Origin of the sequence: Pseudoalteromonas sp. MMG007 (genome assembly GCF_018100985.1) — a bacterium.
GTDB lineage: Bacteria > Pseudomonadota > Gammaproteobacteria > Enterobacterales > Alteromonadaceae > Pseudoalteromonas.
This window is the reverse complement of the sequence record NZ_JAGJEI010000012.1, coordinates 1-57,671: the sequence shown is the minus strand read 5'-3', so window position 1 is coordinate 57,671 and position 57,671 is coordinate 1. Positions and strand designations below refer to the sequence as shown.

Sequence of the window (57,671 nt, the reverse complement as noted above, 5' to 3'; positions counted from 1 at the left end):
AGCTCTAAGTTTTGGTTTTTAAATTCTAAAACGCCTTCGCGGGCGGTCGATTTTTTATCAAACGAGTGCGCGCCAAACGCGGCGAGTATTTGTTGGCGTGTGTAGCGGCTGTGTAATTTTATTGCGTGATTAGGTAGGCATGCTAAATCGCTTTCTTGCTGGTGTATGCGGTTTATTAATAGCGTAATTACTTGAGCAAGTTCGTGCTGTAGCTCTTTGTGTTTAAGTGCTTGTAAGCTTTGTTCAAGCGTTTTAAACCCTAAACTTGTGCCAGTGCAATCCCAAAAGTTGTAATGCGCCATAACTGCGTACTGTTGGTTTTGTGGTGTTGGTGTAAAGCTAAAGTCGTTGTTACATAAATCACGTAAAAAACATAAGTAACTGAGCGAGTCGCATCCGAGTAACTGGGTATTGATTGCGCGGTAATACGCGGCGTAAATATCGGCTTGTTTTGCGGGTATTTCATCGCCTTTAAGCCAGTGCCAGCCGCCGAGTCTACCGGCTTTAGGTTTGTAAATATCTTCAAGCGTGACTTGTGGGTTTATGCGTAAAAAATTACTGAGCGTTAGCGCGTCATTGGTATGTTGCGGATAGCTATTGATCAGCTGTTGTAAACGGCGTTTGCTGTTTATGGCTTGCTGAATATTTTTTAATATTGTTTGTTGTGTGCGTTTTTGTAGCTCAATACGGCAGCCCAGCGGTAAATACGGGAAGTTGTTTTCAATCTCGGTTTTTATTGGCTGGTTACTTTTACCAATAAGCGCGCGGAACTTACTGGAAAAATCGTATTCTGGGCGGGCGTTGCCTACAAAATCGAGTACCGTGCAGCACTGTTTTTGGCTGTTGTCGGGCAGGCGTAAACCACGGCCTAGTTGCTGCAAAAACAGCGTTAAGCTTTCGGTTGGGCGTAAAAATAGTAGGGTATCGACTTCTGGAATATCGACGCCTTCGTTAAAAATATCAACCACGCAAAGTATTTGTATTTCGCCTTGGCGTAGTGCTTGCTGTTTAGCCGCACGCTCATTGGTGTTTTTACTGGTGAGAACATCTGCGTTTATGCCTGCTAGGTTAAATTTTTTCGCCATAAATACAGCGTGATCTTGGCCTACACAAAACGCGAGTGCCTTTATTTTTTGAACATTGGTTACGATATCAGCAAGGCTCGATATAATTTTGTTAGCGCGGTTGTTTTCACCTGTATAAAGGTTACTTAGCTCGGTTATATCGTAACGGCCTCCTCGCCATTTTATTTGGCTTAGGTCGGTGTCGTCATCTAATCCAAAGTATTGAAACGGGCATAAATGGCGCTGGTTGATTGCCTCTGGCAAGCGAATTTCTGCGGCTATTACTCCGCAAAAATCATCGAGTATATTTGCGCCATCTTGTCGCTCTGGTGTAGCGGTTAAGCCAAGTAATATTGCGGGCGTAAAGTAACTTAAAATGGTGCGATAACTGGCAGCGCTTACGTGATGTACTTCGTCTATCACTATGTAGTCGTAGAAATCATGCGTTAAATTAAGTGATTCAATTTGGCTGTTTAATGTTTGGATTGATGCAAATAATTGGTTGTAACGTTGTGGTTTATAGTTACCCACCCACAACTCGCCAAAGTCGTTGTTTTTGAGTACGCCACGGTAAGCGCTTTGCGCTTGTTTTAGTATTTCTTCTCGGTGGGCTACAAACAAAAAGTGTGCGTTTGGGTTTTTATCGTAAACAGTTTTAAAGTCGAACGCCGATATGATGGTTTTACCCGTGCCGGTTGCGGCAACCACTAAATTTTTATAACGATTATGTACGCTACGTTCAACGCTTAGTTTTTCTAAAATAGCGAGCTGATGCGTTTTTGGTGTTATATCAAAATAAAACTGGCTGCTTGATTGCCCAACACCGCGTTGTTCGTTAAGTGAATTAATGAGCTTTTCTTTACACTCAACAGCGCCTGTAAATAGCTCGAAGTCTTTTGATTCCCAGTAGGTTTCAAAGGTACTTTTGGTTTTGGCTATTATGTGCGGAATTTCTTGTGCAGTAATTTTTAAGTTCCATTCAAGGCCGCTGGTAAGGGCCGAATGCGATAAGTTAGACGAGCCAATATACCCAGTATGAAAACCCGTATTGCGCATAAATAAATATGATTTCGCGTGAAGGCGTTCTTGCTGATTGTTATAACTTAGCTTTACTTCGGTATTTGGTAGGTTTGCTAAAAACTCAACGGCTTTAGCATCCGTTGCACCCATGTACGAGGTAGTAATTACTTTGAGTTTATTGCCGCTTTTGGTAAACGCTTCAAGCTCATTTTTAAAAATACGTAGCCCCGTCCATTTTATAAATGAGACAAGCCAGTAAATAGTGTCGGACGATTTTATCTCGCGCTTTAGCTCGGCTTCGAGCGATATACCAGCATTAGCACCGCTAAATAACTCGCTTTGTGTAAGCCCTGTGAGTGGGAATATATCGCTTGAGTAATCTTTAAGGTTGGCCGCAATAGGGTTTTGGGTATTAAACAGCGCGGTAAGTATTCGGCCTTGGCTGTCGATAAGGTTTTCGTTAATTAGCTCGTCATCGCGAATATGATCTTTAAGCCAAAGTACAAGGCTGTTTGCGAGGTTGATTTGCTCTTGCAAACGCTCGTTTGAGTTAGGGATTGCATTAATCGCATGTTCAACAAGCTTACCTAAAAAGCGTGAAAGCCATGTTGCGGCTTCGGCCGTTTCAAGCTGGCGCTCGCCCACATAAAATTGATCACGATTTAAGTTTTGCTCAATTACTTGAGTAATTAACTGCTCGTAAATACCAATTTGCTGCATTAAAACTACTCCCTGTTTGCGAATAGTTAGTTTACTTAAATGTGCATTGTAAACAAGCATTAACTCATTATTGAATTGAAGGCTGCAGTTAAGGTTGTTTTCATTATCCACTGCGTACAAATTTTCAAACATCGAAGAATAAAGAAATGTTAAATTATTGTTTTTGAACGTTAGACTATTATGTAGAATGTACCCAATTTAAACTCTAGGTTGGCACTAACTTGGCATTACTTCTCATATCTATCTCACTTTTATCTGTTATTTTTTTTATTGTTTCAGCGGGTAAGGCTGACTCCAGGTTGGCCTCTATAACACCATCATTGTGTGTAACTATCGGTATTTTCTTTACATTCTTTGGTATTGCACTTTCGTTGCAATCACTTGAACCTTTGAGTAATAGTCAAGAAGCATTTGAAGCGCTCTTAGTTGGTTTGAAAAGTGCATTTTGGTCTAGTGTTATTGGGCTCGGTGGCTCAATTTTTTGTAGGTTAAGATTAGCTAAAACAGGGAAAGATCCATTTGATGTGTACGCTATGCAAACTAATAATATTGTAAATGCAGTAATAAGAAATGGTGAAGGGATAGTGGATGCTATAAATGGCAGCAGTCAAGTTGTAGGGGAGCTACTTTCTAAACAATTGTTTAAAGACTCTCGAGATATCAGTAAGCAGTTTAATGATGATACAGAAAAAGTTTTAAGCCAATTTACTAATAGTATTAATAAATTAGTTATTCAGTCAGACAATTTACTTAGTGGTGTAAATGAATCTATTCAACATAGCCAAGCAACGTTAGATTCTATAGTTACTACTTCCAAAGATTTAAACGAGGTTAATCGAAAGGCAATGCGAGATAATACAGCACTGTTATACAAATGTGTTGATGGCTTTAATAATATCCTTAAAAAGTCAGATGAGTCATTACTAAAGCTTACTGACCAAAGTGGATTACTTCATAAAGAATTGAATGGAGTATCTAGCTCTATAGTTCGTGATTTTGAAAAGGTGCAATTACTTTATCAATCTTTAAATAAAGATATTAAAAGTATGGAGCCTTCAATGGATTTACTCTCAAAATTAGTAAAAGATTTAAAGCTAGTACAGGTATCTTTAGAGCATGACCACAAAGAAAATATGGCAGCTGCTGTGGTTGATTTTAAACTTCACTTTCAAAAGATAAGCAAAGAGTTTGATGAACTAAATCAATCTCAAATCAAACAAGCACGAAAGTTTTTTGAAAGCTTAGATCTTGCAGTTGAGGAAGGTTTAAAAGAAGTTGCAAATGTCTATGCATCGGGGTTAAAAACTATCTTGGCAGATCAAAATAAAAAAATGTTATGTCCCGAAGTTTCGGAAGCTGAATCTCATTTAGATGGTATGAATTAGTTATGTTAATTGGTTCACAGGATATGGAAGATAGTGGGTTAGCCATTTCAGATTTAATGACTGTGCTTATGACTATATTTTTATTAGGCACATTATTAGCTATTGAGAAGCGTGAGTTAATGAGTAAGTTTGCGGAGCAGTCAGGTAGTAAAGTTCAAACAGAGCAACTCCAGATCAATAAGAAGTTTTTTGAAGAGTTAGAAGCCTTATCTGAAAATGATCAAAGTTTGTACTGGGATGAAAAAAATAGTGTTTTAACTGCATGGTTTAAATTTAAAAGGAATGATTCAAGCCTTACCAAAAAAGTTCAAAATTCATTAGATGTTATTTGCCCCAAGATAATTAATGTAACGAAAAACCCCGATAGTAATATTGAAAAGGTCGTTTTTCGTGGCCATACAGATAAAAGTTGGAGCGGTGAAGGCAATAAATTTGTAGGGAATATGAGAGTTTCATTCGAGCGAGCAATGAATACAATGGATTATTGCTTACACTCATTACCTAGGAATAATACAGCGATTGCATCTAAATTTATGGCGCAAGGTTTTTCATTCATAGAGTCTGATAATAAATTGACCAGGGGGCAGTCAAATTTACAAAGACGTGTAGAAATCCTTTTCAAAGAGAGACAAAACTAGGAATACTATTTTGATTAAATTCAAAGGTTTTCGTTCTGCATGGCTTTCACTACTAAGTAATGTAGATGACGATTATGATTCTGAAATATTACATAAATTTAAGAGTACATCAGGTGGTTTTATAGTAAATGCTACGCCTGTATTCGCTTATCAAAATATTTTAGAGCAATCCGACTATGATAAGATTACACATAATAATGCAGTAGAAAAAACTAATAAAGTACACTTAACATACTGTAAAAAAATAAAAGATGCGCCCGGTAAGTACCACGTTACTAGCCGTGCAGATGGCTTCTTTAGTATTAATATTAGGAACAGCAAGAAAGTAATAGAGGTAGAAGAAATCTTACTCCCTATGGGAGTGTGTCAGTATTGTATTCGAGAATTATTCCCCAACTTTTTACCTCCACTAGGGAAAGATATAAAAAAATGTAACGAACTAGCAAATAATTTTAGTTTCGCTGACTTTGTTCATGAAAGCTTAGCTTTGAGTAATATTGCATTTGATGAAGGAGGTGTATTAAATAAGCTCATAGGAGAAAGGGATTGGTCTCAATTTAGCCGAGACCTTCGTGCTAAACATAATTGGAATTGTGAGGATTGTGGTGTAAATCTATTTAAATATAAACAGTACCTACATGTGCATCATTTAAATCATAGCCATTATTGGAATACACCAGCAAACTGTAAAGTATTATGCATTAGCTGCCATGCTGAACAAGAAAACCATAGCCATATGAAAAATCAAAAGCAGTATAAGTTGTACAAAGAATTGTTGAATAGTAAAAATATTATGAGTGACTCATAATATTTACTGACCTTTTCCTATTATTCCTGAACAACCCAATTGATAATTGACGCATGTTTGCGATGAAAGTCATATAACAGTTTTGGGTGTCCTTCACAAAGCGTAACTTTGCAGCTTGAGGAAATGGAAACATGGATGCTGACAGGAACCCAGCTTCACGGATGAATTATTTGCAGCAGAGCTTGTTTGAAGAAGATCGCCCTTTGGCTGTCATCGCCAACGTGATATTTGTAAATTATTTTAAAAGCTTCGCTTTTCGCGCGAGCAAGCTCAGCGCCTACAGGTGTTTAGGTGAGCTTTGTTTGTTGATTGAGGTAATGAGCTAGTTACTAAAGAGAAAGCGCGGTGTAAAATCGCACCTACGGTTTTGTGGAGTGTGGTGGTTTAATTTTTACTTTTGGGATTAGTAATATTGATGTGTTTTTTCACATTTATAGGTACACTATTTTAAAGCTTTAATTCAGGGAGTGAATAATGATTAAATGGATTTTACTGGTATTTATTAGCGTATTTACAACTTTTCCTCAAGCTGGTGAGGCTTACACCCAAGCTCAATGCGATAGCATTAAAAAGCAGCGCGAAGCTATTCGCTCTCAATTTAGAAGTGGTTACAGTAATAAAGAAGGTGAGCGTTTAACCGCACGCGATAAAGCGCTATTTACCTTACTTGCTAATCACTGCAGTAAGCCTAAAAAGAGTGGTAGCGCTTATCAGGCTACTTCTTCTACCCCAACTCGTACGCCTAATAGCAATTGGTTACTCAATCAAAAAGTATCAAACATGTCTTTGCACAGCGATAGCTATAAAGATGCCGCTAAGCTTGATGCTTGGTCAAAATTCTATAAATTGCCCAAACGTTGCCGTAAGAAAGGGATGAAGTCGGCCGACTTTGTATGGTGTAGCGAATATCGGGGTAAGCAAAAAGAGTTGTTTGAAGCACAGTGGCAAGGGCGCCCATAAATATGTTCAAAACAAAATTACGTGTGGTGTTTGTATTTTTTGTGCTGCTAATTGCATCAGCGCTCATTGCTAATCATTTTACTGGGCGGGTATTTAATTATCATGATCCTATAGGCGAGGTTAAACGAATTTATAGTAGTTTATCGTCGCAGGTAACTACTGAACCGTTAACAACTAAACAGCTTAAAAACGTAAGCTCGGCAACTTTACAAAATGTATCAGTACCTGCCGATAATCATTTATCGCAAGCTAACAATACACGCTGCGTGGATGTATCGTTGGGAAAGGTTAAATATAAACGTAATGGCGATATATTTACGTGGACGGACAGTGACGGTGTGCCGCACTTTAGTGATAAAAAACCGGATTTTGCGGTAGCAACTTACGATACTGGTTTTATTGAACCGCTAGATTACTTTGACCTCACTTTAAATACGCCTAATTTACCTTCGTCATTTAACCAAGAGCTACGCATAAAACTCAATACTGTATTTAAAGTATATGGACAAATTATTGGCGTGCATGCACTTAAAAAGGTAAAGCTTAATTTAACGGTACTGCCTACGCGCCGCGCTTATGAGGCCGCAATTAAGCAACGCAGAGGTGACCCTACAAACACTGCGGGTATGTATTTTCATGCGAGTAATTCTGCTTTTATTCATTATGATAATGCACACAGTGCAATGCGAACTGCGGTACATGAGGCAGTGCACGCCATTAATAAAGCTGTGTTAGGTTACACACCAAGATGGTTAAATGAAGGGTTTGCGGAGTACTTTGAGCTGACTAAAAATAATATGCAAACAGCTATTGTTGAGCCGAATAGTTCATGGACGAAAAATAACAATATTACTAAAAGTGTATTTTTAATTGATTCGTTAGTGGGTTTGGATGACTCGTGGAAAAAAGGTGATACCAGTAAGCTGTACGCAAGCAGTTGGGCTGCAATTTACTTTTTAATGGATACTCAAGCAGGGAGAGCGTTACTTAAGAATATAATGCTTGCTGAGCAAGAATTTCTCTGTAATAAGCTATCTGAAAAGCAATTACAAACGATGATATATAAGCAATTTCCTAATCTTAATCGTGAATACTTTCAGCGATTAAAAAAGCCTATAAAAGCGCATATATTTTAATAAGGTACACATTTAAAAGCTTTGCTTTTCGCGCGAGCAAGCTCAGCGCCTACGATACATTTAAAGGCTGCTGCTAAGGGAGCTTCTTACTGGTTACCATCGCCAACGCGATATATGTAAATTATTTTAAAAGCTTCGCTTTTCGCGCGAGTAAGCTCAGCGCCTACAATGCATTTAAAGGCTGCTAAGGGAGCTTCTTACTGGTTGCCATTGCCAACGCGATATTAGTTAATTATTTTAAAAGCTTCGCTTTTCGCGCGAGTAAGCTCAGCGCCTACGATGCATATAAAGGTTGCAGCTAAGGGGGCTTCTTACTGATTGCCATCGCCAATTCGGTATATGTAAATTATTTTAAAAAGCTTTGCTTTTCGCGCGAGCAAGCTCAGCGCCTACGATGCATTTAAAGGCTGCTGCAAAAGGCGTTTCCAATTGATTGCCATCGCCATCGCCAACGCTATATAGGTAAACATAATTTTAAAGCGGCAGTGCTTGCAAAACAATGAGGCAATTAAGTGTGTTATTTGCCTCATTGAATGAGGCAAATAAATCATATAGACTTAAGCTAACTAACTTAAGGGCTAAAGACTATGTGGATATGGCAACAACAAAACTGGCCAAACTTTACGTGGGATGATGCGGCGCTTGCTCCTTTACTCAGGGAGCTTTCATATAACCAAGGTTTATTAGTGGGCCGTATGGGCGTGCAAAGTGCTCATCAAAAGCAGCAAGCTCTTGATACCTTACTAGCGAATATTATTCACTCAAGTGCAATTGAGGGTGAAAAGCTGAATGCATTTTCGGTTCGCTCATCGCTTGCTAAAAAGCTCAATATTAATGAGCAGCCTTATCCAACAACTGTGCAAAGCGACAATCTTGCAGAAATTATGCTTGATGCAATAACGAACACAGATTCGCCGCTTGGTTTAGAACGGGTGCTTAACTGGCATCGTTTATTATTTGCCGATGAGCAAAGCTTGTTTACTAACATTGAGGGCGGGCAATTGCGTGGCGACGAGCCAATGCAGGTGGTGTCGGGGCGTTTAGATAAACCAGTATTACATTTTACAGCCCCCCCTAAAAAGGCAGTAAATAAAGAGCTGTCGCTATTTTTTAACTGGTTTAACGACACGCAAAACGATCCACAAATAGACCCTTTTATTCGTGCAGCTATCGCACATTTATGGTTTGTAACAATACATCCGCTTGAAGATGGTAACGGGCGAATAACACGGCTTATAACCGATCTGGCTTTAGCACAAAAGTATGCTGAGTCTATTCGGTTTTACGCTATGTCGGTGGCTATTTTAGACGATAGAAAAAGCTACTACGAGGTACTAGAAGCCACGCAGCGTGGTGGGCTTTGTATTACACAGTGGATTAAATGGTTTTTATGTACGCTTAATAATGCGATACACCATACGCTTAATAATATTGAGCAAACAGTTTTTAAAACCAATTACTGGGCAAGTAAAGAACAAGCAAAACTAAGTGAACAACAGGTAAAAGTAATTAATAAACTACTCGATGGCCAGTTTGGGCACGGAATTAGTGCCAGTCAGTATCAAAAGGTGGCTAAGGTTAGTCGCGCAACAGCAACGCGCCATTTAGCCGATTTACAAACACTTGGGTTTATAACTAAAACAGCTGCAGGTGGGCGCAGTACACGTTACAAAGTTACCCAGTGAGGCAATTAAATATATATTCGACTCATTAAGTGAGGCGAATAAGTGTTGTGAGTTGAACTAGGGTGTGTTGAATAATTTAATTAAAGGGCGAAGTAAACTTGCGCCTACCATTTAAAAGCTTCGCTTTTTGTACGTTCAAACTAATTTTTACGGTGTTTGTAGCAAGCTTAGTTATTTAAATACATCTCAAGCTTGCTCTTGTTAAATCCCACGGCAATATTTGTAATGATACTCAAACCGCTAAATACGCAATCAACCAAAGGGTAAATATTACTCTTTGGTTTGCATGTTTTTAGCGCGCTCTTCTGCGTCTATCAGTGCTTGTGATTTAGCTGCGCGTTTTTTCTCTTCAATTTTGGGTTTTTCGCTTGAGTTTGGATCCCAGCTTTCATCAAGTGATAGGTTTGCAAATGGATTACTGCTATCTGCCTTTTTAGGCTCTGGTGCTGGCTCTGGTTTTGAAGGAGCTTGCTCTGGCTCTGGTATTGGCTCATCAATTTGTGGCTCAATGTTTTCAGGCTCTGGCTCAACTTTAACTTTTTTAGGTGCTGGTTTTTTACCTGGAAGCGGGGCGTTTGGATCGAATGTGCGTACTTCTGGCTCTTTAAAGTCGTGGTCGGTGGCGAATGATGTAACCTCATCGCTTACTGTTTTATTTGGTGTATGTAAGTCGGCAACAGGCTCGCTAGGTGTTATTGGCTCAGGCGCTTTTTGTGGTTGTTCTAAAGCATTGTGCTCTGTTTCTGTGTGGGTAGGCTCTGTAACTTGAGCGCCGTGATTACGCTTTCTTTTTACTGGTTTTGCATCAGGATCAAACTCACGTACCTGTGGTTCGCTAAATTCATCGGCGTTTTTTATTCGCTCTAATGTGGTTTTGGCTGCGGCTTCAAACTCGGCGGTATTAGGCTCTGGTTTTTGTTTAGCATCGCTAAAAGTAGCGCTAGGTTCATCAGTTGGCTTTGCGATTTCAGACGCTGGGGCAATGGGTTGTTCGTTGGTATTAATGGCTTCATTATTGATTAGTTGCTCATCTGGCTGCCCCGCCATTTGCAGGGTTACTTCCTGAGTTTCGCTTTGTGTATTTGGTATATCAGCCTGCTCAGCTTTAATCTCTACTGGTGCTGGTTTATTTGGCTCTGTGCTTTGTGTTAAAGGCGCTTTATGTTGTTTTTTAATAGGCGCAGCAGCGGTGGCGCTTTGGGTATTTATTTGCTCTGGGGCAGGCTCTGGTTGTGGTGTGCTTTTAGCAGTGCTTTGCTTACTTTTAGCGTTTTTAACTAAAGCTTCAGCAGTGGCTGTGCCCATAGTAGGCTCTGTTTTTTGTTGTTTAGCGCGGCGTATACGCACCAATACCATTGCGCCAATTAGCACCACTATAACAATAATTAAGGTCGGTAATAACAGCGAGCTTGAGTTTGCAGGTGGTGTAATTACCGGTGCTGGTTTGCTCGGTGTTTTTATAGGTGCTGTGTTTTCAGGTGGTGTGTTTACAGGCTCTACTTTTGGCTGGGTAACTGGCGGTACGGCTAGGTTTTGGCTTTCATCAGTATTTTTGTTAATTGTATTTTGCGCAGCGCTTTGCTCAACTTCGGTTTGTGTTTGTGGCTTATCATTAGCTGTATTTACATCGTTTGTGTTTTGCTGCTCAGTTATTTGTTGTTTTTGCTCGCCTGTTAAATTAAGTGTTTCTTCGTTTATGTTATTAGCTGGAGCGGCAGTGGGCTCAACTACAGGTGCGGGCTCTACAATTACAGACTGTGGCTGAATAACAACAGGTGTTGGCACTGGCTCTATTATTTGCGGCTTAGGCTGAGTTTGAACTTGCTTTGGCTTATTACAGTTATTTTTGTAGTCGCGCGCGGCTTTTCGGTATTGTCGGCTGGCTTTATTATTGCTGTTTTGCTGCATTTCTTGTTTTATTAAAATGCACATAGCCTCGTTGTAAGCAGCGCTTTGTGCGCTATAAAAAAAGGCAAAACATAGAGTAAGTCTAACTAATTTCACGATCATAAAGTTACAGCGCTTAAATATTAATAGTTTGATTTTAAGCGCTAAATTAAAAATTATCTAGGATTTAGGAATATACTCGTTAATCTATAACCATCAGGCTACGATACTCGTCGTAGGCAAATTGGTCTGTCATGCCGCTTATATAATCTTGAATTAGCCTACAGCGATAATAAAACTCGTACGCTGCAAAGTGGTCGGGCTCTTCTTGCATGGCATCTATTGCATGTTGATAACTGTTTAGATGTTTTTTAGAGAGCTTTTTAACTAAACGCGACTCTATTAATAAGCGTGAGTCGCCATTAAGTGCGCGCCTAAAGTCGTCGCTGGTTAGCTGTAGTAGAGGTTTGTAACAATCAAGCAGGCCGTTAATTATTCTATAGCCTTGCAGCTCTAGCTTTTCGACCTCTTTATTAGAAAACACATGCTTGCTGGCCACTTGCTTAAGTGTTTTAGTTACCGCGTGTAAATGGCTGCTATCTTCAAGTAGTGCTTGGTTAAAATCGCCATGGTAAATGGGTTCTATGTTTTCAATAAAGCGCTTGGCTGCATGGTTTACCAGCGGGTGTAGCAGCGCTACTCGCAGATATATAAAAAATTCGCTGTTAAAGTTATACGGCTGAGCCTGTGCGCGATCGAGCGCGTAATCTACTGCTTTATCTACAAAAGATAGGTGCTCTGCGTCGTCTATGGTTAAATTTATTAATGCCTTTTTATATTCACTTTTAAGCGCCTGACATAATAGCTCGGTGCTTATTATGTCTTTTTCTACGGCGTCTTCTATGTCGGCTAGGCAATACGAAATATCGTCGGCGGCTTCCATAATATAACTTGCTGGGTGGCGGCAATACGGCTCTATGGTTAGCTCGTTTTGAAGCGCTTCTACAAAGGCTTTTTCACTGTAGTAGTACCCTACTTTTTTCATTAAGTAATTTTTGTTTTGCGGTATGTCTTTTATATCAAGCCCTGCTGGGCGGGTGTATTTTAAAATACCCGCGCTTTGGCTGTAGGTTAAATTAAGTGTTTGCAGCGAATGAATAATGCGTATGCCTTGTGCATTACCTTCAAAGTTACAAATATCGAGCGCTAGGTGTTTAAAAATAACGCCTATGCCGGTGTTTGGCTCTTTGCAGCGCTCTGGTGTAACACTTGCTAAATTATTATTAAACCAGTGATTTATTGCAGCTTCGCCAAAATGCCCAAACGGTGGATTGCCTATATCGTGCATTAGGCAGGCCATTTCTACTAGGCTTTCGAGGGGGCGTTCTAGCCCTTTTAAGCCAAGCTCGGTTTGTTGCTCAAAGCTTAAATTAGCAAAAATACGCTGCACTATAAAACGGCCCACTTGTTGTACTTCTAGTGAGTGCGTTAACCGCGAGCGCACCGCTGCATTTCGCTCTAGCGGAAAAACCTGAGTTTTTTGCTGCAAACGACGAATAGCAGCACTATTAATAATGCGACCACGATCGCTTTCCATCGCCATTTGTAAATTTGCGGTGGTGCGATACATACGCGCTGGGGTTATTTTTTTACTAAAGTCGATCATCGTTTCTCCGTATGCCAATTGCGCGCAGCGTCATTGATGTTTTATAAAGTTAATCTATCAGTTTGTATCATATAGTAACAACTTGCTTTAAAATAATTTTTTGGATAATTGTTGTGCATTTATAGGTATTTATAATGGAAACTGTATTTTCAAGGGCACTCTTATTGTGCTTATTAGTGTTAACGAGCCAAACGGCTTTTGCGGCTAAAGAGCAAACAGTGGTGCTGGTATCAATAGATGGCCTGCGTTGGGATTACATAGAAAAACACGGCGCACCTAATTTAAAAGCAATGGGCGAGCGTGGTGTACGGGCGCAAAAACTTATACCTGTTTACCCAACTAAAACGTTTCCTAATCATATTTCTATAATTACGGGTTTACTGCCTGTAAACCATGGCATTGTTGATAATAACTTTTGTGATAAAGCGCGTAAAAATGAGTGTTACAGCATGGGTAAAGGCATGCGCGATAGTACGTGGGTAAAAGGCATTCCACTTTGGAATTTAGCAAAAATGCAGGGGTTAAAATCAGCGACTTATTTTTGGCCTGAGTCGGATGCGCGCTTTAACGGCATGACGCCCGACTATTACTTTCATTACTCTAAGCACAGTGAATACCAAGGCCGTGTAGATCAAATTATACAGTGGTTGAGTTTACCTAAAGCGCAGCGCCCACGCTTTGTAGCGAGTTATTTTTCGCTTGTTGATAGCATGGGGCATGAGTTTGGACCCGACGCACCGCAAACTCGCGATGCAGTAAAACAATTAGACGAATTAATGGGCCAATTACACACCCGTTTAAGTAAACTAGAGCAAGACGTTAACTTAGTTATTGTGTCGGACCATGGTATGGCGCACGTAAACCCTGAGCAAAGTATTGATATTTCAACACTGCCACAAGACGAAAACTTTTTAGTTAAAAACACAGGCCCTCGCTTATTAATTTATACGCAGCCAGATGCTAAAAATGCAGATATTGAAGGCTACAAAGCACGTTTAAAAAAGGCAGCTAAAGGGCGTTATACAGTGCTAACTGACGAGCAGTTAGCAGGGTATCATTATAATAAAGGTACCCGGGTGGGCGATATTGTAGTGCAAACTACAGCACCGGCAGTATTTACCAATTCGGATAAAGCAATGTATTTAGGCACGCACGGCTATGCCTATACTGATGACATGGCGGCATCATTTGTTGCGGTTGGCCCAGCCTTTAAACAAGGTGTAAAACTTGAAAAAGTAAGTAACCTTGATATTTACCCAGTACTTGCAAAAGTAATGGGACTTAAGCTTTTAAATAAAGTAGATGGCGACGGTAAAACGTTAATGCCGGCTATTAAACAAAAAATAGTTGTGCATTAGGAGATTGAACACTCTACAGTAAATAAAATTAAGACGTTATTAGCAGTTTGAGTGTTTTAAAGCCTGTAAGTGCTTACTTACAGGCTTTTTTGTTTACATACATTTACTACTAATAATGCTGCTAAACCCGTGTTCATCGCTTTGAAGAGTTAGCGTAAAGTGGTGGCGCTCACATATAGCTTTTACAGTGGCAAGGCCTAGCCCAAAGCCGTCTTTTTGCCTTGCTAGGTCGCTTCGGTAAAAGCGCTTGGTTAGTTGCGTTAATTGCTGCTTATTTACACCTTTCCCATTATCGCTAATTTTTATACTGCTTTGAGAAAGCGTTATTGTAATTTTAGCGCCGTTACCTGCATATTTTATGGCGTTTTGTAGCAGGTTATAACACGCTTGAAACAATAAGTTTTTGTCGCCTTCAAAAATAAGATCGTGGTTTTTATGCAGTATTATATGCTGCTGATTTTGCTCTGCTGTGGGTTCAAGAATATCTATTATGTCGTTAATTAGAGTTAAGGCATTAACGGGCTCTAATTTTAGCGGAAATTGCCCATGCTCTAAACGTGTTAGTTTTAGCATGGCATCAAAGGTATGTAATACGCTTTCTAGTTGTTCTATTGCTATGCCTAGGCTTGGCTGTTTAATGGCTTCGCTTTCTAAATGTAAGCGTAAGCGGGTAAGCGGTGTTTTTAAATCGTGGGCAATGTTGTCGGTTATGCCTTGTACTAGGGCAAAGTTTTCTTCAATACTTTGTAGCATGGTATTAATGTGTTTAGCCAAAGTAACAAACTCATCGCCTTTTTGCTTATGTATTACTCGCGCAGATAAATCGCCTTTTTGAACTTGCTCTGCCACGTTATTAAAATAATTTACGCGGCGTAAATGTCGTCTAGCAAATATATAACCAAATACACATGTGAGTATTAAACTAAGTAAACACGCCCATGTAGCAATGGTTTTAAACTCTGTAATTAAGCGACTTAAATGCTCAGTGGCTGTAGCAATAACTACGTTACCGTGTTGTGTGTTTACTATGCCAGTGGTGAGTAAGCGTATTTGACCGCGCTGCGTATCGAGTACCGGAAACTCAACGGTTTTGGGCAGTTTAGGAATATCGTTTGGGAAGAAGCTCAACCCTTGGCTTTGGTTTTTATCGTTTTGCCAAAATATTAAAATATCGCCTTCGTTTCTAAAAACATTAAGTTGCTTAAAAAACGAAGCTTTATCAAATTTGTTTGCCAATCCTTCTATACGTACTTGCTCGGCGTTTAAACGCCTTTCTACTTGGCGTGTTTGCTCACCAAGTAATAACTGGTAAATAAGTACAATACACAGCACGAGTACCACCGAGGTAATAGTGGCAAAAGCAAGTGTTAAGCGCCAAACAGAGCTTACGCGAGGATTAAATTGCCACCATAAAGAGCGCTTACTATTCATTGGCACTCGCTTTTTGTAAGCGGTAGCCTACCCCGCGTATAGTGTGTATTTGTACGTTGGCGTTGTGCTGCATAAGTTTTTTACGCAGCCTTGCGATGTGTACGTCAATTACGTTGGTACCTGGGTTAAAGTGGTACTCCCAAACAGATTCAAACAATAAGGTGCGGGTAACTAATTTATTTTTATGCTCTAGCAAAAAGTGTAATAACTTAAATTCTTTTGGTTGTAAGTTTAGTGTTTTTCCGTTTATTTGTGCTTTGTAGTGGCGAAAATCTAGGCTTACGTTTTCAAATTCTACGGTGGTTGTTTTTTGCGTGGATTGCGAAGGGCGTTTTACGAGGTTTTCTACTCTTATTGCAAGCTCAGAAAACGCAAAAGGTTTAGTAAGGTAATCATCTCCACCGGCTTTTAAACCTGCTACTCTTTCATCTACTTTATCAAGTGCTGAGAGTATAAGTACGGGAGTGCTTTTACCGGTTGCTCTAAGTGCGGCGAGCACTTGTAAGCCATCAAGCTTAGGTAACATACGGTCGAGTATTATTATGTCGTGTTCTTCGCAGGTAGCCATAAGCAATGCTTGTTGGCCGTCTGCTGCGGTATCTACTGTGTAGCCTTGTTCACTAAATGCTTTATATAAAAATTCACGATTTTGTTTATCGTCTTCGACTAAAAGTAGTTTCATTAATTACCCCAGCGTAGCAATGGTAAGTTTTTACCAGTGGCTAAGTCTATGGCTTGTTTATGCCTGCCTTTTTCTGTAATGAAGGTAGCTACTAGGTAAGTGATGCCAATATCTTGCTCTAATTGCGACTCTAATAAGTAAAAAGGCGGTTTGGGGCTTATTGATTTTACAAGTTGATGCATGCGGTAGTTTTTTTGCTTCATTAGCTTAGCTGCAGCTACTTCGTCTTCTTCGTCGAGTTCTGGTTGTTCGTATTCTTGCTCAGTGACTTGGCCTTGTGCATTAACAATTAGCTCAATAAACCGTTTTTTCTGTTGATCATATAAGGTTACTTCGTAAAGTGTAATGCCTTTTTCAAACTCAAGTTCAAACTCTACAATTACACCTTGATTAGCATATTGGGTTTCTATTTTAGCTAAAATGCTTTGAGCCGAGGGGTCTTTAGTGGTGTTGAGCTTATTAAATATGGCAGGGTTATTTGCTTGGCAAAATGCGCTAACAAGCAGGGCCGCGCTTAATAAAATATATTTCATAAATAGGCTCTTGTGGTTTGAACGTTGTTTTTAATGCAAATTAGTTTATCAAATAAACTTAAGAATATGTTTAACTTTAGTAGGGCTTGTTACCGAAAAAGGTAAACAGGCCCTTTGCAAAGTTAAACGTAACCATTGTAATTAATCGTCTAGTACGCAGGCTCTTACTTGGTTAGAGCTTACCCACTGGCACTCAAGCTCTACGTATTGGTCTGTAAATTGCGATAGGGTGTTATCTTCACTTACATAACCCCACAGTGTAGCTTGGCTGTTTTCATTTAGCGCCACATTACCTTTTAAATCAAGGGTGTTGGTGTTGTCTTCAATTTCAACTTCGCTAACAAGTATTTGGTCGTTATTGTAAGTGCCTTCAAGCTCTAGCCATTGATTGTTTAAGGTGTTGGCAGTTAAGCCATCTTCGTAGCGGGTTTGGTTAGTTAGCGTAAAGTTATTGCCATTTATAGTGGCAATATTATTGTTGTACGTTACTAGCCCAGAAACCGAAAACGTATAATTTGTAACTGTTGGCTCGGTGTTATTACTCTCAAACTCAATATTTGTGGCAATAAGTTGGTTATTGCTTTGCTGCCAATTTGCATCTATCTCAATGCGCTGCCCGGCAATTAGGTCATTAATAGTGCCGTCTTCAAATTGGGTTTGCTCATTAACCGTAATCTGCCATTTAGAATTTAAGGTTATAAGGGTTTGGCTGCTATTTACAAAGGTGATGATGCCTTCAACTTCAGCTTGTGTATCGTTGTTAAAGTCTACACTTTGCTCGGCATCTACTTCTGTAGCAATAACACGCCCGTCATTTAAAGTGCCTTCTACTTCTACTAGCTGACCATTACTTAGTGCGCCGTCTACTTCGGCTTGTTGGTAGTTAATAACTAAATTGCCTAAATTAAACGTGCCTGATTGAGTATTTAAATTACTTATATTGCCCAGTAACTCTAGTTCTTCTTGTGGGTTATTAATAGCAGCTTGATAAGTAACAGTAATGCTATTAATGGAGTTACTGTACCCGCTTACTTCAAGTAATTCACCTTGGGTAATATTTGCGTTTTGTACGTTATTTAAGGTGGTGCCTGCAATGCTTAGCGTATCGCCATCAATAAACACAGGGCCTTTTAATAGTGGATCGTATTCTATTTCAGTTGCTTGTGAGCCGTTGGTCTCGACTTCAACATACATACCTACTCTTATATCGGATAGGCTTGCGTTATTGCCGGCTAGTTCTACCTCGGCAGAGCCTGCAGGTACTGTATGGCTATTTATAGTAATTGCATTACTTGTTACTTCAGATACTTGGCCAATAATAACGCTTGGAAAGTTACTAACCTCAGAAATGGCATCGTTTTCATTATTTGATGAGTTGCTGCCGCATGCGCACAGAGCGAGAGAAATTGCAGATAAAGAAATGAGCTTAACAGTATTTTTAAATGGGTGATTATTCATAATTTACTCCGAGTTATTAATATGGAGTAAGTTTACCGAGTACTAAATATTGTAAAGGTGGACGTAACATTAAATTTTGTTAATGTTTTAAAGTAAAAAAAGAGCGCCGAAGCGCCCCAAAGGGAATAACAAACTAAGCAGGCTATATACAGCCTGCTTTAATTCACTTATTTAAAGTTAGCAATGCTTGTTTTGGTGTCGGTAACAGTACGAATCGCATAGGCTTGGTTAGTAATACCAAACGCTAAACCGTTAACGGTCCAGCTAGGATTTGAAAAGTAATCGTATTGTGTTGCACTACCGTAAACATGCGGGTAGGCCATAATACTTGCAAATTCGTCTTGTACACCGTGACCCATACCATCAACATACACACCACCCGATGTGTCGCCTTGCTTACGCGAATGGGCTAGGCCTTGGTTATGGCCAAGTTCGTGTACAAACGTTGTTGCGCCACAATCAATAGCCGTAATTGAGTACATGCGATCGCTCATTGAGCTATATAAGTTACCATTTGTGCCTTGGCCAACCCACGCTAAGCCACAAGAGATTAAACCGTTACCAGCACTTTGGCCTGTACCTAGTACAGCAATCATGTCGGCTTTCCAATCTGTGCGTAAACCATCAACGTAGCTACTGTCGGTTACAGCATCTAGCCATTCTTCAGATGGAGTGATAGCGTAATCGCCTAGGTTTTGAGTACCAGCTAAGCGCAGTGTTATGTCTACACCATTTTGGCTATATACTTGATTGCTAAAAGCAATTAGCTGGTTAATTTTAGTTGTAATGTCACTTGTTGCAGCCGCTGATTGATCTGTATATAAAATACCAATATCAATTGTTTCGGCTTGAGCAACACTTGCTACACATAATGTTGCTGCAATTGCAGTGGCTGAGATTACTTTTTTCATTGTTGTATTTCCTTACTTTTGTAGTGGTTTTTAATTCGTTAAATTTTCATCTTTTTTAGGTGCAAATACGTCAATTCCTTTTTGTGTATTTGGCGAAAGTGAGCTGGTGTCGTGCTCAATGTGGCTTTTGTATAAATCGCGCTTAGCGGCTATCCAGCCATATTTACCTTTACTTTCAAAAACGTAATTACCATTAGCGGTCGTAAATTGACCGTAAACTGCGTTGTTTCCTACTGTTAAAACGGTATTGTGCATACGCCCATCTAAACCGGTTACTTGGCCAAAAATGCTTTTATCGCCATTACTTGCTTCACTTATATTTGTGATCTCTGCAGTGTAAGTTTCTGCTGTTTGCGGAATCGCTAAATCAAAGTTATCACCCATTTTTAGAGCTTTTAACGTTGGCAAATCAAACTCAATGTAGGCTTCGTTGTTTAAATCGGTTGGTAAAACTTTGGCGTGCTTAAGTATTGTTTTTGCGTCATCCGAGAGCTTATTAATGGCATCGAAATGCTCGGGAGCTAGGTTTTGTTCAGGCTCAATATTTTTAGTTATTATTGGCGCTTTGCTCATATCAATTGGTTGAGGTGCTTTTTGATTAGTCGCAAACTTAGAATTAACAGGCACTACATCAATGGCTATGGGGGTGATAGGTTCTGCTGCTTTTTTGGGAATATTCAAAAACGAATAAATAGCATATGCCGATAAAGGAATAGCAATAATTAAGGCAACATAACGTTTCATTTGTTTCTCTTATAGGGTTTTAAGTTAATTGGGTGTTACGTTTTATAGTATAAAGTGGTTTAGATCAAGTTTATAAATGTAATTATAAAGTAGTAATGGAGGGTTTTATAACTGCTTGTTAAATTTAAGATTGCATTTTTTAGGGGGCACTAATTCTAGTTTTTTGTATTGGTTTTTCCAGTGTTAATGCGCTCTGCAGGAGTGTTTTAAGGGAGTTTGTTTATTTAGTTAAATACAATTCTCTGGGGCTGTTTTATAAAAGCCTAAATAAAAAATAAAAATGAAATAATTTTATTCTTTTTAGCGTAATGGCTAATTGCTAATCAATTATATGCGACGTATGTTGATGAATCATAAATAGTGCGAGAGGGATTTATAAATGTATTTGATCAGCTGCTTAACAGAATTACAGCAGGGCTTGTGGCTGTAATTATTGTTTTTTCGAGTTCAATTGCGTTGATTTATCAGGTGGTTATTACATTAGGTGGAACGCCAGAGTTAGTTGTGAGTTTATCTCAAGCACTTAATGGCAACGAATACACTGAAGCCGCTATAATTACGTTTTTGGTTACTGCATCTGATTTGACCATACTGTCGGTTGGCTCCGCATTTTGTGGAGTTCTTGCATACCTTGTATAGATATTATGAAAAATTACGAGCTGCGCTCGTCACGCCAGCAAGCTGCGCGTCTACGTTGCATTTAAGTTCGGCTTGTTTTGTAGGCGTAGAGCTTGCTCACGCTAGAAGCGAAGCTTCTAATTACTTTTTTGAGCGTCTTTGTTCGGCGTAATATCTTGTATACATATTATGAAAAATTACGAGCTGGGCTCGTCACGCCAGCAAGCTTCGCGTCTACGGTGAATTTAAGCTCGATTTGTTTGGTAGGCGAAGAGTTGCTCACGCGAGAAGCGAAGCTTCTAATTATTTTATGGGCGTATTTATTATGTGAAATACCTTGTATAGATATTATGAAAAATTACGAGCTGCGCTCGTCACGCCAGCAAGCTGCGCGTCTACGGTAAATTTAAGCTCGGTTTTTAGGTAGGCGTAGAGCTTGCTCTCGCGAGAAGCGAAGCTTCTGATTACTTTCGGGTGTATTTATTCAGCGTAATATCTTGTATGCATATTATGAAAAATTACGAGCTGGGCCGTCACGCCAGCAAGCTGCGCGTCTACGGTAAATTTAAGCTCGGCTTGTTTGGTAGGCGAAGAGCTTGCTCACGGGAGAAGCGAAGCTTCTAATTACTATAAATAAAAGCTTATCTTTAAAATTAAAAAAGCGGTGTTAAATTTAACACCGCTTTTTTGCAAACTATGTATTACTCATGCTTTTAAAGCATAGGTTTTATCACATCGAATATGGCATCAATATGATCGTCTCTGTCGTTTAAAGCGGCTATGTAGCGGTATTTTTCGCCGCCGGCATTTTCGAATATTTCACGGTTTTCTTCTTCTAGCTCTTCAAGCGTTTCTAGGCAGTCGGCACTAAAAGCTGGGCTTATAATAGCTACATCGGTGATATTTTCGTCTGGTAAGGCGGCAAGTGTTGCATCTGTGTAAGGTTTTAACCACTCAGCTTTACCAAATCGGCTTTGAAAAGTACTAACTACTTTGTCTTTATCTAAGCCTAGTTTTTCAACCACTAAACGCGTGGTTTGTAAACATAGGCAGTGATAAGGGTCTCCTCTATCTAAAAACAGTTTTGGCATACCGTGGTATGAAAAAACTAGCTTTTGTGGCATGCCGTTTGTTTCTAAATCTTCACTTATGCTATTGGCAAGCGACTCTATGTAGCGGGTATTTTTGTGATAACCATTTACAAAGTGCAGCTCTGGCACCCAGCGCCATTTGCGCAATACGTTTGATACCGCGTCAAAGGTTGAACCCGTTGTTGGGCTTGAATACTGAGGATACATTGGCAAAATAATAATACGCGTTAAGCCTTTATCACGCAGCTCTTCAAGGCCTGCCTCTATAGAAGGGTTGCCGTAACGCATAGCCATGACCACTTCGGTATTGGTATAACCTTGCTCTTTTAATAAGGTGTTTAATTTAAGGCTTTGCTGGCGAGTAATATGGGTAAGCGGTGAGCCGTTTTCAGTCCAAATACTTTCGTATAGTTTTGCAGAGCGTTTAGGGCGTATGCGTAAAATAATGCCATGTAAAATAACCATCCACACTAAACGAGGAATTTCTACAATACGCGGATCAGATAAAAATTCACGTAAATATGTACGCAGTGCTGCAGGTGTTGGCGCGTCAGGGCTGCCTAGGTTCGTAAGTAATATCCCCGTTTTTTGATTAAAACGTCCGTCGTGGGGATTGTCAGTAACGGCAGAAAATCGCGACACGGTGTGCTCCTTCAAGCAATGTTAGTTAAATAAGCAAATTTTAAGTTATGCAAAATATATTAAGGCACATTGTAACGAAAAAAACTGCGGTTTAGATCAATCATTTAGCGCTTTTAACCATTATTCTAAAGGGGGTTGGTTTTTTAGCCTCGAGTTGTTGAAGTTTTTCGATTGATTTTGAGCTAAACACATGTCCTTTAGGCAGCAACATTATGCCGGTATGGTTGTGTAGTGCGTGGCCTAATACCATGTGTTCTTTAAGTTCGCTTGCATTGCAAATTTGTACTGTACCTGCGCTGCTTACTGTTTCGTTTAATTTTGCATGGCTTGCTTCAAGCGCACGAACAATTTTTGGATGATAATACGAACCACTGTATAGCTTTACGCTTTCAAGCGCGTGTTCGTGGCGTTGTTTATCGTCATTAATATTACATTGCTCAAACGCGTCCCAATAATCGCGAGCAATTCCTAGCACCATAGCGCCTATTGGAATATCGTTACCGGCGAGCCCTTTAGGTAACCCATTGCCATTATAGCGTTCAAATTGGTGATAAATAGCATCGGACACATCGTGTAAATGCATTGCAGGCATGAGCATTAATTGTGCGGTGCTTGGGTGAGTGTAAAAGGTTTTACGTTGTTGCTCTGTTAATGCATTTACTGGCTTTTTGTAAAGCTCTGGGTCCATAGCGAGTAGGCCTATTTGTGCCAAATAGCCGGCCATTGGCGCAAGGTCGATACTTTTTTGCGATAAGTTTAAATATAGTGCTATTTGTGTACACGTATTGGCAATATTTTGTGCTTTATTACCATCCAGGTACGGGTTTGCATTAATAAAATTATAAAGTAGCTCTACGGTTGCTTTATGCTCGTGTTTTTCTCGCTCGTTGGCCGCCTCTAGTTGTTTTAGCACTTTTTTAATTTGTAGCGTTCGCTTTTCTACGCTTTGCTCTAATGTGTTATTTAGCTCTAGTAATTCTTGGTTTTGTGCTTTAACTTGCTGTTCTAGCTTTTTATTTTGCTTTTTTAGAGTAAACTTTTCAAGGCTGTCTTTAATGCTTCGAAGTAGTAAATCGTTTTGCCATGGCTTTTGAATATACCCATTTATTTGCCCTTGGTTTACTGCTGCAAGCGTGGTTTCTATGTCGGCATACCCAGTTAAAAGTATGCGCTGGGTGTCGGGTGCTAGGGCGCGCGCTTTTTCTAAAAATTGGGCGCCATTCATCTCTGGCATACGCATATCACTAATTATTAAACCAAACTCATACTTTTTAAAAAGCGAGAGCGCGGTTTGTGGATTGTCACACACTACAACCGATAAATCATTTACTTCAAGTAAGCGTGTTAATGAACGCAGAACAATTTCGTTATCATCAATGCAAAGCACATCAACGTGGTTAATAGAGGTATTGGATGTTGTTTGTGTCATGGTTCACCTTGCAATTACGACTGGTTAAATAATAGCTTAAAAATAGTGTTAGAGCTTATTTATCTTTTAAGGGAGATTGTTGTTTTTAATATACTCATATCTATATCTTATTATCTGCAAATAGTTGATTACCCGTATAATCTAGTTGCAAATTTGCAAACCGACGACTAAATGTTAGGTATAAACGTTATATTAAATGGACAAGATGAATGAAAGGATCAGGTCGCGATTTTAAGCTCGCCTTCTTAAATGAGCAGAAACTCCACTTAGCAGCAGAACAACTCCTTAAAGATAAAAGCGATTTACTCGTTGCCATAAATAATGAGCTACAGAAAAAAGTAGCTGATTTAGAGCGTCAACAAGCATTGTTTGTACAAACAGAAAAAATGGCTACATTAGGCACCCTGAGTGCTGGCATTGCTCATGAAATAAATAATCCACTTGCCTATGCAACAAGCAATATGGAAAGTATTCAGGATGCAGTTCCTTTTTTGGTTACTCTTTTAAAGCTTAACGAGCAATACCTTAATAATGAAATTAAAGAAACACACTTTAAACACGAGCTCGATATACTTAATTTGCAATACCCGTATGCACGGCTTCATAGCAATTTACCCGGGCAGGTAAATGATAGCGTAGAGGGTCTTAAGCGTATTAAACAAATTGTGCAAAATTTATTAGACTTTGCCCACCCAACCTCCCAACAAGATAAGCAATTAACAGACATAACTGTGGCTGCAAATAACGCGCTAAAATTGCTTAGTAATAGACTTAAGTTATGTGAAATAAAAACGCGTTTTGAGTCTTTACCACTCCTTTGGTGTAATTTGTCGTCAATTAATCAAATTTTTGTCAACTTACTAATGAATGCTTGGCAAGCTTGTGAATACAATTTAGAAAAAGGTTGCATAATTGAGGTGAATTTATACGAGGCCAATTTTAATATTTGCATTGAAATAAAAGATAACGGCTGTGGTATGAGTGAGCACACAATAGAGCATATTTTTGATCCTTTTTACACCACCAAAGAAGTGGGGAAAGGGACGGGCATGGGAATGACACTTATGTACGCTATGATGCGCGATCACAGTGGAAAAATAGAAATTAACAGTGAATTAGAGACAGGTACGACCATTCGATGCTTATTTCCCTTAAAAACATCATTTGATTAATAAAAATACAGCGTGAGTAATGCCTTAATCACAATGCTTTTTGAAAAGTAATGCCCTATTAGTGTGTATATTGACCTATTTAACGTGGTTTTATTCGCTTTTTATAATTATTTGCATACTTACACCAGTAAATTAGTTTTTTTCATTTCTTTTTGTTTGCATATGTTGCTAGGATGTTTGCACTAAGCGACGGATAACACCGCTTTAACAAATTCAACAGGACACACAAAACAGGGTCGTCACCATGACAACATACCGTTTAAATACATTGGCTGCTGCCGTTGCGTTTGCAGTTAGCGCACCAAGCATTGTAAGTGCACAATAAGCGCCTATTCAGGCACAGCAAAACATAGAACAAATTTCTGTATTGGGGTCGCGCGTTTCTAACCGTACCTCAACCGAATCGTCATCACCTATAGATTTAATAGACGCAGATGATTTAAATAAAGGTGGATTTACAGAACTAGGGCAAAGCCTGCAAGCAACCGCCCCGTCGTTTAACTTTTCGCGTACGCAAGTATCCGATGGCTCTGATTTATTTAGACCAGCAACGCTTCGTGGCTTACAGCCAGATCAAACGTTAGTGTTGGTAAATGGTAAACGTCGTCATAATCAATCTATTTTTGGCCTTAACGGCACTGTAGGTGCGGGTGCAGCCGGTACCGACATGAACGCGATTCCGCTTACTGCACTTAAAGGTGTAGAAGTATTACGTGATGGCGCAGCAGCGCAGTACGGCTCTGATGCAATAGCGGGCGTAATTAACTTATCACTTAATAATTCAACAGGTGTTACAACGGGCTATGTTCAGTACGGCGGCACCAGTGAGGGTGACGGCGATACGCTTTCAGCAGGTTTAAATCGTGGTTTTGATTTAGGCGACGAAGGCGGCTTTATTAACTTATCACTTGAATACCGTGATGCAGATGGTACAAACAGAGCCGAGCGCGATACGGGTGGCTCGTTAAATGTTGAACCAGGCACGCTAAGCGAAGACGTACGTTGGAGCCAAGGTAATTCAGAAAGTGAATTTACTTCGCTGTTTTATAACATGGCACTGCCTATGGGTGATGGCGAGCTTTACTCGTTTGGTGGCTATTCTGAGCGTACAGCGCTAGGTAATGGTTTTTACCGTAACTTTAACGAAGCGTCTAAAAACGTAACGCAAGTTTACAGTGATGGTTTTTTACCTCGTATTTATAACGAAGCACAAGATATATCTGTAGCTGTGGGCTTTAAAGGCGATATTAACCCAGATTGGAATTACGATGTGTCGGCTGTGTATGGTGAAAACGAGTACGATTTTACTTCTCGTAACACTATTAATGCTTCTTATGCCGCTGAATACGTATTTAACAACCCAAGTGCAAGCGATGCCGATATAGCTGCAAATGCAGGCCCTACAGGTGGTTACTCGGGTGGCTTTAGATTTGACCAAACGACGGTTAATTTAGATGTAAATGGTATTGTAGATATTGGCAGAAGCGAGCCTTTGTATGTCACTGTTGGTGCTGAATACCGTAAAGAAAACTACGAAATAGTACCAGGTGATGAAGCGTCGTACGCATGTGGCCTTGTAAATACTGATACCTCGTACCCATCAGTAAACGATGCTGATCAATTTGCAGAATGTGGTTTTCAGGCTTATAACGGCCTGCGCCCAGAGGCAACCAATGACAGCGATCGTAACAGCTACGCGTTTTATGTAGACGTAGAAACAATGATCACCGATGCGTGGAACGTAAGTGGTGCGCTGCGCTACGAAGACTTTTCAGATGCGGGTGATGATTTAATTGGTAAATTAGCAACACGTTATGAATTAAATGATGACTTTGCAGTGCGCGGGGCGGTATCTACTGGCTTTAGAGCACCTTCGCTTCAACAAAGTGGTTATACAGCGTTTACAACTAACCTAGGTTCTGATGGAACACTTACCCAGTCGTTCACTGCAAATACGGGTACTGCTTTTCCAAGTGCATTAGGGGTTGATAACCTAGAGCTTGAAACATCAACTAACTACAGTGCTGGTTTTGTTTACGATGTAACAAGCGAGCTTTCGTTAACGGTTGATTTTTACCGCGTAGAAATAAAAGACCGTATTACGCTTGGTAGTTTACTGTCTGCGGATGATGTTGCCTTTAGTGATGAAGCCGTAGCTGCTTTACAAGCAACAGGTGCAGTGCAAGCCAACTACTTTTCAAACTCAGTAGACTCAACTACACAAGGTGTTGATATTATTGCATCTTACCGTACAGAAGTAGATGGCGGTAACTTTGGTGTTACCTTTGCTGGTAACCTAAACGACACTAAAATTGATCACGTAAATGCACAAGAGGGTATTCCTGAGTCGGTTGCGTTTGATGATTTACAACGTAGCTTTTTTACTGATGGACAACCAAGTGAACGTGCCACATTAACGTTTGATTACGAGCGTGATGCTTACACATCAACACTTCGTTTTAACTACTTTGGTGAAACAGACGTTAAGTACTTTGGTAACGACCATATCTCTTTACCAGGTGAGCTTTCGCCGACTGGGTCGTTTAAACCAACAAGCACTGTTGAATCGGCAGTATTAGTTGATTTAAATGTTAGCTACCAAATTAACGAGATATTTAATTTATCAGTGGGCGCCGACAATGTATTTGATGAAACTCCGGATGAATTAGGTGACGACGAAGTACTTAACTTTATCACCAATGGTGCGTTTAAATACCCTGTTCGTGCATTGCCTTATGGCTTTGATGGGCGAACTTACTATGCAAAAGTAAGCTTTGAATTTTAATTAAAACTAAAAACTATTTAACCTGAGCTCTGGTTAAGAGATTGATTATCCAGCGTTCAGGTTATTTACTAAGCGTGGTTATTTACTGCGCTTTTTTTGTGCATATTTATTATGAAAAATAGCGTTGTGCAATGATAAAAATACTTGCAAGGTTGAAAATTAGGCATACAATCGCCATTTCTTCAAGTACTTGCCGCTGTTGGTGAGTACTAAATTAAAAGGAAATAAAATGGCTAAAAAATCGAAAAACAAATCGGTAAATAAAAGCGCGGTAGACACCGGCCGAGGGGTTATTAATCATAATGCGCTGGCGGCTTTAGTTACTTCTAAAGTGTTTAAACCACAAGTAGTAAAAGCTAAAAAAGGGAAAGGTTCCTTTAAACGCAGCAACAAACATGTAGGACGAGAGTCTTATTTAATCGCGGCTTAAATAGCACCGATCAAATAAGACTTTTAAATTACTTTTTGCCCAGCATGCGGGTAAGCGTATTGTCTTTATCAATAATATGGTGCTTTAAGGCACCTACAATGTGCAAGCCAAGTGCGATTAATAGCGCATCGGCTGTTATGCCGTGAACAGTTTTACCTAACTCTGAAAAGTCTTGATTAAACGCAAGGTTTTTTTGTGGGTTTTCTGGGCTGGGGTTATGCGGTATTAGCTCTAAGCCAAACATCTCTACACCGTGACCACCAAAGCCCGACATAACCAACCCAGAAATAGGCATAAGCAGCATACTTATTATAAGTACATAATGCACGATTTTAGCTAACGCTTGTTCATAGTTTGGGTGCTTAGCGTCGTGTTTTGGCCAACCATTCACAATGCGCCATGTTACTCTTAGTAATGCAAAGGCAAGCAGCATCACACCAAACGATTTGTGCCAACTCATTAGGAAAAACGCTTTAAAGTTTTCCATGTATAGTCCTGAGCCCAATAACCCAATAATAAGTATTGCTACAATCCAATGTAGGCTTATTGTGGTTTTGCTCAGCGTGAACGGTGTATCTTTTATAAGTTTCATACAGTTTATTCCTAACATTAATACTTAAAAAGTTTTGAATATGTAGTTGTACAATTGAATAAACTACATTAATGCAGTTAGCTTAAATCATAGAAGGTTAAAGCTGGGTTAACGAAATTGGCATATATGAGGTAATTTACCTCAGTGCTAATTTTGTCGGTAGGCGTAGATCTTGCTCACGCGAGATGCATAGCATCTAATTACTTAATTATATAACTCAAAAGTAGCACTATCACTTATTCTAAACGGGTTACTTTTACTTTTATTTTACCTGCATTAGCGCCATAAAAGCGGCTTAAGTCGTTGGCAAAAGGGCAAAACTCACCCGACTTAGCTATTTTTATATCATTGCCACCAGCAATTTCAAATAGGTGTTCATCGTCTTGATTTATTGCGCCCACTAAAGAAAACCATTGTGCGATCGGAAGTCGTTTAAATGGTTCAAGTAACGTCATGGGGATTTCTTTTACACCCAACTGCACATTATCGCGATGCCAACCTACAGAGGTGCACTTTATGCCATCATCGTACCAAAACTGGTCTGGGTAGGGGCTAAATCGATACGTAGCTCCTTGTTCGAGCATTAATCCTGTAGTGTTGTATTGCTCTGAGGCAAATACCATTACATCTTGGCTTTGGTTAATACTAAGCACGCTCATATTTTGGTTTGCGAGTGCAATATGTGGGCTTAGCCCTACAAAGCTTAATGTTGTGCCGTCGTTATAACTAATTTTGTAATGGCGTTTTTTAAGGGATTCAGGGCGATAGCTGGTGAGCTTATTTATACGCGTAGCCACACTCTGGTGAACTAATGGCTCAAGGTTGCTCGCTTCATTATCAATAAGTACATAACACTCTCTATCAACTAATTTAAAAAAGGGGTTAAACCAAAAGTAATTTTGTTGGTGGCTCAGTGCAAGTGGGTCGGGTATTACTGTCACATCGTCTTGGTCGACTAAATTACTTTCTGGCAGTAAGGCGTTGTAGTCAATGTCGTGGCTCGTTAATAACGATATATTCAGTGGCTGCTCAATTAACCACTCTAGTGCGTAACGCAAGCAAATATCAGCAAGACCATCACGATAATAGCCACCACCAATATCGGAATGCGCACCTGCAAACCAAAGTTCGGTAATATTATTTTGATGGTTCATTAAGGTGGGTTCAAACGCACGGCGTTTTTCATCAAGGGCAACGCAGTGCAGCGCCTGCGAAATATTATTAGCAATAGTATGGTTTTCAAAAATAACGTGTTCAGCGCCACGAGTTGCTTTACTTACTTTTGATAAGCCAATAGAGGCCACGGTATCAAACACACATATATAAACGTTATTACTAATTAAAGGCTCTAGAATTTTTGCAAAACGCCTGGCAAGTGCGCCGCCTCGGCTAAAACCGGTAAGTAAAAGTGTATCGCCTAGTTGGTAATGCGCTTTAAAATCATTCATAGCCTGATTTAATATACTGGCAACATCGTCACCGCGTGGGGCCAGGGCTTGATTTAAAATACGCCTTAAACGGCTACCTTTAGTGCCAATACCTTGATAATAAAAACTAAGCTGATTTGCAAACGGGGTGGTGGGAGAGTTATCGAGCTTACCGCCTAATAACAAGTGCAGCTTGAGAATATTAGAAATACTGCTGTCTTCTTTGCAGTGATCTGAACTAAATTGCTCTGCATCGCGGGGCTCGCCCCCGGTACCATCAAAATTAAAAATCAGCGTTTTACCCGTCATAGCCCTAATCCTTTAATTGTTTTAAATACTCTACACAGGCAATGTTAAATATTAAAGACATTAATTTTGTAAATAGCACGCTAAGCGGCGTTAGCGTGCTATTTAGTGATTATCAAACATATAATGATTTAGTTCTCTGCCCTGGTCAGGCTTAAGCTCTGCGTTTAGCTGCATCAATTGCTGATAAACCTCAGGGTAAAACATTTTTAATCGTGCTACGCGGGCTAAGTGGTTTGGCTCAAATTTTTCAACAAGCTGCAAAGCTAAAGGAATCATTGGGGTCAACTCTCCTTTTGTATAACTTTGCTCTAATGCTAAGTCGAGTATATCTACGCCAAGTTTACTGGGAACAGTTGGTATTTTATTATCAATTAAAAACTGTACTGCCTCAACAGAAGACGATGCAGCTTGTGTGTAAACGTCGCGGCCATGTATATCAGTAATCGAAAAATCAAAACCCGCTTCTGCAAGTGCTTGCCATTGCTCAAGCGACAACCAGCTTAGTCTGAGCAAATTTGTTGGAGGGGTGGGTAGCGTTCGGTTATCCCAGATAGGCACTAAGTCATATGGATTTTCAAGTAACTTAAAAAATAGCACGTTTGTCTCTGTTTGATTTAGTGGGGTTATTTGGCTGTATTCAAGTGCTTTTTGAAATTCTTTTTTAGTTAAATAATCACGAAATACACTATCGCTTCTATCTGCAGAGGTGCGGCGGTCAATAGTGTTCCACCAATAATTAACTAACACAGGATCGATATCTTGTAGTTTGTTTTCAAAGTTACTGCCATATTCTTTTTCAATTTCGCGTACTTTTGCGTATGCGTCGCTGTTTTGCGCAAGCTTTTGGGCTGCAAATAGCTTTTTAAATAATTGACTGCAATTGCTTGGGTTTGGGGTGGAATCGAGTTCTTCTTTTTTATGTTGTGTTTCTAGTAATAATTGAGATATTTCAGAATTATCAGGCTCAGTTATTTGGGGTAACGCGTTATTGTTAATTTTACCAATAGAGCTAAAATAAGCGTATTGTGTTGGGTTGTCCTGCTTATTAATATTGGCCCCTTGCTGATAAATAAAGTCATTTACAAAAAATACCCCATTGCCGTTTAGGTCGTCATTCGCATTGCCGCTATGTGCTTTGTAACCACGCATTTTAAGATAATCTAAAAGCTGGGTGTGTTTAGTATCTAATGGGGCTAGGGTTAAGTTGCCGCTTTTCGGCAGGTTTACAATAGCTACGTCTAACCCTGTAAATAAACCAGACTCGTTGGTTGGCGTAATCCCTTTTGTTTGCAGTGCTTTTACAAGAGGTAAATTAAATTTACTGACCGCAATATCGGCTAAATTATATAAAACAGTGTTTTTTTCGTATAACGGCATTGCATCTAGCGCGGGAACTTGCTGTAAAAGCGCATAAATATATTCATTAGGTATATCGTTTTTTATAGCGGTAGCCACTTCATTCACTGTAAATTGGTTAGATGAAATAGCTTGCTCAAACTCTTTAAGTGAGAGTTTATCTGCGTTAAGCACAAATAATGTCGCCGGGGAAATTACCTCACTGCCCTCAATGCTTATAAACGACTGCACATAAGTTGTAAATGTATCGGTGTTGCTTAATAAAGCGTAAAGCGTTTCTTTTTGTACATTCTCATCAATAGGCAAGTTAATAGTAAGCCCCGGTGGAGCCGTTCTACTGTTGCCTAAATCTTCGAGTAGTTTTTTTACTTTGTCATTGGTGATATGTTTAATTGCCTCAATACCTTGCCAATTAGCTAACTCGTCTAAAGAGCTAGTAATGTTAAGTTGCTGCTTTTGCTCTGCAACAATGGCATCTTTTAAAAGGGCAATGTATGTACGCTGATTGAGCTTTGATAAATTTGAGTACTTTAAAAGCGTGGATACAGATGTCCCTTTTTTAAGTTCACTTACAAAAAAAGAAACAAGCGACTGATTTAATGTTTGTACTTTAGTGCTTTGTTGTTGTGACTGTTCTCTACACAGGCTAATTTGTTTTTTTAGTTCATTGACTAGCTGTAGTGGTGAGTCCTCACTTGGCTGTTTTTTATTAACTGCACTAGGCTCAGTGGTGTTTGGTTTCACTTGTTCTGCTTGCTCTGCAGAGTGTGGTTGCGTTTGGAAAAAATAAACGGTCAAAGCAGTGATTGTTACAATCCCAAAAAGTACTTTTTTCATCAGCGTCAATCCCTTGAATTACAATTACATCTAACTGCATGGTACTATTTTAGATACGCATAATGCAAAAAAGCTTTAAGAAATAATATTACCTCTTAAAGCTTTTGATTACTTAGCCGTTGTGTTTATAAATTAGTGCAATTTCATTTTAGGGCGCACAACGCGTAGTACCTTTTCGCTTATCCATAACGCAAACGTTTTTGCGCTGCCGTGTATGGCGCGTTGATGCATGCGATACAGCGATATATACATAAAGCGAGCAATTTTACCTTCTATAAAAAAGGTGTTGCTGGTTAAGTTACCCATTAAATTACCTACTGTGCTGTAGCGCGATAAGTTAACGAGTGAGCCATGGTCGCTATATTTAAAGCCGCATAGTGGCTGTTGTTTTAAAGTGGCAATGAGGTTTTTTTCTACGCATAGCGCCATTTGATGAGCCGATTGTGCACGTGGCGGTACAAGTTTTCCGTCTTCTTGTGTAAAGGCGCAGCAATCGCCAAGTACAAAAATGCTCTCATCTACGGTGCTTTGTAAAAACTCGTTAACCTTAATTTGGTTGCTGCGGGTAAGCTCAAAAATACCTAAGTCTTTAATAAAATCTGGTGCTTTTACGCCTGCTGCCCATACCATAATATCGGCGTCTATGTGTTCTTCGTCTTTTGTGATAAACCCTTGCTCGGTGGCTTCTTTTACTTGTGTTTGCTCTCGCACGTTTACGCCCAATTTTAACAGCTCACGTTTAGCACTTACGGCAATACGCTCGGGTAGGGCGGGCAAAATACGTGGGCCCGCTTCAATTAGGTGTATATGTAAACGCTTAGACGACATATTTGTAAGGCCGTAAAGCTTTAGTAATTCAGATACATGGTACAGCTCAGCTGAAAGCTCAACGCCGGTTGCGCCGCCTCCCACTATGGCAATGTTTAGTGATTGCTGCTGATTATCGTCTTGGTGCAGGCGGGTAAAGCTGTCGAGCAGTGAATGCTGAAAACGCTCTGCTTGCTGGTTTGAGTCTAAAAAGTAGCAATGATCTTTTATGCCTGGCGTATTAAAGTCGTTACTTACACTGCCTATAGCAATAACAAGGTGATCGTAGCGTACGGTGCGTTTAGGCAAAATAGTGTGGCCTAGCTCATCAAGGTGAGGCGCAAGGGTGATGGTTTTATTGCTTTGGTCTATGTCGCAAAACGTACCAAGTTGAAAATTATAATGGTGTTTTGCAGCGTGGGCAGAATACACAACGCCATCTAAATCGGGGTCAATAGAGCCTGTCGCTACTTCGTGAAGTAACGGCTTCCATATGTGGGTACGGTTTTTGTCTATTAGTAGAATTTCTGCTTGTTTCTTCTTTCCTAGTTTATGCCCTAATTGTGTTGCTAGCTCTAATCCACCAGCGCCACCGCCAATAACGACGATTTTAGGTTTAGTAATACTCATAACGTTGCCCTCAAAAATAATATACCCAAATAATCTGTATTATTTTTAGTATTTTGAGGTCACTTGGGTATAGAAAAAGTTATTTTTGGCAAACGCGACTATTTATTTTTACGCTATTAGTTTGCGCTTAAATAAAGGATATGTCAGCTAAAAATGCTGAATAAAGGCATATAAGTTATACTCATTTCCTTATCGTTTAGCTGTGCAGTTAAATTGCTGTTAAAAACACCAAAAAGGATTATTTATGACTTCGCCATTAATACAGTCGCTTGAGCAACATTTTGGTTTTAGCCAATTTAGAACAGGGCAACAGCAAACTATTGAGCAGCTTTTAAATGGGCAATCATCACTGGCTATATTTCCTACAGGGTCGGGTAAGTCGTTGTGTTATCAGTTAACGGCTATGCATTTACCCAACTTAACCTTGGTGGTATCGCCTTTACTTGCATTGATGAAAGATCAAATTAGCTTTTTAAATAGTAAAGGTATTTACGCGGCAAGCCTTGATTCGAGCCAAGATCAAATGCAAAGCAGCACCGTAATGAACGATGTGCGAAATGGTAAAATAAAAGTGTTAATGGTGTCGGTTGAGCGTTTTAAAAACGAGCGTTTTAGAGAGTTTATAAGCCAAGTTGCGCTTTCTATGCTGGTGGTAGATGAGGCGCACTGTATATCTGAATGGGGCCATAATTTTAGACCCGATTACTTAAAACTACCGCGATACCGCGAAGAGCTAAATATTCCACTGGTACTGTTACTTACCGCTACAGCCACTAAAAAAGTAAAACGCGATATGAGCGAGCGTTTTAATATTGCGCCAGAGTGTATTGTACAAACAGGCTTTTACCGCGCAAACCTCGATTTAAGCGTACTAAGTGTAAAAACGGCTGATAAAAACACCGAGCTTACTAACATAGTGCGTGCGCAAAGCGGCCCAGGCATTGTGTATGTAACGCTTCAGCAAAGTGCTGAGCAAGTGGCCAATACGTTAACTGCGCAAGGTATACAGGCGGTTGCGTACCATGCAGGGCTTGAAGATACACTTAGGTGGCAAATTCAAGATGATTTTATGGCGGGTAAAATTAACGCAGTAGTAGCAACAATAGCGTTTGGTATGGGCGTTGATAAATCAGATATTCGCTTTGTTATACATTACGATTTACCAAAATCGATTGAAAACTACAGCCAAGAAATTGGCCGCGCAGGGCGCGATGGTAACCCATCAAACTGCTTTACCCTTGCTAATTTAGATGGCCTAAATACGGTAGAAAACTTTGTGTACGGCGACACCCCTGAGCTTAGCGGCATTGAATACGTAATTAACGATATTAAAGCCCAGCCGCAGCAATGGGAAATGCAAGAATACAGCTTATCGAGCGAAAGTAATATTCGCCAATTAGCGCTTAAAACCTTGCTGGTACAACTAGAAATGCAAGGCGCAATAACGCCGCAGTACGCCTATTACGCCGATTTTAAATATAAGTTTTTGGTTGATAAAAACGAGCTACTTAGCCAGTTTGACGAGCAGCGCCAAACCTTTTTAACACAAATATTTAGCCATACCGATTTTAAAAAAATATGGGGTACGCTTAATTTTGACACCCTCACACAAGCCGCGCAGGTTGACCGTAAACGCGTAGTGGCTGCACTAGACTACCTAGCCGAAAAAAACCTAATAACCCTTGAAACCAAACGTATTACCCAAGTTTACAAAGTGCATAGTGAGATTATAAATAACCCTGAGCTTGCAAAACAATTACACAGCTACTTTAGCGATAAAGAACAAGCCGAGATTAAACGTATAGCTGCACTGGTACGCTTTTTTGAGCTACAAAGTTGTTTAAGCTATAACTTAGCGCGTTATTTTGATGATCAAAATGCGCCGCAGCAATGCGGGCATTGTAGTGTATGCCGTGGTAATGCTGTTAAGCTTGAGTATTCAATAGAGCCTGCTCACATTGCCGATGACGTTGTTTATCAAAAAGTGGATGAGTTTTTAGCGCACATGGCAACAAAAGGTATTCATAATGTAGGCATTGAAACCCAGTGCCGCTTTTTAGCGGGCATGAGCGTGCCATTATTTGCACGTAATAAAGTACGCCAACTTAGCGGCTTTGCGCTTTGTGAACAGCAGCGCTACAGCGATATAAAAGCAAAATTACTAGCGCGTTAAATTAGTTACTGTATCCTAGTGGCTTACTATTTTTTATTAAGTCACTATGCCTAACACTGTTATTCCAAGTAAAACTATTTCCTCTGCACCTGAGCCCGCAACCTGCGCTAATTGCCAGGCATGTTGCTGCCAATTAGAAGTACGCATAGTGACCGACACCGGCGTGCCTTTTCAGTACATTGATTACGACAAATGGGGCAGCGAAGTAATGAAACGAGGTGACGACGGTTGGTGCCAAGCACTCGACCGTAATACGCTAATGTGTACTATTTACGAAAACCGCCCACTTACGTGCCGCGAGTTCGAAATGGCCTCAAACGAGTGTATTACAGAGCGCGAAATAGCGGGTATTTAATAAAACATAAGCATCAAAAAAGGGGCTAAAAGCCCCTTTATTATTTAAAGTTAATTCACTTTAAAATAGCTTATGTATTGTTTTAGCGTTGTTGAAAGGTCGGCTAATGCAACGGCTTTTTGCGCGTTGTTATTAAGCGACTGGCTGGTTTCTTGCGACATACTGGCAATTTCTTCAACACCTGAACTAATTTGTGCAACAGTTGCTACTTGGCTTGATGTAGCCTCTACAATTTCAAGCACATTGCTTAATGAGTCGTTAGCTTGTTGTTGTATTTGGTTAAGTAACTGGTTGGCCTCGTGAGTAAGGGTTAAACCGTTTTCTACCTGTGGTACGGTGGTTTCCATAGCGGTAACCGACGCTTGCGTGTTTTCTTGCACTTGTAAAATCATTTTTTCAATGTCGCCGGTCGCATCGCCAGTGCGTTGGGCAAGCTGCCTTACTTCATCAGCTACAACCGCGAAGCCTCGGCCAGACTCACCTGCACGTGCTGCTTCTATTGCTGCATTAAGCGCTAATAAATTAGTTTGCTCAGAAATACTGCGGATCACACTTAATATATCGCCAATGTGTTTTACATGTTCTTGCAGCACATTCACTTGATTTACAGTGGCTTTAACCGTTATTGAAATTTGCTCAATTTCGGCTGCCACTTTTTGCACTGCAATACTACCTTGCTGCGATAATTGCGCGGTTACTTTTGAGTTATCTTCTGTTTGTTTAACAGAGCCTGCAACTGCATTTATACTACGGCTCATTTCTTCTAAGCTACTTACCGCTGAATTAGTATAAGTAACTTGTGCATCGGCTGCGCTAAGTGCTTGCTGCGAACCAGATGCAACACTTGCAGAATGGGTAGACAGCTCATCTGACGAATTAATAATGCTATCTACAATGGTTTTTAATTTACTTTGCATAACGGCTACTGAGGCCATCATGCTATTTGGGCAGCACGAATCTACATTTGCAGTTAAATCGCCTTGTGAGATTAACGCTATTACTTTAGCGGCTTCTTGTGGCTCACCACCTACCGAATCTCTTATACGCAAACTAATTACGTACGCTACGCTTGTACCTATTAAAATAGCGAGCGCAGTTAATGTAATCATCCATATTTTAAACGAGCTGGCCACTTCGCGAGTATCAACAGTTGTAGCTTGATTGGCTTGCTCTTGAAAATTAATAAACTGATTTATAACACTTAGCCATTGTGTAAAAGCAGGGCGGGCATTGGTTAATAAAACCCGAGAAGCCTCATTGACATTTCCTGCATTTTTAGCGCTTATAACTTGTTGAATATAAGGTTGAGTTTGTTGTTCTATTTGATTTATTTTATTAATTAAAGCGCGTTCTTCGCTATTCATTTCACTCATTAAAGCACGCATAGCGCGGCTTGAGGTTTGATAAAATGCATCTAACTCTTTTATATCATTTAACACTGTATTTAAAGTGCTTTGCTCGGTTATTAATACTACATCTCTAAGTGCTATAGCACGGTCGTGTACGCTACCTCTAAAGTTAATCGCATAACGCTGTTTAACCGAGTTTACGTCGGTCATGTGAGTTATGTTGCTATTGATGAGGCTTACGCGCGATATACCTATAATAGTTAAAATAAGCATCATCGCTAAAATAATGCCAAAGCCTGTTACTAAACGCATGTTAATGGTCATAGTCACTTCCAATTTAAAACACTAAACCATATGCGGATTAATGAGATATCTAAAATAATGTTTTATTATGCACCAAAAAAAGCGCATTGAAGCAATAATAGACCGGTAATTGTTAATTTATTTTACAAACTTTATTAGAAGGAGCGTATTGAGGGGGGAATTATTAAAACATATGTATTAAAAAAAGGGCTTAAAAAGCCCCTTTGGTTTATCTGTGTTTTTTACTTAAGCTGGTTAATCGTATTTAGCTTCTAGCTCGTTAGCAGTATGAAACTTCTCATGGCTTTGTAATTGCTCGTCGTACTTTACAAGGTGTTTAAAGTGCGCAAGCTGGCCCGAGTTTTTAACTATTTCAACAATAAACGACATCATAATGTCGGCACCGGTAAGGGTGTCGCCTACTAAATAGCGTTTGCCTTGTAGTCGGTCATTAAAATAGCTAATTACTTTAACGGTTTCTGCGTCGGCATAATTTTCTAAAAACTCTGTTTTAGCGCCGTCTTTTAAAACAAACATTTTAAGTAGTAATGGCAAAATAGCTGAGCTTTCCGCAAAGTGTAACCATTGCTGATAATCTACATATTCAGCGGTGCCTGCTTTTGGCGCAAATTTTCCGTTACCGTATTTAGTAATTAGGTAGTCGGTAATCGCGCCAGATTCGGTAACGATTAGGCCATCGTCTTCAATAACAGGCGATTTACCTAATTGATGAACTTTTTTAAGTTCGTCAGGCGCTAAAAAAGTCTCGGTATTGCGCTGGTATGCCACAATTTCGTAATCAACATCTAGCTCTTCTAAAAGCCAAATAATACGTTTAGAGCGTGATTTATTTAAGTGATGAAGCTTTATCATGTCAGTCCTTGTTGGCGTTACAACATAGGCTGTAACGCCTCAATATTCATTAAAGTGGTTCGTTAATTTTAACCACGGTTTTACCAAAGTTTTTGCCGCAAATCATATCGTTAAATGCGCTTACAGTGTTTTCAATACCTTCAACCATATGCTCGCGGTATTGTACTTTGCCTTCTTTAAGCCATTTTTGCATGTCTTGTGCAAATTCATCGTAGCGGTGGCCGTAATCGTCAAAAATAATAAAGCCCTGCATTTTGATACGCTTAGTAAGTAATTGGCCCATTAGCATGCCCATACGATCAGGGCCTTCAGGCAAGCTTGTAGAATTATACTGCGATACTAAACCACACAGTGGGACGCGAGCTGCGGTATTAAGTAGGGGTAATACGGCATCAAACACTTTACCGCCCACATTTTCGTAATATACATCTATGCCGTTATCACAGGCTTTTTCCAGCTGGTCTTCAAAGTCATCGGCTTTGTGATCAATACAAGCATCAAAGCCTAGCTTTTCAACTGCGTGGCTACATTTTTCACTGCCACCAGCAACACCCACTACTTTACAGCCTTTAAGTTTAGCTATTTGGCCAACCGTTGCGCCAACAGGGCCTGTTGCCGCAGCAACCACTACAGTTTCACCTTCTTGTGGGTCGCCAATATCTAGTAACCCCATGTAAGCGGTAAAGCCTGGCATACCTAAAATACCCAGTGCATACGAAGGGTTCTCTGGCTCTTTACCTAATTGCATTAAGCCTTCGCCATTACTAATGGCGTAACTTTGCCAACCAGTGTAGGCAAGCACCCACTCGCCTTCGCTAAATTTATCGTTTTTAGACTCTTCTACTTGGCATACAGTAGCACCTACCATTACATCGCCTACATTTACCGGATCGGCATACGACTTAGCATCGCTCATGCGGCCACGCATATAAGGGTCAAGTGAAAGGTATATGGTGCGTAGTAATACTTCGCCATCTTTAAGTGCTGGTAAATCTACTGTTTTAAGGTCAAAGTTTTCATCGGTAGGGGCGCCATGAGGGCGTGATGCTAAAGTAAGTTGACGACTAGTTGCAGACATAAAAATCTCCTCTTAAAGTGAATTTACTTAGCGAATGTTTTTGCGTTAAATCTCTATTTAACCTAAACAATAATGCGCGCTAAGTAGTGTGAATATATATTTTTACCTTAATACATGAGCTTTGGGCGAGGTGATGGTAATTCAAGCTTTGCAGAGTATTTATTCTAAATGGTTTATTTTAGCTTGCTAAAAATATGGCTATCGTAAAATACACCATTTTTATAAATGGCTTGTTTGAGAACAGCTTCAGCTTCAAAGCCGCATTTAGTCAATGCCTTTATAGAGCCGCTATTACCAGCAAATACAGCGCCAAAAATACGGTTTAGATTTGAGTTTTTAAAGGCCTCATTGCAAATTTTTGTAATAGCGTGTGTCATTATACCTTGCCCCCAAAAGTGGCTATTAAGCCAATAGCCTATTTCGCCACTGCGGCTATATTCAAACTCTCCGGGCGTTATACCTATACACCCTGCAAATTGCTCATTTACAACAATGGCCTTAATAATCCCATTTTTAGATCCTTGGTTTATCCACCAATCCGCATCGGCCTGCGTATACGGAAACGGAATTTTAGACGATAGAAAACGCGTAACCTGTTCATCGTTTAAGGTTTTAATAATGTGTGGCGCGTCGTGCGGTTGAAAATCTCTAAGCGTGATCATAGTGGTAGTAATTTATGAGTTGAATACAGGGTAACTTAGCAATCATTTAAACCGTGTACAATCATTAAAATTAGCCACTTTAGCGCTATAACTTTGTTTTAAAGTACTCTAATATAAGCAAAATATGATACCTGTTTAAGATGCCATTATGCACCCACACATAGCCGCCCTTTATAATAGTGCCCAAAAACCAAGCCGTTTAATTATAGGTTTAATGAGCGGTACCTCGTTAGATGGGCTCGATGTAGCACTGTGTAAAGTAACGGGGGCGGGTATAAATACGCAAATTGAGGTTTTAAATTTTACCACCGTTGACTATAACAACGAGTATAAAACTAAAATAAAGCAGGTATTTGCCAAACGTGAGTGCGATTTAGAACTTGTAACCTTATTACACCCTTGGGTAGGTAAACTCCATGGCGATATGGTTAACCAGTGCTTAGCAGAGTGGAATATAAACCGAGTAAATATTGATGTGATAGCGAGTCACGGGCAAACAATTTACCACTGCCCGCAGTCGCAACATAATCATAAAAGTTTTACTAATGGCACATTACAAATTGGCGACAGCGACCAAATAGCCGTTACCACCGGTATAACAACTATTGGCGATTTTAGGCAAAAACATATAGCAGCAGGGGGCGAAGGCGCACCGCTTGCGGTATATGGCGATTACTTATTTTTTGCAAACCCCAATGAAAACCGCATTTTATTAAACATGGGAGGCATTGCTAATTTAACGTTTTTACCTAAAAGTGGTGATGCAAATAGCGTATTTAGTAGCGACATAGGCCCAGGTAATACCATTATGGATGCATACGTGCAGCAGCATTTTAAAGGCATGCACTTTGATGATGGTGCAAAAATAGCAAAAGCAGGTAAGGTAAATACACCCTTATTAAATGCATTGTGTGGCAACGACTTTTTTAAACTTAAGCTGCCTAAAACAACGGGGCCTGAGGTATTTAATTTAGCGTATTTATATGCCGCACAACAGCAAACAAATACGCAGCATTTAAGTCATGAAGATGTAATGGCAACTTTAAATATGTTTAGCGCGAGGGTAATTGCAAACGCGTTAAATGAATGCGCGCAAAATGCTAAAGAGTGCGTTGTATACGCAAGTGGTGGCGGTATTCATAACCCATTATTAATGGTGCAGCTTAATACGCTATGCCCGAATATAAAAGCGTTTAAAAATACCGACGATTTAGGCATAAACCCTGATGCAAAAGAGGCTGTGTTATTTGCTATTTTAGCAAACGAATGCTTAGCCGGTGAGCAGCAACACCTAAATAACTCTGCGCAGGGTATTGCTGGGGTGACTATGGGTAAAGTAAGTTTTGCTGATTAATAACTTATAAGTCGGCAAAGTACAGCCAACACTAAAATAGCGATAAAAACGTAGAACTCATACTCGCAAAGTAGCTACGAACGCCCTGTGACTTGGTAGGCTCAGTTTTTATTTGCGCAGGAATATAGCCTTGCTCAAATGCTTTAATGTACACATCGAGTTGCTGGCTTTCTTTTAAGGTCGTGTTTTTTCCGTGCAGCATCATTTGAACTACAAAACACTGGCTTTGTGTAATGTTACTTAAAGTAAGATTTACAGTACCAGATTCAAGGTCTGCATTGCTCAGCGTTTTTTCAGTAAAATACTGCGCCCCACGCGCACTGGGCTGCGTTGCACTTAGTGAAATAACATCGCTCTCATTTGCGCCGTCAGGCAACACACACTGCAGCGTAATGTTATGCGCAGCATTGGCTTTTAGCGATAGCTTTTCATATTCCATAGCGTGGTCCATCGCCGCAGACATAGAATCATCAAATGATTGCTGTGCAAATGTTAATTGCACCAAGGGTGTACTCATCTTACTTAGTCTTCTTGGGTTTATTCATTTATCGGATAGAGATTATCGCGGATCAACGTTACAGATTTATGACTAATTGCATTGATTAGTACAATTATTGAGTAGTTTGATCAAAGAGGATCTTTGTTCTCTCATAGATTTCTTTTCATAGGGGACAGAGTTTTGTTGTTAGGCATAAACTTATTAAACAGAGATTCCCAACTAAAATTCCATACTTTATCTTTTTTGGCTTATTGTCTGAACTCGTATTAAAAGAACGGTATTAGCAGCCAAGATAATTGTCGCGACGTAAATGTTCTGAGGCGGTTGTGAGCGGAGTATAGTCATTCAGGTGAGTCGCCATTAACTAAGTAATATTAAGAAGGATCTTTCCTCTTTTCAACATATTCAAAAAACCTAATATTTATAGCTGGCAATAATTTACACTATTTGATAACAATAGTAGCTCACGAAATAAGGACGTTTCTCGTAAAAATATGGGAAGTGTACCCTGATTTAGTTGCTATACGCTTGGTCTAGTTTGGTTGTGATTCACTATTAGGAGTAAACTTTGAATAAAGGGATTTTGTTATTTCTACTCACTGTACTTGGCAACATTAATTCTGCGAACTCCGCAGAGACAATCTGGAAAAGCCAAGGTTATGGTTACGTTTTTCATACTGTGGATGATAAAACAACAGTCTTTGATTTAACAACAAAGCATTGTCTGGAAAACCACTTTATCACCGATGAGTTTGAACAAGTCTCGTTTATTGAAGAAACACAAAAAGTGCATAAAGATACTCGTTTGCTTAACTTTGGTGGTTTGTTTCCTTTAAAGCTAACGAAACTAGACAGCTTACCTTATCAATGCCAATCCAAAAAAATTGTTAGTATAAAAGACAAAAACTATGAATTTAATGCCAGTATTGTTCTTGATGTTCTAATGAATAATTTTGAAGAGCACTATGCATTTTCAAAAGATAAAAATATTAATTGGGTGGAGCAGAGAAAACTTTGGCAAAAAAGAATAACCTCAAAAACTACGCAAGATGAGCTATTTAGTATCATAGATGACTTTCTTAAAGAATTACGCGACGGTCATGCCATATTACTCAATCAAGAACTTGATAGGCTTTCACATTACTCACCAAGAAAGTGGTCATTTTGGGATGAATTAAAAGCGCACTCAGTAAATTACCCTCAATACTCAACTTACTGGGAATTACATACCGCATTAATTAAAAAGTCTCAGGAAAACATTAATAATTACATTGATAAAAAATACTCCACTCTTCAATATCACGATAATTTTACCTTAGCAAAAACGCCTCAAAATATTGCCTATTTAAAAATAAGTAACTTTGATGATTTCTCAAATAATGACGTAAAAGCAACAAAAGAGGTTATGAAGATATTTACGCCTATCATCAAACAAAGCAATGGCTTAATTATTGACTTACGTTTTAGTATGGGTGGAAGTGACTTAGTCGCATTTTCTATTTTATCTTACTTAATAGATTCAGAATTGGCCTTGGGGGGGAAGCAGTTTAAAACATCGACAGGCTACAGTGAACTTCAAAAAATTGTTGTCGCCCCATCAAAAATTAATAATTACACAGGAAGTATTGTTGTTCTAACTAGTCAAAAAACACCTAGTGCGGCTGAAGTATTTCTTTTAGGTTTACAAGCAAGAGGCAACGTTACTTTTATTGGTGAAAGAAGTTACGGAGCTTTTAGCGATGCGTTAACAAAAGCTTTGCCTAATGGTTGGGGGATCACATTATCAAATGAAAGGTATCTCAATTCTCATGGGGAAAATTATGAAAACATTGGATTGCCTGTAGATCATGAATCTGTATTTCTTAATGTGAACAATATTGAAAGCGGAAAAGATGTGCAGCTCAATGAGGCAATTAAAGCTTTTAGATAAGTGTATCCGGTGTATAACGAGGCGTCACTAATTTCCGCAATTGACACTTTTAAGAAGTTCGGCTGAGAGTGATAATCAGTCATTGAGACTGGCTAAATAGCGTTGTTAATAAATTGGTTAAACTGCTCTTTGCGCATATATTTATGAAAATGAGCGACGCGCGCATATTGTTCTATTTAACTTTTCTTTAAAGTTTTAGAAAACTTAGTGATAGTAATACCTTAGGTTATTTGTTAAAACTATATAATGTAGAAAAATGAGCGTAGCGTCGGCAGAAATATACGCGATGAGCGCACTATTAAATTGTTAGCAGTATCTGAGGTTACGGATGAACGAATTAGATTTGCAGTCTTTTAATATTAAAATCATCGGCCCAGGCCAAGAATACTTTCAACCAATTAAATCTGAAGAGGCTAATAACTTTTCTGAGAAAGGTTTGTATTTAAGTATTTCTGAAGGTTTCTCTGCACCAGAAGTAACTCAAGTCCTTATATCTATTGGCAGTAATGTTATTGCGGGTTTAAGTGTTTATTATATATCTAAGCTATTTGATAAAATATTTTCAGCTAAGTCTAAAGCCAAAAGTGAAGGTCGTGAAATTCAAATTAGTGTTTCTATTCAAGAAAAAATTCATATTAAAAATGTAGAAAGCTCAATTGAAATAGAGAAAGCTATAGATATAGTTTTAACAAAAAAACGGTAAAAGTAAAATACTGCTAACAAGCGCATCAAGTCTGACGTCACACATTGTCCGATTTTTTGCTTAAAAGAAAGAGCGCAAAAAAGCGTCCAACATGCTCCGCAGCTTATGCGGGCGTTGAGGCTGTATAATTACTCTTTTTAGGAACATATCTTACTATTTTTAATTGATTGCTTTTTAATCTTGAATTCATTCGCTGAAGCGAATGGGGTCAAATCTTGACTTCATACATCAAAGTTTACCAGTGACCACTATACATGGCACATTAGCGAAGTTTGTAAGAGTACACCGAGCAAATTAATTATATCTCTAAATGTTTAATGTACTTGAGTGTTTAGCAAAGTACGGGAAGTCCAGTTGGATAAAAAATAGTTGTTTAAAACATAAAAGGAATTAGAAATGAAAAACGTAAATCCATGGATTATATCTGCTCTTATTTTAACTTTATTAACTAATATTTTTAGGATCTGGTTTGGCAACACTATGATCGGTTTTTTTATTGCACTAATACTTTCTTTAGCATGTATACCTTTAATAAAAGCAGTGCAGGGGAAAGGCAATATAAAAGGCGACTAAATAGATTTGTTATTGCATAGTTAAACTTTCTAAAAGCCGAACTAAAACATTTAAGTTGTTAGCATTTTAATACAGAGGCTTTATAGTTTTAGCTAGCTAAATTTTTGCACTTTTTAAAAGTTCCGGACTTTCTATAATTTTCTCAGGTTATTAAATTGTAAGGTAATAAAGTGCCAGCTTGCTGGCACTACATGGAAGATGAGTTGTTTATCTAGAACAAAAGCCGCTGCCGTCGCCAGCTGAAGGTAATGAGCCATCAAGCTGCGCGGCCATATTTGCTACGCGGTACTGCATAAACGACGTTAAGCCATAAAACTGCCCTGTAGTTGATGTGAGGTTTTGCTCAAAGTAATCTGAGCCATAAAAACTGGTAGGGTCGTTTTGTACGTGCTCACGAATTAGGTTGGCTATTTCATTTACGCGGGCACTAAAGGTGTCGCTTGAAAGTGAACCATTAATAAGCTGTGTTAAGTAGCTGTGGTATGTATCAAGGTTACTTTGATCAGCAAATACATTAGCAAGCATTGGGCGTTCGCTTAATGCGCCACTTACGGGCTCATCTATATAAAGCTCTCTTATATCTACGCTGTTACAGTCCATATTAAAGGTGCCGAATGATTCGTTAAAATCCCATGGCAAAATGCTAAATACGCCGTCTTGGTCATAAATATAATAGTTATGAGCAAGTGTACCGTGGTAACTATCAAGGTTAGATAAAGAAGTGCTTACCGACATATAACGCAGTAATGTATCTTCATCTATGGCGTTGGTTTCGCCGGCATCGAGCGATTCTACAAAGTTAATAAATGCGCCGTTATCGGTGCTCTCTTCGTTGGTTTGTAGGTTTATATCCGTATAACTTTGTATGTCGTCGCCTAGCCATAGCAAATCACTGCCTGTGCCATCTGGTTTGTATAAATCGCCATTACTGTTGGCAAAGTGTTTTTCTAAAAACTCACCATCAATGGCCTCTACCATTAAATACAAACCAAATAGCTCCCCGTTTACATAAAAATTAACGTAAGCATGCTCAGGGGTAGGTACACCCATTTCGTCCATTAGGTCGTAGGCGATTACTTCACGCATGTACGATGGGTCGTTAAACGAGTTTTGTAATGTAAATTTTTTCAGCCCAAAAAAGGTTTGCCCCGACACATATTCATTAATATCAACCTTAAAGCTGTAGCGGTCACTGCTTGAGTTAGCTACGGTGCTTAAACTAGAGCCGCCTTTAGTACGAATTGCCACGCTGTCTAGCGTTACTCCGTTAAAGGTAATACTGGTTTCGTGGTATTCCTCGTCCAGTGGGTTGTCTAGGATGTCTTGCCAGTTTTCGTCGGTAATTGTAATAGAAAGCGTATTAACAGCCGTGGGTGTAAATGCGCTTGCAACTGTATTTTCACTACTTGGGGTCGGTTTTAAAAACGCATGAGTAAAATCGGTACTGTTACTTAGGCCATAACTAAAGCCCGTGGCTACATCGCTCTCGTCCCAATCAATGTAGTCAATTACTTCGTCGTTGAGCATTAAGCTTAGCTCGTCTTCTTTGCCTAGCTTAAAGGGTACGTAGTAAGTACCTGGATCTTCGTCGGTGGCATAAATAGTAATGTATTGGCCTGCGTATAAATCTATGTCGGGAAGGGTTACTGGGTCTATATCGTCGCTTTCATCAATAACTTGGTAGTTGGCTAAGTTAATTGTATTGTCGCTGTTATTGTATAGCTCAAACCAATCGTTACCATCGTCTGCGGCGCTTGCCACCACTTCGTTAATAACGAGTGGCCCGTGAGTTGCTTTGCTGTTTTGGCTAAGCTCTGTTGGAGTTAATACCGCAGTTGCATCGCTGCCATCAGGGTAGCGGCCATAACTGTAACCACTTAGTGCTTGGCCTTTTTTCCAAGCGAGTTGTTCTATAATTACGTTGTTACTGTATAGGCTTACGGTATCACTTGAGCCCAACTTAAACGCTACGCTTGGCAGGTCATCTAAATCGTCGGTACTTGCGTAAATACGGTAAAATTCACCGGGCGATAACGTAATATCAGGCAATGGAAACTGCTCGTTACTGTCATCACTCAGGGTGTAGTTTGCTAGGTAAACATCAGTGTTACCCGTTGCATAAAGTTCTATCCAGTCCTCACCGCCGCTACTATCTTTTGCTACTACTTCGTTTATGCGCAGTGGCGCATCTTCAGCAATTAGGGTTGTAACAAGTGTAGAGGTGTCGGCTGTTTGGTTAGCTGCGCCTTCTGTTGGCGTTAATGTTTGCGCTGTGCCGGTACCATCGGTGTATAAGCCGTAACTAAAGCCTTCAGCGGCTTCACCTTCTTCCCAATCAAGTACAGAAACGGCAGTGTCGTCCTCGTATAACGTGACTGCATCGTCGCTACCTAATTTAAAGGTTACGTAATAGCCGTTGTCGGGCGGTGTGTCGGTTTCATCAATGGCTTGAATAACAATAAACTCACCTTGCGAAAGCGATACGGCAGGTAAAGCTTGGGGCTCTCTGTCGGCGCTATCATCAACAAGGGAAAATACTGATAAGTCGGCTATGTCGGCAGTGGCGTAGAGTTCTATCCAGTCGTAGTTGGTATCACTTGGGCTTGCAACAATTTCGTTTATAACGAGTGTGCCGGTGCTGGTGGTTGTTTCTGTTTGATCAGTGCTTTGCTCTGAGCTGGTGTCGCTACTTTGTTCACTACCACCACAACCATACAAAAAGGCAGTAGAGGCAATAACTGAATAAAATAGCATGGGTTTTATGTTCATTGATGCGATCTTTTTTATTTTATTAACGTCGCAAAACTATAAAAATAGAAGGTGCAAACAATGTGTAAACATTCAGTAAGTTACATTTTTGTGATGGTTTTATGAAGGGTTTTAATAAACAGTGTTGAGGGGCTTATACTGTGCATTAACCTCACAGCTAGGCTGTGAGGTTAATGCACAGTATATTTATAAAAAAGCAGATACTGCTGCAAGTATCTGGTCTATAAGGGGGTGGGTTATAATTAAGCGTGTGGTTTAACTAAGAATTTTTCGCCAGTAGCTTGTTTAGAATAAGCGGCAATTGACTCTAGTTTTAATACCTCAGCGAGGGTAACCTCATGTGTATAATTGCTTGCAAAGGTGGTTGTTATTTCATCTGCTACACGTTTACGCATTTTCATTACAGTTTCAGTGCCTAATTTACCTAAGGCATTAAATAGTAAAAAGCCACTTACAGCCCATGCAAAACCAAAATTACGATTAAGTGTAATAGGCCCGCGATCTAACGCACCATATATATATGCTTGTTTAAACGTGTCTGAGCCATATAGGCTGTGTTCTTTCATATCGCGTGCGGCCGCTACTTCCATACAGTTTAGTATATCGCTTGTTAATTGGCCGCCACCAATTGGGTCAAACGAAATAGTCGCGCCAGTTTCAATAATGGCCGCTGTTAAATCGTCAATAAACGTATCACTGCTTGAATTTACAACGTATTTAGCGCCCATATTACGCAGTAGAGTTTCTTGCTCTGGCTTGCGTACAATATTAATTAAATCAACGCCATCGGCAATACAAATGCGGTTTAACATTTGCCCTAAATTAGAAGCCGCTGCTGCATGAATAATGGCTTTATGGCCCTCGGCGCGCATGGTTTCTACCATGGCTAGTGCAGTAAGCGGATTTACAAAAGACGACGCTCCCTCTTTAGCGGTAGTGCCTTCTTTTAATTCTAAACAGCTTTGTACATTGGCACATATAAATTGACGATACGTACCGCCGCCAATTACTGCAACGGTTTTACCCATTAATGCTTGTGCGGCTGGTGATGAGCCTGCTGCTACTACGGTGCCTGCACCTTCATTACCTACTTGTGTTGCTTTACCAACACGTGTTTTAAGTGATGGCATAAATTGAGCTGGAACATCAGCAGTAATTACTGGGTTTTCATCAGTACCCGATTGCTTTGCAGTAGACATATCAGCTGCGCTGAATAAAACGCCTAAGTCTGATGGGTTTAATGGTGCAGCTTCAATACGAATAACCACTTCATCGACATTTGGCTTTGGCATCTCGATGTTTTTTAAGGCAAGTGTGAGTTTATTGTCTTCGCTGATAGTTGAAGTAAGTTGGATATTTTTATCTGTCATAATACTGTTCCTATAAATTGAGAATGGGTAGCGTATAGCGTAATTACTTGCTTTGAGCTGCCTGTATTTGTGCTGTTACCTTTTGCATAAACTCAGGCATATTTGCTTGGCGATCTGCCTCTATTTGCTGAGCAATGGTCGATTGGCTCATTTTTGCTTGCCACTCTTTCATACCAGGTATTTCGGCCAGTACATCCCAGTTAAGCTCTTTTGGCGTGAATGCGTTAACCACTGTATTTACGTAGTAAACATAAATATCTGCCATGCTAAATTGTTCGCCTGCTATCCACGGCGAAAAATGCGTTAATTCACAAAGGGCGTTTACACCGCGCGTTAAAAGCTTGCGAATGTCGTCTTTTACGTGTTCAGGGGCAGGGGAGCCTGTAAATACATACGGGATTAAGCGCCTGCTTGGCAATTCGAAGTAAAGCTCACTTATTTTCATTATTTGGCGAACAAAAGCACGCTCGGCTGAATCTTCAGGGTATAGCGTGTTGTTTGGGTAGGTTTCTTCAAGGTAGTCGCAAATAACGCTCGACTCTGCAATATTTAGCCCATCAGCGGTGGTAATAGCCGGCACTTTCCCCATAGGGTTTATAGCTAAAAACTGCTCGTCGTTGTTGTATATAAGGTGCTCATTAAATGGCAGCTTTTTGTGTAAAAGTACATGCTTAACCAAGTTGTAATAGTTACTAGCTGCGAAGCCGTGCAAAGTAATCATAATGTAGCCTTTGGTTTTAAGCTTTAACTATTGGCGTTAAATAAATTAAAGCGTGTAGATAAGTTAAGGTTATTATTACTTGTTTTAATTTGCTTATATATAAGGGAAAATGCGAATCACTTTTGCCTTTAAGGCAATAATAAAGCTTACTTAACGCAGAGGCAGCATGGATCAACTAAAAGCCATACGGTATTTTATAAAAGTAGTCGAAACAGGCAGTTTTACTAAAGCTGCAAAAGCGTTTGGTGTACCGCCTTCGTCGTTGTCGCGCCGAGTAGCCGATTTAGAAAAAAGCTTAGGCGCTACGCTTTTAAAACGCTCAACCCGCATTGTTAAGCTTACCGAAGTTGGGCATATTTACTACAACGATATGCAGCAAATTTTGGGGCAACTGGCGCAGAGCCAAGAAACAGTGCGCAGCTACCAAACTACACCCATGGGGCGATTATCAATTAGTTGTATGGTTGGCTTTGGCGACAAAATTTTAATGCCGCTACTTGATGAATTTAGTGTTTTGTATCCCGAAATTATACTGGATGTAAGCCTAAGCGATGAGCTTTCTACCCTTGGGCGTGACGACGTTGATATAGCCATTCGTGGAGGGTATGCACCTAACGAGCGCGTGTTAGCAATTAAGCTTATGGATAATAGCTTTATACCTGTTGCATCGCCTGGGTATTTGCAAAAATACGGGACGCCTAAAAGTGCTATGGAATTACTGCAGCACCGTGGCCTATATTTTAAAACACCCTTGGGGCCTACGCCGTGGTTATGTAAAATAGATGAACAATGGCACGACGTATCAGCGCCTGCCGTCGCTATATCAAATAATGGGAATTGGCTGGCTAAAAAAGCCAGCAACGGAGAAGGGATTTTAATGTCGACTCGGTGGGCACTTAAATCCTACCTTGAAACGGGTGAGTTACAAGAGCTTAAGTTTGAGCATGAGTTAGCGATAACGCAAAACACCAATATGGCCGTTTATCTGTTGTACCAAAAACAACGTTATTTGGTACCAAAGGTAAAAGCGGCGGTCGACTTTTTAGTGCAAAGGATAAAAGAAACAGATGAAAGTAATACGCGAGCAGAATAGCGCTTAAAAGTTGAGTGGGTTGTAAATAAACCGAGTGGTGAATGGTCGGATGGCGCTTCGCTTATCCGACCTACGTTTATACGGTTTTGATTGATGTCATTTATGCTTATTAAATTTATTAATGGGTTGTTTGTATAATTAATAGGTAAAAAACCTCTCCTTAAACTAAAGATTTTTATGCTGTGTCCGATAGATTACTTAATAGGGTTTAGCGATTAAGGATAATCATGGTCAACAGTACTCTTGGCAACCACGCCAATTTAAGCGCTTTACTGGCTCAATCAGTTAATAATACTAACCAAAGCTCTGTGAGTCCTTCGCTACATACCAGTAGCGACCTTCAAGCTATTAATGCTTTACACACTAATGCGCCTAAAATAACCGACGAACTGCTTAGCCAGTTAAATAACGAAACTATTGACGAAGCACTAGCCAGTAATCAAAAAGTTGAGGATGTTTTACAGCAGCAATTAACCTCACTATTTACAATATCGAGTACACCAAGCCTTAATAACTATAAACCCTCCAATGAAGAACTCGCCCTGCGCACCGTAATTACCTCTCAGCATGAGGGGTTATTAAAAAACGAAAGCAGCGATAAATTAATTGAGCGATTAAATACATCCGTTAAAAATATTCAGGGTGCTTATGCTAATACTAGTGATATTTTATCGAGTTTAGGGCAACTTGGGCATGAGCAAAAAACGTTTTTAGCCTCGAGCCAGCAACGTGTTGAGCGCACGCTTAATCCGTACATGGAAAGCCTTAATCGCTCAAAATACGGGGATGACGATAACAACTTGTTTGAACTCTCGGTAAAAACTAAAGAAGGTGATGTTATAAACATTACCTTTAACTCATCGCAAGGTTACGACGAAGAAACCGGTGAAGCGATAGATGGCTTTGGCATAAGTTACGAAGTTAATGGCAATTTATCTGAGGCTGAACATGCGGCTTTAACGCAGGTTATGTCGGGTGTTGGTGAAATGGCCGATGAGTTTTTTAAAGTGAGCGAAAACTCATTTAATCCTATTATAGTGCCAAACCAAACAGACATGAGTTTAAACTTTTTAGCAGACTTTAATAGTGAGCAGCTAGCGGGTTTTAATGTGTCGTTTTCAACAACGCAAAATGATGCGCTTGATTATGGTGAGAACACACTTGATTTAAGTTACTCCATTGATGAAGCATCAAACCAGCAAGCACTTGTGTTTAAAGCCGAGAGTGGGAAAAACGACATTGATTTTGCACTCGATATGTCAACCATTGGCGTTAAAGACACGCAACAAATGCAGCAGTATTTAGCGTCGCTTGATCAAAGCTTAGAAGATAGTCGAGTAAATAGCACCGAGGATAGTAAAGACTCGGCATTTGGTCGTAAGGGCGACGAGACAATGCAACAAGGTTTTGCATTGTTTAAAGGCGCTTTTACGAGTATGTCGTCGGCGGCTGAACGTTATAGCAATTTAGAGTCGCTTGCAGAACAGCAATTTAATGACGGGCGCGCCATGATTGCTGATTTGGTTGATAACATGATTACAAACGATGCCCGTTATCAAGGGCTCGGTAATAAAGCACCCAATACTTTAGGGGCGGGTATTTCTAAGCTCGCTGATTTTGATGCCACGTTTTCTTATGTACTGGATAATGGCGACTATCAACCTAAAAGTACCATTGAGCTAAGCCAAGCGACTGCGCAAACCCAATTAGGGGATCTTAGCGGTGTAACGCAAAGTAAAAATGTAAGTAGCCATTTTGATTATCAATACAGTCGCCCTGATTACTACAACAAAGAAGAGAGTTATAACGTAAACACCGCCGTTAAAAATAAAGAACTTGTGGGGCTCGATCAGTCTCACGAAGTTGATGTTGATACAAAAATGTTTGAGTTTAACCCGCAAACTAATCAATACGAGCTGCAAATGGCGATGCAAGAACAAACCATTAGCAAAAGTGATATTCGCTTAATTGACGATATATGGCTCGAAGAAAACGAAAACAGCTACTCTATGCATAAAAAAGAGCGCGATGAGAGTGATGACAAGCAAGACGATTTTATAGAAACGAACCGCCACTCACATACTAAGCTTGTAACCTTAATTGGTGATTTAGATAAGCTAGCTGAGAATAAAGACGTAAGGCGAGAATATTTAACTAACTTATCGCAAGTAAACTTTTTTATGGATAAAAAGTAACGCCTGAGAGCGGTTCACTCCACACTCAATATTGGGTATAGTCGTTTGATACCTAAATTAAGAGCAACCTTATGTTTAAACAATTAATTTTACTGTGCGCTTTAAGCATGCCGCTTGTAAGCTGCGCTGCTACAGCGCCATTTTCGGGCGAGATAAGTACGCAAGCACTGCTAAGCGACTACGATAAATTTAACGAGCAATACAAAGCGTTTACACCAACCGAGCAAGATATAGCCCTAATGCAAAAGCTAGAAGGCAAGGAGCTAATTGTATTATTTGGCACGTGGTGCCACGACAGTGAGCGCGAAGTACCAAAGCTTATTAAATTACTTGATGCATCGAAAGTTACACTTGTAAGCATTGACTATGTGGCCGTAGGTTACGATAAACGCGATGATGCAGGCATTGCACAGGCTCATGACTTACAATACACACCTACGTTTGTTGTTAAACAAAATGGCAAAGAGTTAGTTCGCCTAGTTGAAAAGGCAACGGGTACGTTAGCGCAAGATTTAACGCAGGGTTTGTGAGTAGAGCTTAGAGATATAAGAGCTTACTGATTTAGCTAATAGACTTATAAGTTAGCTGGTGGTCTGCCGTGAATAGCCTCTTAATATTTTAATGTGTGAAGTCGAGGTTTAACTCCTTTGGCTGAGCAAAAATAGGAATTCAGCTATGGCTCGCATATCAATTAAAACAAATAAAAAACGAATTAATCTACAAGCTCATTGTGGCATTTCTTAATATGACTAAGGATCTACGTAAAAATTTGATTGCTGCGATTCTTAGTCCTTTAATTGCATTACCAGTCCTTGGTTTTTGTTATTTTTATGCGGGTATCGAAAAATTTACTTCTGTTAGTTCATTAATTTCAGGTGTTGGTTTTGGTGTATCAATAGGGATGGGAAGCTTATTTTATTTTTATCCTTTAATGTTCATTTACGGATTACCTATTAGCTTATTACTCCAAAAGTTAAATTTATTTAAATTACCGGTAGTTTTAATCTTAAGCATACTTCCTGTTTTTTTACTCAGTCTATTTAGTGAATTTAATCGTGAAACATTGGTTCTTCATTTATTAGTACTTTCAATGGGTTTAACTAGCTGGCTTATATATAATAAATTAAGGTAACACCACTACAAGCGATTAATGTCACACAACCTTTCTCTTACGTGACTTACAGCTCAATTCTAATTTTACTCACATAATCACTATTCACTAAACAGGCTTTTTTCGAACGCTTGCGCTGCATGCGAAGAGGGTCTGTCTTTATAGTGTAACTGGTATAATGGCCTTGATAACTCGATGTTATTTGGCTGTTTTAGCCGTATTAATTTACCTAACTGCACTAAATCTTCTGTGACTACATTTGGCAATAAAGCGACCCCCATACCTTGAGTAACAGCCCTTGCTATTGCCTCGTTGCTGCCTAATTGCATACTTTGCTCTGCTTGTATACCGTGCTCTGCTAATAACTTTACCGACATTTCTAACGTGCCAGAGCCAGGCTCGCGTAATAACCAAAATTGATTGTTTAACCATGCTTTTAAGTTTTTCGTGGGCTTAAAGTTGCTCGGTATAACCACACTCATTAAATCATTTTGCCAGTGCTTACTTATTATATGCTGCTCGGTAGGTGTGCCTTCAACCAGTGCTAAATCGATAGTGCATTCAAGTAGGGCGTGCTCAATTTGCGCGGTATTAGCAACTTGTACTTCTACTTTTATATGGGGGTATTGTGCGCAAAAATTGGCTAAATAGGGAGGTAGCCAATAGCTGGCAATGGTTGTACTAGTGCCTATAACGAGTGTGCCGCGCTTAAGCCCTGTGCGTGATTTAATATCTTCAATGGCGGCTTTTTCAATGGCAAAAATGCTACGTGCATGATCATACAAGGCTTGGCCGCCCTCGCTTAAGGTAAGTTTTTTGCCTTTAGATGCACGCTCTATAAGTTGAATATTTAATTGGTGCTCAAGCTCTTTTAGCGCTTTAGATACAGCCGGTTGGCTTATAAAAAGTGCTTCAGCTGCGCCTGAAAAACTACCAAGCTTTGCTACCGTATAAAACACCCGAAGTGCATGTAAGTTCATCGAGCCCCTCAAATTACATAACTTTAAGTTATCGAATCATGATTTTAATGTATTGGAGTTATATTTTGCGCTTTCTTAAAATGAAGTCAACAGTTTAACGTTGTTCAATTGAGAGAATATTATGCTTAGCGCTATTAAAAATTTGGGTATTAATACTAAGCAATACGGCGATACGCGCTGGTGGTTAGGTATGCTGCTGGTGGTTGTTTTGGCGGGAGCATCTGTTGCATTAAGTAAGTTACAAATAATGCAAACTGCGCAATTTAGCTCACTCACTATTGGTATTGTGCTTGGCATTATTGTGGGTAACAGTGTGTTTTCGCGCATAGCTACGCGTACCGATGTGGGGGTTGATTATGCTAAAAGTATATTGCTTAAAGCGGGCGTTGTGTTGTTTGGTTTTAGAATAACTTTTACGCAAGTAGCGGGCGTGGGCTGGAGTGGCTTACTAACCGACGTTGTTATGCTTGTTGGAACGTTTATATTAGCAGTGCAGCTAGGTAAGCGCGTATTTAAGCTCGATGAGCGAACAACCATACTAATAGGCGCGGGTAGTTCTATTTGTGGCGCCGCAGCGGTAATGGCAACCGAGCCTGTTATAAAAGCACAGGCGCATAAAGTATCAGTAGCGGTAGCAACGGTAGTGGTGTTTGGCACGTTAAGTATGTTTGCTTACCCAATAATGTTTGAGTTTATGGGGTTGAGTGAGCACGCTTACGGTATTTTTGTTGGCTCAACTATACATGAAGTAGCGCAAGTGGTTGCAGCGGGCACAGCGGTAAGCGCCAATGCGGCCGACACAGCCGTGATAGAAAAAATGCTACGCGTAATGATGCTTGCACCATTTTTAGTGGGTTTATCGTTTTGGCAAAGTAAAAAGCATGCAAACATAAACCCACATGGCAGCGAGCATAAATCGGGAATTACGATTCCTTGGTTTGCGGTATTATTTATAGTGGCAAGTGGCGTGCATTCGTTATCGATTATTCCTCAAGGTGCTACAAATGCCATTGTATGGTTTGACAATATATTGCTCACCATTGCCATGGTCGCACTAGGGCTGCGTACACATGTTGGCGCTATTCGCCAAGCAGGTATAAAACCGCTTTTATTAGCAGGCTGTTTATTTTTGTTTTTAACCTTAGGTGGCTTTGCCGTTAATGTAGGCATTGTGCAGCTGTTTTAAATATAACCTGATGGAGGTTGATTGGCTTATATAGGCCAATCAACTTCGTTTAAGCTATCCAACTGCGCGCTGGTATTTTTATTACCTTGCAATTTATTAGTGTAAGTGACATTTGGATCAAACTGCGCCGTTTGCTTTTGTATATTAAAGTGACGACCGCCACGAGGGTCAACCCCTACACCT

At 39.8% G+C, this 57,671-nt stretch carries 46 protein-coding genes and 2 pseudogenes (1 of these 48 running past the window's edge); 23 read left to right on the top strand and 25 right to left on the bottom strand.

Annotated features, from left to right (window positions below; translation table 11 throughout):
* Positions 1 to 2,804: the 5' portion of a DEAD/DEAH box helicase gene (locus tag J8L71_RS13840; protein WP_211001042.1), read on the bottom strand. It extends 349 nt beyond the left edge of the window; 2,804 of the gene's 3,153 nt are visible here — the first part of the coding sequence; its start codon is at positions 2,802 to 2,804; its stop codon lies off the left edge, out of view.
* 221 nt (positions 2,805 to 3,025) lie between these two features.
* Between J8L71_RS13840 and J8L71_RS13835 the strand changes: the two genes are divergently transcribed.
* The 7 genes from J8L71_RS13835 (at position 3,026) to J8L71_RS13805 (ending at position 9,416) form a co-directional block, all read left to right on the top strand.
* Complete coding sequence (locus J8L71_RS13835) at positions 3,026 to 4,189, top strand: hypothetical protein (protein WP_211001041.1); 1,164 nt, start codon at positions 3,026 to 3,028, stop codon at positions 4,187 to 4,189.
* Positions 4,190 to 4,191: 2 nt separating this feature from the next.
* Positions 4,192 to 4,827 carry an OmpA family protein gene (locus J8L71_RS13830; protein WP_211001040.1) on the top strand — a complete coding sequence of 212 codons (636 nt, stop codon included), beginning with the start codon at positions 4,192 to 4,194 and terminating at the stop codon, positions 4,825 to 4,827.
* 10 nt (positions 4,828 to 4,837) lie between these two features.
* Positions 4,838 to 5,635 (top strand): hypothetical protein, encoded by a 798-nt coding sequence (locus tag J8L71_RS13825; RefSeq protein WP_211001039.1) that lies wholly within the window; start codon positions 4,838 to 4,840, stop codon positions 5,633 to 5,635.
* 131 nt (positions 5,636 to 5,766) lie between these two features.
* Entirely contained in the window at positions 5,767 to 5,961 is a 195-nt protein-coding gene (locus tag J8L71_RS13820; RefSeq protein ID WP_211001038.1) for a hypothetical protein, read from the top strand.
* Between the two features lie 148 nt (positions 5,962 to 6,109).
* Entirely contained in the window at positions 6,110 to 6,595 is a 486-nt protein-coding gene (locus tag J8L71_RS13815) for a hypothetical protein (protein WP_211001037.1), read from the top strand.
* A gap of 2 nt (positions 6,596 to 6,597) precedes the next feature.
* Positions 6,598 to 7,731, top strand: a complete 1,134-nt coding sequence (locus tag J8L71_RS13810; protein WP_211001036.1) for a DUF1570 domain-containing protein — start codon at positions 6,598 to 6,600, stop codon at positions 7,729 to 7,731.
* 587 nt (positions 7,732 to 8,318) lie between these two features.
* Positions 8,319 to 9,416, top strand: coding sequence for a Fic family protein (locus J8L71_RS13805; RefSeq protein WP_211001035.1), 1,098 nt, complete (start codon positions 8,319 to 8,321; stop codon positions 9,414 to 9,416).
* A gap of 270 nt (positions 9,417 to 9,686) precedes the next feature.
* On the opposite strand, the gene J8L71_RS13800 is transcribed toward J8L71_RS13805, so the two are convergent.
* Positions 9,687 to 11,426 (bottom strand): cell surface protein, encoded by a 1,740-nt coding sequence (locus J8L71_RS13800; RefSeq protein WP_211001034.1) that lies wholly within the window; start codon positions 11,424 to 11,426, stop codon positions 9,687 to 9,689.
* 79 nt (positions 11,427 to 11,505) lie between these two features.
* Complete coding sequence (dgt, locus tag J8L71_RS13795; RefSeq protein ID WP_211001033.1) at positions 11,506 to 12,969, bottom strand: dGTPase; 1,464 nt, start codon at positions 12,967 to 12,969, stop codon at positions 11,506 to 11,508.
* Between the two features lie 134 nt (positions 12,970 to 13,103).
* On the opposite strand from dgt, the gene J8L71_RS13790 reads away from it, so the two are divergent.
* Entirely contained in the window at positions 13,104 to 14,327 is a 1,224-nt protein-coding gene (locus J8L71_RS13790; RefSeq protein WP_211001032.1) for an ectonucleotide pyrophosphatase/phosphodiesterase, read from the top strand.
* A 93-nt stretch (positions 14,328 to 14,420) separates the two neighbouring features.
* Here the strand turns inward: J8L71_RS13790 and J8L71_RS13785 are convergent, their stop codons facing one another.
* From J8L71_RS13785 to J8L71_RS13760, 6 genes are all read right to left on the bottom strand, one after another.
* Complete coding sequence (locus J8L71_RS13785) at positions 14,421 to 15,758, bottom strand: ATP-binding protein (RefSeq protein ID WP_211001031.1); 1,338 nt, start codon at positions 15,756 to 15,758, stop codon at positions 14,421 to 14,423.
* On the bottom strand, positions 15,751 to 16,440 hold the full coding sequence (locus tag J8L71_RS13780) for a response regulator transcription factor (protein WP_211001030.1): 690 nt from the start codon (positions 16,438 to 16,440) through the stop codon (positions 15,751 to 15,753). Before J8L71_RS13780 ends, J8L71_RS13785 begins: the two co-directional genes overlap by 8 nt.
* Positions 16,440 to 16,973 (bottom strand): PepSY domain-containing protein, encoded by a 534-nt coding sequence (locus J8L71_RS13775; RefSeq protein ID WP_211001029.1) that lies wholly within the window; start codon positions 16,971 to 16,973, stop codon positions 16,440 to 16,442. Before J8L71_RS13775 ends, J8L71_RS13780 begins: the two co-directional genes overlap by 1 nt.
* 141 nt (positions 16,974 to 17,114) lie before the next feature.
* Entirely contained in the window at positions 17,115 to 18,431 is a 1,317-nt protein-coding gene (locus J8L71_RS13770; RefSeq protein ID WP_211001028.1) for a DUF5666 domain-containing protein, read from the bottom strand.
* Positions 18,432 to 18,598: 167 nt separating this feature from the next.
* Complete coding sequence (locus J8L71_RS13765) at positions 18,599 to 19,342, bottom strand: reprolysin-like metallopeptidase (RefSeq protein WP_211001027.1); 744 nt, start codon at positions 19,340 to 19,342, stop codon at positions 18,599 to 18,601.
* A gap of 30 nt (positions 19,343 to 19,372) precedes the next feature.
* Entirely contained in the window at positions 19,373 to 20,086 is a 714-nt protein-coding gene (locus tag J8L71_RS13760; RefSeq protein WP_211001026.1) for a hypothetical protein, read from the bottom strand.
* Between the two features lie 504 nt (positions 20,087 to 20,590).
* On the opposite strand from J8L71_RS13760, the gene J8L71_RS18615 reads away from it, so the two are divergent.
* Positions 20,591 to 20,725 carry a benzoate/H(+) symporter BenE family transporter gene (locus J8L71_RS18615; protein ID WP_348771805.1) on the top strand — a complete coding sequence of 45 codons (135 nt, stop codon included), beginning with the start codon at positions 20,591 to 20,593 and terminating at the stop codon, positions 20,723 to 20,725.
* A 692-nt stretch (positions 20,726 to 21,417) separates the two neighbouring features.
* Here J8L71_RS18615 and hemH read toward each other — a convergent pair.
* Both hemH and J8L71_RS13745 read right to left on the bottom strand, forming a co-directional pair.
* The gene (gene hemH / locus J8L71_RS13750) at positions 21,418 to 22,437 is read right to left on the bottom strand and encodes a ferrochelatase (RefSeq protein WP_211001024.1); all 1,020 of its coding nucleotides are present in this window, start codon (positions 22,435 to 22,437) and stop codon (positions 21,418 to 21,420) included.
* A gap of 100 nt (positions 22,438 to 22,537) precedes the next feature.
* Entirely contained in the window at positions 22,538 to 23,866 is a 1,329-nt protein-coding gene (locus J8L71_RS13745; RefSeq protein WP_211001023.1) for an HD domain-containing phosphohydrolase, read from the bottom strand.
* Positions 23,867 to 24,075: 209 nt separating this feature from the next.
* Here J8L71_RS13745 and J8L71_RS13740 point away from each other — a divergent pair, with 209 nt between their 5' ends.
* From J8L71_RS13740 to J8L71_RS13730, 3 genes and pseudogenes are all read left to right on the top strand, one after another.
* A complete protein-coding gene (locus J8L71_RS13740) occupies positions 24,076 to 25,038 on the top strand; it encodes an ATP-binding protein (RefSeq protein ID WP_211001022.1) in 963 nt (320 codons plus the stop codon).
* 244 nt (positions 25,039 to 25,282) lie between these two features.
* Positions 25,283 to 27,823: pseudogene (locus tag J8L71_RS13735) on the top strand (TonB-dependent receptor).
* A gap of 229 nt (positions 27,824 to 28,052) precedes the next feature.
* Positions 28,053 to 28,253, top strand: a complete 201-nt coding sequence (locus tag J8L71_RS13730; protein WP_211001021.1) for a ribosome alternative rescue factor ArfA — start codon at positions 28,053 to 28,055, stop codon at positions 28,251 to 28,253.
* 28 nt (positions 28,254 to 28,281) lie between these two features.
* On the opposite strand, the gene J8L71_RS13725 is transcribed toward J8L71_RS13730, so the two are convergent.
* From J8L71_RS13725 to J8L71_RS13710, 4 genes are all read right to left on the bottom strand, one after another.
* Positions 28,282 to 28,845 carry a cytochrome b gene (locus tag J8L71_RS13725; protein ID WP_211001020.1) on the bottom strand — a complete coding sequence of 188 codons (564 nt, stop codon included), beginning with the start codon at positions 28,843 to 28,845 and terminating at the stop codon, positions 28,282 to 28,284.
* Between the two features lie 236 nt (positions 28,846 to 29,081).
* Positions 29,082 to 30,581 (bottom strand): DUF2235 domain-containing protein, encoded by a 1,500-nt coding sequence (locus tag J8L71_RS13720; RefSeq protein WP_211001019.1) that lies wholly within the window; start codon positions 30,579 to 30,581, stop codon positions 29,082 to 29,084.
* A gap of 102 nt (positions 30,582 to 30,683) precedes the next feature.
* Complete coding sequence (locus tag J8L71_RS13715) at positions 30,684 to 32,774, bottom strand: cupric reductase (RefSeq protein ID WP_211001018.1); 2,091 nt, start codon at positions 32,772 to 32,774, stop codon at positions 30,684 to 30,686.
* 132 nt (positions 32,775 to 32,906) lie between these two features.
* Entirely contained in the window at positions 32,907 to 34,211 is a 1,305-nt protein-coding gene (locus tag J8L71_RS13710) for an NAD(P)/FAD-dependent oxidoreductase (protein WP_211001017.1), read from the bottom strand.
* Positions 34,212 to 34,455: 244 nt separating this feature from the next.
* On the opposite strand from J8L71_RS13710, the gene J8L71_RS13705 reads away from it, so the two are divergent.
* Entirely contained in the window at positions 34,456 to 36,384 is a 1,929-nt protein-coding gene (locus J8L71_RS13705) for a RecQ family ATP-dependent DNA helicase (RefSeq protein WP_211001016.1), read from the top strand.
* Positions 36,385 to 36,430: 46 nt separating this feature from the next.
* Positions 36,431 to 36,739, top strand: a complete 309-nt coding sequence (locus J8L71_RS13700) for a YkgJ family cysteine cluster protein (protein ID WP_211001015.1) — start codon at positions 36,431 to 36,433, stop codon at positions 36,737 to 36,739.
* 50 nt (positions 36,740 to 36,789) lie between these two features.
* Here J8L71_RS13700 and J8L71_RS13695 read toward each other — a convergent pair whose 3' ends face one another.
* The 4 genes from J8L71_RS13695 to J8L71_RS13680 form a co-directional block, all read right to left on the bottom strand.
* Entirely contained in the window at positions 36,790 to 38,412 is a 1,623-nt protein-coding gene (locus J8L71_RS13695; RefSeq protein ID WP_211001014.1) for a methyl-accepting chemotaxis protein, read from the bottom strand.
* 234 nt (positions 38,413 to 38,646) lie between these two features.
* Positions 38,647 to 39,264, bottom strand: coding sequence for a glutathione S-transferase (locus J8L71_RS13690; protein ID WP_138681992.1), 618 nt, complete (start codon positions 39,262 to 39,264; stop codon positions 38,647 to 38,649).
* Positions 39,265 to 39,313: 49 nt separating this feature from the next.
* A complete protein-coding gene (locus J8L71_RS13685) occupies positions 39,314 to 40,342 on the bottom strand; it encodes an NADP-dependent oxidoreductase (protein ID WP_211001013.1) in 1,029 nt (342 codons plus the stop codon).
* Between the two features lie 173 nt (positions 40,343 to 40,515).
* The gene (locus J8L71_RS13680) at positions 40,516 to 41,004 is read right to left on the bottom strand and encodes a GNAT family N-acetyltransferase (RefSeq protein ID WP_211001012.1); all 489 of its coding nucleotides are present in this window, start codon (positions 41,002 to 41,004) and stop codon (positions 40,516 to 40,518) included.
* A 148-nt stretch (positions 41,005 to 41,152) separates the two neighbouring features.
* On the opposite strand from J8L71_RS13680, the gene J8L71_RS13675 reads away from it, so the two are divergent.
* Positions 41,153 to 42,358 (top strand): anhydro-N-acetylmuramic acid kinase, encoded by a 1,206-nt coding sequence (locus tag J8L71_RS13675; protein WP_211001011.1) that lies wholly within the window; start codon positions 41,153 to 41,155, stop codon positions 42,356 to 42,358.
* 31 nt (positions 42,359 to 42,389) lie between these two features.
* Here the strand turns inward: J8L71_RS13675 and J8L71_RS13670 are convergent, their stop codons facing one another.
* Complete coding sequence (locus J8L71_RS13670) at positions 42,390 to 42,875, bottom strand: hypothetical protein (RefSeq protein ID WP_211001010.1); 486 nt, start codon at positions 42,873 to 42,875, stop codon at positions 42,390 to 42,392.
* Between the two features lie 550 nt (positions 42,876 to 43,425).
* On the opposite strand from J8L71_RS13670, the gene J8L71_RS13665 reads away from it, so the two are divergent.
* The 3 genes from J8L71_RS13665 (at position 43,426) to J8L71_RS13655 (ending at position 46,063) form a co-directional block, all read left to right on the top strand.
* Positions 43,426 to 44,787 carry a S41 family peptidase gene (locus J8L71_RS13665; protein ID WP_211001009.1) on the top strand — a complete coding sequence of 454 codons (1,362 nt, stop codon included), beginning with the start codon at positions 43,426 to 43,428 and terminating at the stop codon, positions 44,785 to 44,787.
* Between the two features lie 328 nt (positions 44,788 to 45,115).
* Positions 45,116 to 45,490 (top strand): hypothetical protein, encoded by a 375-nt coding sequence (locus J8L71_RS13660; RefSeq protein ID WP_211001008.1) that lies wholly within the window; start codon positions 45,116 to 45,118, stop codon positions 45,488 to 45,490.
* 396 nt (positions 45,491 to 45,886) lie between these two features.
* Positions 45,887 to 46,063 carry a hypothetical protein gene (locus J8L71_RS13655; protein ID WP_211001007.1) on the top strand — a complete coding sequence of 59 codons (177 nt, stop codon included), beginning with the start codon at positions 45,887 to 45,889 and terminating at the stop codon, positions 46,061 to 46,063.
* A gap of 207 nt (positions 46,064 to 46,270) precedes the next feature.
* Here J8L71_RS13655 and J8L71_RS13650 read toward each other — a convergent pair whose 3' ends face one another.
* The 3 genes from J8L71_RS13650 to J8L71_RS13640 all read right to left on the bottom strand — a co-directional run bounded on the left by J8L71_RS13650 (position 46,271) and on the right by J8L71_RS13640 (position 50,923).
* Positions 46,271 to 48,832 (bottom strand): CotH kinase family protein, encoded by a 2,562-nt coding sequence (locus J8L71_RS13650; protein ID WP_211001006.1) that lies wholly within the window; start codon positions 48,830 to 48,832, stop codon positions 46,271 to 46,273.
* A gap of 242 nt (positions 48,833 to 49,074) precedes the next feature.
* Entirely contained in the window at positions 49,075 to 50,202 is a 1,128-nt protein-coding gene (locus J8L71_RS13645) for a zinc-binding dehydrogenase (RefSeq protein ID WP_211001005.1), read from the bottom strand.
* 43 nt (positions 50,203 to 50,245) lie between these two features.
* Positions 50,246 to 50,923: a glutathione S-transferase family protein gene (locus tag J8L71_RS13640; protein WP_211001004.1), complete on the bottom strand. Its 678-nt coding sequence runs from the start codon at positions 50,921 to 50,923 to the stop codon at positions 50,246 to 50,248.
* A gap of 166 nt (positions 50,924 to 51,089) precedes the next feature.
* Here J8L71_RS13640 and J8L71_RS13635 point away from each other — a divergent pair, with 166 nt between their 5' ends.
* The 4 genes from J8L71_RS13635 (at position 51,090) to J8L71_RS13620 (ending at position 55,343) form a co-directional block, all read left to right on the top strand.
* Entirely contained in the window at positions 51,090 to 52,016 is a 927-nt protein-coding gene (locus J8L71_RS13635; protein ID WP_211001003.1) for a LysR family transcriptional regulator, read from the top strand.
* Positions 52,017 to 52,243: 227 nt separating this feature from the next.
* Positions 52,244 to 54,211: a hypothetical protein gene (locus J8L71_RS13630; RefSeq protein ID WP_211001002.1), complete on the top strand. Its 1,968-nt coding sequence runs from the start codon at positions 52,244 to 52,246 to the stop codon at positions 54,209 to 54,211.
* Between the two features lie 71 nt (positions 54,212 to 54,282).
* Positions 54,283 to 54,741 (top strand): thioredoxin family protein, encoded by a 459-nt coding sequence (locus J8L71_RS13625; protein ID WP_211001001.1) that lies wholly within the window; start codon positions 54,283 to 54,285, stop codon positions 54,739 to 54,741.
* A gap of 215 nt (positions 54,742 to 54,956) precedes the next feature.
* The gene (locus J8L71_RS13620; protein ID WP_211001000.1) at positions 54,957 to 55,343 is read left to right on the top strand and encodes a hypothetical protein; all 387 of its coding nucleotides are present in this window, start codon (positions 54,957 to 54,959) and stop codon (positions 55,341 to 55,343) included.
* Between the two features lie 80 nt (positions 55,344 to 55,423).
* On the opposite strand, the gene J8L71_RS13615 is transcribed toward J8L71_RS13620, so the two are convergent.
* Entirely contained in the window at positions 55,424 to 56,302 is an 879-nt protein-coding gene (locus J8L71_RS13615) for a LysR substrate-binding domain-containing protein (protein ID WP_211000999.1), read from the bottom strand.
* Positions 56,303 to 56,423: 121 nt separating this feature from the next.
* Here J8L71_RS13615 and J8L71_RS13610 point away from each other — a divergent pair, with 121 nt between their 5' ends.
* The gene (locus J8L71_RS13610) at positions 56,424 to 57,488 is read left to right on the top strand and encodes a YeiH family protein (protein WP_211000998.1); all 1,065 of its coding nucleotides are present in this window, start codon (positions 56,424 to 56,426) and stop codon (positions 57,486 to 57,488) included.
* Positions 57,489 to 57,514: 26 nt separating this feature from the next.
* Here the strand turns inward: J8L71_RS13610 and J8L71_RS18645 are convergent.
* A pseudogene (locus J8L71_RS18645) lies at positions 57,515 to 57,671 on the bottom strand (DASH family cryptochrome); the annotation flags it as partial.

Excerpts from the sequence above, each read along its gene's own strand:
- J8L71_RS13830 (WP_211001040.1), top strand. The coding sequence starts at position 4,192 with ATGTTAATTGGTTCACAGGATATGGAAGATAGTGGGTTAGCCATTTCA.
- J8L71_RS13820 (WP_211001038.1), top strand. The coding sequence starts at position 5,767 with ATGGATGCTGACAGGAACCCAGCTTCACGGATGAATTATTTGCAGCAG.
- J8L71_RS13815 (WP_211001037.1), top strand. The coding sequence starts at position 6,110 with ATGATTAAATGGATTTTACTGGTATTTATTAGCGTATTTACAACTTTT.
- J8L71_RS13810 (WP_211001036.1), top strand. The coding sequence starts at position 6,598 with ATGTTCAAAACAAAATTACGTGTGGTGTTTGTATTTTTTGTGCTGCTA.
- J8L71_RS13805 (WP_211001035.1), top strand. The coding sequence starts at position 8,319 with ATGTGGATATGGCAACAACAAAACTGGCCAAACTTTACGTGGGATGAT.
- J8L71_RS13800 (WP_211001034.1), bottom strand. The coding sequence starts at position 11,426 with ATGATCGTGAAATTAGTTAGACTTACTCTATGTTTTGCCTTTTTTTAT.
- dgt (WP_211001033.1), bottom strand. The coding sequence starts at position 12,969 with ATGATCGACTTTAGTAAAAAAATAACCCCAGCGCGTATGTATCGCACC.
- J8L71_RS13790 (WP_211001032.1), top strand. The coding sequence starts at position 13,104 with ATGGAAACTGTATTTTCAAGGGCACTCTTATTGTGCTTATTAGTGTTA.
- J8L71_RS13785 (WP_211001031.1), bottom strand. The coding sequence starts at position 15,758 with ATGAATAGTAAGCGCTCTTTATGGTGGCAATTTAATCCTCGCGTAAGC.
- J8L71_RS13780 (WP_211001030.1), bottom strand. The coding sequence starts at position 16,440 with ATGAAACTACTTTTAGTCGAAGACGATAAACAAAATCGTGAATTTTTA.
- J8L71_RS13775 (WP_211001029.1), bottom strand. The coding sequence starts at position 16,973 with ATGAAATATATTTTATTAAGCGCGGCCCTGCTTGTTAGCGCATTTTGC.
- J8L71_RS13770 (WP_211001028.1), bottom strand. The coding sequence starts at position 18,431 with ATGAATAATCACCCATTTAAAAATACTGTTAAGCTCATTTCTTTATCT.
- J8L71_RS13765 (WP_211001027.1), bottom strand. The coding sequence starts at position 19,342 with ATGAAAAAAGTAATCTCAGCCACTGCAATTGCAGCAACATTATGTGTA.
- J8L71_RS13760 (WP_211001026.1), bottom strand. The coding sequence starts at position 20,086 with ATGAAACGTTATGTTGCCTTAATTATTGCTATTCCTTTATCGGCATAT.
- J8L71_RS13745 (WP_211001023.1), bottom strand. The coding sequence starts at position 23,866 with ATGACACAAACAACATCCAATACCTCTATTAACCACGTTGATGTGCTT.
- J8L71_RS13740 (WP_211001022.1), top strand. The coding sequence starts at position 24,076 with ATGAAAGGATCAGGTCGCGATTTTAAGCTCGCCTTCTTAAATGAGCAG.
- J8L71_RS13730 (WP_211001021.1), top strand. The coding sequence starts at position 28,053 with ATGGCTAAAAAATCGAAAAACAAATCGGTAAATAAAAGCGCGGTAGAC.
- J8L71_RS13725 (WP_211001020.1), bottom strand. The coding sequence starts at position 28,845 with ATGAAACTTATAAAAGATACACCGTTCACGCTGAGCAAAACCACAATA.
- J8L71_RS13720 (WP_211001019.1), bottom strand. The coding sequence starts at position 30,581 with ATGACGGGTAAAACGCTGATTTTTAATTTTGATGGTACCGGGGGCGAG.
- J8L71_RS13715 (WP_211001018.1), bottom strand. The coding sequence starts at position 32,774 with ATGAAAAAAGTACTTTTTGGGATTGTAACAATCACTGCTTTGACCGTT.
- J8L71_RS13710 (WP_211001017.1), bottom strand. The coding sequence starts at position 34,211 with ATGAGTATTACTAAACCTAAAATCGTCGTTATTGGCGGTGGCGCTGGT.
- J8L71_RS13705 (WP_211001016.1), top strand. The coding sequence starts at position 34,456 with ATGACTTCGCCATTAATACAGTCGCTTGAGCAACATTTTGGTTTTAGC.
- J8L71_RS13700 (WP_211001015.1), top strand. The coding sequence starts at position 36,431 with ATGCCTAACACTGTTATTCCAAGTAAAACTATTTCCTCTGCACCTGAG.
- J8L71_RS13695 (WP_211001014.1), bottom strand. The coding sequence starts at position 38,412 with ATGACCATTAACATGCGTTTAGTAACAGGCTTTGGCATTATTTTAGCG.
- J8L71_RS13690 (WP_138681992.1), bottom strand. The coding sequence starts at position 39,264 with ATGATAAAGCTTCATCACTTAAATAAATCACGCTCTAAACGTATTATT.
- J8L71_RS13685 (WP_211001013.1), bottom strand. The coding sequence starts at position 40,342 with ATGTCTGCAACTAGTCGTCAACTTACTTTAGCATCACGCCCTCATGGC.
- J8L71_RS13680 (WP_211001012.1), bottom strand. The coding sequence starts at position 41,004 with ATGATCACGCTTAGAGATTTTCAACCGCACGACGCGCCACACATTATT.
- J8L71_RS13675 (WP_211001011.1), top strand. The coding sequence starts at position 41,153 with ATGCACCCACACATAGCCGCCCTTTATAATAGTGCCCAAAAACCAAGC.
- J8L71_RS13670 (WP_211001010.1), bottom strand. The coding sequence starts at position 42,875 with ATGAGTACACCCTTGGTGCAATTAACATTTGCACAGCAATCATTTGAT.
- J8L71_RS13660 (WP_211001008.1), top strand. The coding sequence starts at position 45,116 with ATGAACGAATTAGATTTGCAGTCTTTTAATATTAAAATCATCGGCCCA.
- J8L71_RS13655 (WP_211001007.1), top strand. The coding sequence starts at position 45,887 with ATGAAAAACGTAAATCCATGGATTATATCTGCTCTTATTTTAACTTTA.
- J8L71_RS13650 (WP_211001006.1), bottom strand. The coding sequence starts at position 48,832 with ATGAACATAAAACCCATGCTATTTTATTCAGTTATTGCCTCTACTGCC.
- J8L71_RS13645 (WP_211001005.1), bottom strand. The coding sequence starts at position 50,202 with ATGACAGATAAAAATATCCAACTTACTTCAACTATCAGCGAAGACAAT.
- J8L71_RS13640 (WP_211001004.1), bottom strand. The coding sequence starts at position 50,923 with ATGATTACTTTGCACGGCTTCGCAGCTAGTAACTATTACAACTTGGTT.
- J8L71_RS13635 (WP_211001003.1), top strand. The coding sequence starts at position 51,090 with ATGGATCAACTAAAAGCCATACGGTATTTTATAAAAGTAGTCGAAACA.
- J8L71_RS13630 (WP_211001002.1), top strand. The coding sequence starts at position 52,244 with ATGGTCAACAGTACTCTTGGCAACCACGCCAATTTAAGCGCTTTACTG.
- J8L71_RS13625 (WP_211001001.1), top strand. The coding sequence starts at position 54,283 with ATGTTTAAACAATTAATTTTACTGTGCGCTTTAAGCATGCCGCTTGTA.
- J8L71_RS13620 (WP_211001000.1), top strand. The coding sequence starts at position 54,957 with ATGACTAAGGATCTACGTAAAAATTTGATTGCTGCGATTCTTAGTCCT.
- J8L71_RS13615 (WP_211000999.1), bottom strand. The coding sequence starts at position 56,302 with ATGAACTTACATGCACTTCGGGTGTTTTATACGGTAGCAAAGCTTGGT.
- J8L71_RS13610 (WP_211000998.1), top strand. The coding sequence starts at position 56,424 with ATGCTTAGCGCTATTAAAAATTTGGGTATTAATACTAAGCAATACGGC.